Annotated in this window: 37 protein-coding genes, 1 pseudogene and 1 riboswitch; of the genes and pseudogenes, 26 read left to right on the forward strand and 12 right to left on the reverse strand. The window is 38.7% G+C overall.

The window, feature by feature from the left end:
- Nucleotides 1–15: 15 nt before the first annotated feature.
- Together IEE86_RS17895 and proS are read right to left on the reverse strand one after the other, a co-directional pair.
- A complete protein-coding gene (locus IEE86_RS17895) occupies nucleotides 16–192 on the reverse strand; it encodes a hypothetical protein (protein WP_012008772.1) in 177 nt (58 codons plus the stop codon).
- A gap of 144 nt (nucleotides 193–336) precedes the next feature.
- Nucleotides 337–1,770 (reverse strand): proline--tRNA ligase, encoded by a 1,434-nt coding sequence (gene proS, locus IEE86_RS17900; RefSeq protein ID WP_191098380.1) that lies wholly within the window; start codon nucleotides 1,768–1,770, stop codon nucleotides 337–339.
- Nucleotides 1,771–2,167: 397 nt separating this feature from the next.
- A riboswitch (purine riboswitch) is annotated at nucleotides 2,168–2,267 on the forward strand.
- Nucleotides 2,268–2,344: 77 nt separating this feature from the next.
- Between proS and IEE86_RS17905 the strand changes: the two genes are divergently transcribed.
- Nucleotides 2,345–3,517, forward strand: a complete 1,173-nt coding sequence (locus IEE86_RS17905; protein WP_191098381.1) for an MFS transporter — start codon at nucleotides 2,345–2,347, stop codon at nucleotides 3,515–3,517.
- Nucleotides 3,518–3,684: 167 nt separating this feature from the next.
- Here the strand turns inward: IEE86_RS17905 and IEE86_RS17910 are convergent, their stop codons facing one another.
- Both IEE86_RS17910 and IEE86_RS17915 read right to left on the reverse strand, forming a co-directional pair.
- Nucleotides 3,685–4,059 (reverse strand): MaoC/PaaZ C-terminal domain-containing protein, encoded by a 375-nt coding sequence (locus IEE86_RS17910; protein ID WP_191098382.1) that lies wholly within the window; start codon nucleotides 4,057–4,059, stop codon nucleotides 3,685–3,687.
- A 151-nt stretch (nucleotides 4,060–4,210) separates the two neighbouring features.
- Nucleotides 4,211–4,978 (reverse strand): GNAT family N-acetyltransferase, encoded by a 768-nt coding sequence (locus IEE86_RS17915; protein ID WP_191098383.1) that lies wholly within the window; start codon nucleotides 4,976–4,978, stop codon nucleotides 4,211–4,213.
- Nucleotides 4,979–5,189: 211 nt separating this feature from the next.
- On the opposite strand from IEE86_RS17915, the gene IEE86_RS17920 reads away from it, so the two are divergent.
- From IEE86_RS17920 to IEE86_RS17940, 4 genes and pseudogenes are all read left to right on the forward strand, one after another.
- On the forward strand, nucleotides 5,190–5,648 hold the full coding sequence (locus tag IEE86_RS17920; protein ID WP_191098384.1) for a MarR family transcriptional regulator: 459 nt from the start codon (nucleotides 5,190–5,192) through the stop codon (nucleotides 5,646–5,648).
- 110 nt (nucleotides 5,649–5,758) lie between these two features.
- Complete coding sequence (locus tag IEE86_RS17925) at nucleotides 5,759–6,004, forward strand: hypothetical protein (RefSeq protein WP_191098385.1); 246 nt, start codon at nucleotides 5,759–5,761, stop codon at nucleotides 6,002–6,004.
- Nucleotides 6,001–6,450, forward strand: a pseudogene (locus IEE86_RS17930) (2-thiouracil desulfurase family protein); the annotation flags it as partial. The gene IEE86_RS17925 and the pseudogene IEE86_RS17930, both read left to right, overlap by 4 nt.
- A 445-nt stretch (nucleotides 6,451–6,895) precedes the next feature.
- Nucleotides 6,896–7,723 (forward strand): aldo/keto reductase, encoded by an 828-nt coding sequence (locus IEE86_RS17940; protein ID WP_224741078.1) that lies wholly within the window; start codon nucleotides 6,896–6,898, stop codon nucleotides 7,721–7,723.
- A gap of 293 nt (nucleotides 7,724–8,016) precedes the next feature.
- Here the strand turns inward: IEE86_RS17940 and IEE86_RS17945 are convergent, their stop codons facing one another.
- Nucleotides 8,017–8,154 carry a hypothetical protein gene (locus IEE86_RS17945; RefSeq protein WP_191098387.1) on the reverse strand — a complete coding sequence of 46 codons (138 nt, stop codon included), beginning with the start codon at nucleotides 8,152–8,154 and terminating at the stop codon, nucleotides 8,017–8,019.
- Between the two features lie 398 nt (nucleotides 8,155–8,552).
- On the opposite strand from IEE86_RS17945, the gene trhO reads away from it, so the two are divergent.
- Nucleotides 8,553–9,521, forward strand: a complete 969-nt coding sequence (gene trhO, locus IEE86_RS17950) for an oxygen-dependent tRNA uridine(34) hydroxylase TrhO (RefSeq protein ID WP_191098388.1) — start codon at nucleotides 8,553–8,555, stop codon at nucleotides 9,519–9,521.
- A 330-nt stretch (nucleotides 9,522–9,851) separates the two neighbouring features.
- Nucleotides 9,852–11,471, forward strand: a complete 1,620-nt coding sequence (locus IEE86_RS17955; RefSeq protein WP_191098389.1) for an APC family permease — start codon at nucleotides 9,852–9,854, stop codon at nucleotides 11,469–11,471.
- Between the two features lie 35 nt (nucleotides 11,472–11,506).
- Here the strand turns inward: IEE86_RS17955 and IEE86_RS17960 are convergent, their stop codons facing one another.
- Nucleotides 11,507–11,710 carry a hypothetical protein gene (locus IEE86_RS17960; RefSeq protein WP_191098390.1) on the reverse strand — a complete coding sequence of 68 codons (204 nt, stop codon included), beginning with the start codon at nucleotides 11,708–11,710 and terminating at the stop codon, nucleotides 11,507–11,509.
- Between the two features lie 186 nt (nucleotides 11,711–11,896).
- Here IEE86_RS17960 and licT point away from each other — a divergent pair, with 186 nt between their 5' ends.
- The 7 genes from licT (at nucleotide 11,897) to IEE86_RS17995 (ending at nucleotide 21,551) form a co-directional block, all read left to right on the forward strand.
- Nucleotides 11,897–12,733 carry a BglG family transcription antiterminator LicT gene (gene licT / locus IEE86_RS17965; protein ID WP_191098391.1) on the forward strand — a complete coding sequence of 279 codons (837 nt, stop codon included), beginning with the start codon at nucleotides 11,897–11,899 and terminating at the stop codon, nucleotides 12,731–12,733.
- A gap of 235 nt (nucleotides 12,734–12,968) precedes the next feature.
- Nucleotides 12,969–14,828, forward strand: coding sequence for a beta-glucoside-specific PTS transporter subunit IIABC (locus IEE86_RS17970; RefSeq protein WP_191098392.1), 1,860 nt, complete (start codon nucleotides 12,969–12,971; stop codon nucleotides 14,826–14,828).
- Nucleotides 14,829–14,847: 19 nt separating this feature from the next.
- Entirely contained in the window at nucleotides 14,848–16,269 is a 1,422-nt protein-coding gene (locus IEE86_RS17975) for a glycoside hydrolase family 1 protein (RefSeq protein ID WP_191098393.1), read from the forward strand.
- A 174-nt stretch (nucleotides 16,270–16,443) separates the two neighbouring features.
- Entirely contained in the window at nucleotides 16,444–17,520 is a 1,077-nt protein-coding gene (locus IEE86_RS17980) for a zinc-dependent alcohol dehydrogenase (RefSeq protein WP_191098394.1), read from the forward strand.
- 29 nt (nucleotides 17,521–17,549) lie between these two features.
- On the forward strand, nucleotides 17,550–19,400 hold the full coding sequence (locus tag IEE86_RS17985) for a thiamine pyrophosphate-binding protein (protein WP_191098395.1): 1,851 nt from the start codon (nucleotides 17,550–17,552) through the stop codon (nucleotides 19,398–19,400).
- Nucleotides 19,401–19,476: 76 nt separating this feature from the next.
- A complete protein-coding gene (locus IEE86_RS17990) occupies nucleotides 19,477–20,115 on the forward strand; it encodes a ThuA domain-containing protein (protein ID WP_191098396.1) in 639 nt (212 codons plus the stop codon).
- A 191-nt stretch (nucleotides 20,116–20,306) separates the two neighbouring features.
- Nucleotides 20,307–21,551, forward strand: coding sequence for an MFS transporter (locus IEE86_RS17995; RefSeq protein WP_191098397.1), 1,245 nt, complete (start codon nucleotides 20,307–20,309; stop codon nucleotides 21,549–21,551).
- Between the two features lie 81 nt (nucleotides 21,552–21,632).
- On the opposite strand, the gene IEE86_RS18000 is transcribed toward IEE86_RS17995, so the two are convergent.
- Complete coding sequence (locus IEE86_RS18000; protein ID WP_191098398.1) at nucleotides 21,633–22,664, reverse strand: LacI family DNA-binding transcriptional regulator; 1,032 nt, start codon at nucleotides 22,662–22,664, stop codon at nucleotides 21,633–21,635.
- A 214-nt stretch (nucleotides 22,665–22,878) separates the two neighbouring features.
- Between IEE86_RS18000 and IEE86_RS18005 the strand changes: the two genes are divergently transcribed.
- From IEE86_RS18005 to IEE86_RS18025, 5 genes are all read left to right on the forward strand, one after another.
- Nucleotides 22,879–24,414 (forward strand): GMC oxidoreductase, encoded by a 1,536-nt coding sequence (locus IEE86_RS18005; RefSeq protein WP_224741079.1) that lies wholly within the window; start codon nucleotides 22,879–22,881, stop codon nucleotides 24,412–24,414.
- A gap of 16 nt (nucleotides 24,415–24,430) precedes the next feature.
- Complete coding sequence (locus tag IEE86_RS18010; RefSeq protein ID WP_191098399.1) at nucleotides 24,431–25,243, forward strand: Cof-type HAD-IIB family hydrolase; 813 nt, start codon at nucleotides 24,431–24,433, stop codon at nucleotides 25,241–25,243.
- A gap of 202 nt (nucleotides 25,244–25,445) precedes the next feature.
- On the forward strand, nucleotides 25,446–26,447 hold the full coding sequence (locus IEE86_RS18015; protein WP_191098400.1) for an ROK family protein: 1,002 nt from the start codon (nucleotides 25,446–25,448) through the stop codon (nucleotides 26,445–26,447).
- A gap of 14 nt (nucleotides 26,448–26,461) precedes the next feature.
- Nucleotides 26,462–26,704: a hypothetical protein gene (locus tag IEE86_RS18020; protein WP_191098401.1), complete on the forward strand. Its 243-nt coding sequence runs from the start codon at nucleotides 26,462–26,464 to the stop codon at nucleotides 26,702–26,704.
- A complete protein-coding gene (locus IEE86_RS18025; protein WP_191098402.1) occupies nucleotides 26,701–27,498 on the forward strand; it encodes an HAD family hydrolase in 798 nt (265 codons plus the stop codon). Before IEE86_RS18020 ends, IEE86_RS18025 begins: the two co-directional genes overlap by 4 nt.
- A gap of 35 nt (nucleotides 27,499–27,533) precedes the next feature.
- On the opposite strand, the gene IEE86_RS18030 is transcribed toward IEE86_RS18025, so the two are convergent.
- Nucleotides 27,534–28,550 carry a LacI family DNA-binding transcriptional regulator gene (locus IEE86_RS18030; protein ID WP_191098403.1) on the reverse strand — a complete coding sequence of 339 codons (1,017 nt, stop codon included), beginning with the start codon at nucleotides 28,548–28,550 and terminating at the stop codon, nucleotides 27,534–27,536.
- A 152-nt stretch (nucleotides 28,551–28,702) separates the two neighbouring features.
- On the opposite strand from IEE86_RS18030, the gene hisD reads away from it, so the two are divergent.
- Together hisD and IEE86_RS18040 are read left to right on the forward strand one after the other, a co-directional pair.
- Nucleotides 28,703–29,974 carry a histidinol dehydrogenase gene (gene hisD / locus IEE86_RS18035; protein WP_224741080.1) on the forward strand — a complete coding sequence of 424 codons (1,272 nt, stop codon included), beginning with the start codon at nucleotides 28,703–28,705 and terminating at the stop codon, nucleotides 29,972–29,974.
- 211 nt (nucleotides 29,975–30,185) lie between these two features.
- Nucleotides 30,186–30,758: a sugar O-acetyltransferase gene (locus IEE86_RS18040; protein ID WP_191098404.1), complete on the forward strand. Its 573-nt coding sequence runs from the start codon at nucleotides 30,186–30,188 to the stop codon at nucleotides 30,756–30,758.
- A gap of 81 nt (nucleotides 30,759–30,839) precedes the next feature.
- On the opposite strand, the gene IEE86_RS18045 is transcribed toward IEE86_RS18040, so the two are convergent.
- Both IEE86_RS18045 and IEE86_RS18050 read right to left on the reverse strand, forming a co-directional pair.
- Complete coding sequence (locus tag IEE86_RS18045) at nucleotides 30,840–32,000, reverse strand: FAD-dependent oxidoreductase (protein ID WP_191098405.1); 1,161 nt, start codon at nucleotides 31,998–32,000, stop codon at nucleotides 30,840–30,842.
- Between the two features lie 64 nt (nucleotides 32,001–32,064).
- On the reverse strand, nucleotides 32,065–32,661 hold the full coding sequence (locus IEE86_RS18050; RefSeq protein WP_224741083.1) for a TetR/AcrR family transcriptional regulator: 597 nt from the start codon (nucleotides 32,659–32,661) through the stop codon (nucleotides 32,065–32,067).
- 225 nt (nucleotides 32,662–32,886) lie between these two features.
- Here IEE86_RS18050 and IEE86_RS18055 point away from each other — a divergent pair, with 225 nt between their 5' ends.
- From IEE86_RS18055 to cydS, 4 genes are all read left to right on the forward strand, one after another.
- Complete coding sequence (locus IEE86_RS18055; RefSeq protein ID WP_191098407.1) at nucleotides 32,887–33,504, forward strand: LysE family translocator; 618 nt, start codon at nucleotides 32,887–32,889, stop codon at nucleotides 33,502–33,504.
- Between the two features lie 381 nt (nucleotides 33,505–33,885).
- Complete coding sequence (locus tag IEE86_RS18060; protein ID WP_135010250.1) at nucleotides 33,886–35,223, forward strand: cytochrome ubiquinol oxidase subunit I; 1,338 nt, start codon at nucleotides 33,886–33,888, stop codon at nucleotides 35,221–35,223.
- Nucleotides 35,220–36,236, forward strand: a complete 1,017-nt coding sequence (locus tag IEE86_RS18065; RefSeq protein ID WP_135010248.1) for a cytochrome d ubiquinol oxidase subunit II — start codon at nucleotides 35,220–35,222, stop codon at nucleotides 36,234–36,236. Before IEE86_RS18060 ends, IEE86_RS18065 begins: the two co-directional genes overlap by 4 nt.
- Nucleotides 36,236–36,337 (forward strand): cytochrome bd oxidase small subunit CydS family protein, encoded by a 102-nt coding sequence (gene cydS, locus IEE86_RS19725; protein ID WP_411955710.1) that lies wholly within the window; start codon nucleotides 36,236–36,238, stop codon nucleotides 36,335–36,337. Before IEE86_RS18065 ends, cydS begins: the two co-directional genes overlap by 1 nt.
- A gap of 51 nt (nucleotides 36,338–36,388) precedes the next feature.
- Here the strand turns inward: cydS and cydC are convergent, their stop codons facing one another.
- The gene (gene cydC / locus IEE86_RS18070; protein ID WP_224741081.1) at nucleotides 36,389–38,104 is read right to left on the reverse strand and encodes a thiol reductant ABC exporter subunit CydC; all 1,716 of its coding nucleotides are present in this window, start codon (nucleotides 38,102–38,104) and stop codon (nucleotides 36,389–36,391) included.
- A complete protein-coding gene (cydD, locus tag IEE86_RS18075) occupies nucleotides 38,097–39,818 on the reverse strand; it encodes a thiol reductant ABC exporter subunit CydD (protein WP_224741082.1) in 1,722 nt (573 codons plus the stop codon). The genes cydC and cydD overlap by 8 nt, the downstream gene beginning before the upstream one ends.
- A 544-nt stretch (nucleotides 39,819–40,362) precedes the next feature.
- On the opposite strand from cydD, the gene arr reads away from it, so the two are divergent.
- Nucleotides 40,363–40,779 (forward strand): NAD(+)--rifampin ADP-ribosyltransferase, encoded by a 417-nt coding sequence (gene arr / locus IEE86_RS18080; protein WP_041508172.1) that lies wholly within the window; start codon nucleotides 40,363–40,365, stop codon nucleotides 40,777–40,779.
- Nucleotides 40,780–40,819 lie beyond the last annotated feature (40 nt).

Consider the following 40,819-nt stretch of genomic DNA (forward strand, 5'->3'; position numbering starts at 1 on the left):
ACGTGTCGGTCTTTTTTATTTGATGTCATCGTGCTCGATATACGTTTCAAGTGCTGGGTGATACTCTTTTTGATAATGAAGGTTGGGACATGTTTTCACGACTTTGCCTTGCAGGGCATTGGACTTTGAGACTTCTAATGCTGTTTTACATTTAGGGCAGCGTTCGGCAAACAGTGAGGGCCAGCGCTTCATATATCACCACTCCAGTTAAAGTCTTAAAAACCGATTATATTAATATGAATTATAGGGGATCGTGCAGGTGAGGTCAATGGGTGTTTGGGTCTTTTTAACAAAAAAAGAAGCACCGCGAGAGATGCTTCTCTATCGTTCATATGTTTAATAGGCTTTTGCCCAGAACACCATCTCAGATGCAGGCTTTCCGCAGCAGACACATGTGTCAGAAATGGTGTCCTGTTCAAATGGGATACAGCGTGAGGTCGCACCTGTTCTTTCTTTGATATCATTTTCACAGGCTTCGTCACCGCACCACATCGCCTTGATCAATCTGTTTTCTTCCGCAAGAATGTGCTCGATGTCTTCGATTGTGTGAGCGTGGGATGTTTTTTCATGTAATCGTTCCTTTGCCTTTTCGTACATCGTCTGCTGAATGTCTTTCAGCGTGGATGCGATGGTTTGTTCAAGTGCATCTAATGTGACGGCTTGCTTTTCACCAGTGTCTCGTCTTGCGAGCATCACCTGTCCTTTTTCGATGTCCTTTGGTCCTACTTCGACACGTAGAGGAATGCCCTGCATTTCACACTCGTTGAATTTCCATCCTGGCTGTTTATCGCTTGCATCGATGTCTACACGTGCGATGCCGGCGAGTCGATCCTTCAATTCATACGCATGATCCAGTACACCTTCTTTGTGAGAAGCGATTGGCACGATACGTACTTGGATTGGTGCAATGTTTGGCGGCAGAACAAGTCCTCTGTCATCGCCATGTACCATAATCATGGCGCCGATGATTCTTGTGGTGAAGCCCCAAGAGGTTTGCTGGACATGCTCTAGTTTTCCTTCACGGTTTAAGAATTCGATGCCAAATGCTTTGGCAAATCCGTTCCCGAAGAAGTGAGAAGTGGCAGTTTGAAGCGCCTTTCCATCATGCATTAAGCTTTCAACCGTATAGGTGAAACGGGCGCCGGCGAATTTTTCCTTCTCTGTTTTTCGCCCTTTAATGACAGGAATGGCAAGAAGCTCTTCGCAAAGAGAGGCGTAGATATGGAGCATTCTTTCTGTTTCTTCAATGGCTTCTTGCTCAGTCTCATGACATGTATGTCCTTCCTGCCAGAGGAATTCAAGGGTTCTGAGAAATGGACGTGTGGTCTTTTCCCAGCGGACGACATTCGCCCATTGATTATACAGCTTCGGTAAATCGCGATAGGAGTGAATGATATTTTTGTAATGCTCAGCGAATAGCACCTCAGAGGTTGGTCTGACGCAGAGTCTTTCTTGTAGTTCAGATTCACCGCCATGTGTCACCCACGCCACTTCAGGAGCGAAGCCTTCGATATGATCCTTTTCTTGCTGCAATAGGCTTTCTGGGATAAAGAGCGGCATATAGACATTCTCATGACCGGTTTCTTTAATCTGGCGGTCAAGTTCGTCGCGAATATTCTCCCAAATTTTAAAGCCGTATGGCTGAATGATCATACTGCCTCTAACGCTTGAATAATCGACGAGCCGCGCCTTTGTGACAACATCTGTATACCACTGAGCAAAGTCGTCTTCCATGCTTGTAATTTTCTCAACAAATTGTTTCTTTGACATTGCAGGTTCCTCCTTTTTAAAAACAAAAAAAGCTGTGCTTTACGTTAGGGACCATTTCTGGTGGTACCACCCTAATTTAAAGCACAGCTTTACACTCGATCATGATAACGGTATGAACCGCTGTATGAAACAGAACTAAATCGGCAGGTTCACTTGAAGATGTCAGTAGGAACTTCTCAGCACCGTTCCCTCTCTGTTAAAGGTCGATTCAAGCTACTATTCCAAATGTACGTTGATCAATGTTCGTTGATTTTTCATCAGTTTACCTGTAAATGGAGGAGAAAGCAAGTTGTACTGGGGTTTCTTTTCATGCTGTTCTGAGTGCTTTGTTTGATGTGTGAATTTGCAGTCATTTCCTATTTTTACAGCTTGCTAGTTATGTGAGGCTATGCTAATATATTTGAAGAAAAAATAGACTTGTATAACCTCAATAATATGGTTTGAGGGTTTCTACCAGGATCCGATAAATCCTGATTACAAAAGCGCGCTTTCCTTTTTTGTAATCAGGGTTTTTTTGTTTGTCTGCACCCTGTATCAAAAGTGAAAGCGATGATATACAGAAGGGATGTTAGACATGAACTGGAGAGTATATTTATTAGCCGTTTCTACTTTTGCGGTTGGATTAGTTGAGCTTGTGGTCGGGGGCATTTTGCCAAGTCTTGCAGAGGATCTACATGTGTCTCTTGCGACGGCCGGACAGCTCATCACGGTATTTGCGATTGTGTATGCCATTTCAGCACCCGTGCTGCTGACCGTCACAGCCAAAATTGAACGAAAGCGTCTTTATTTAATCGCGTTATTGGTGTTTACACTAGGCAATGTGTTCACTTATTTTAGTTCAACCTTTGCCCTTGTCATGATATCTAGGGTCTTGATTGCGATGAGTACAGCGCTTGTGGTGGTGTTATCACTGACAATCACTGCTAAATTGGTGGAACCAGCGCATCGCGCGAAGGCATTAGGATTGATTTTTATTGGGATTAGTTCTTCACTTGTTCTCGGTGTACCGATCGGTATTTTTATTACAGAGAGCTTTGGCTGGAGAGTGATGTTTTTAGGAATCAGTATTCTATCGGCCATATCGATGGTGCTGATCTATTTTCTATTGGAAAAAATGCCTGTTGAAAAAGTCACGCCTCTTAGAGAGCAGATTCGTTCTTTAGGTCATCCGAAAATTTTCAGTGCACACCTAATCAGTTTGTTTATGCTTGCAGGCCACTATATGCTTTATTCTTATTTCACGCCATTTTTGATGGAAGTGCTGCATATGACTCCGTTTTGGATTAGTATTTGTTATTTGGTCTTCGGGCTTGCGTCGATTGGCGGGAATGGATTTGGGGGCTGGCTTAGTGACAAACTAGGGTCAGGGAAAGCCATTTTACTTGTAACAATGGCGTTTGCGGTTGTCATGTTTATCCTTCCTTATACAGCGGGTGTGTTTGTGCTCTTTATGGTCATGGTTGTCCTATGGGGAGCGCTCAGCTGGGCATTGACGCCTGCTTTGCAGAGCTATTTGATTCAAACAGATCCTGTCACGTCTGATATTCAGCAAAGTTTAAATACATCGGCCTTGCAAATTGGTATCTCGATTGGATCAGCGGTTGGCGGTGTTATGTTTACAATGACCGGTTCATCTGTTGATCTGGCTAAATTCGGTGCGGTGTTTGTGCTGATTGCCTTTAGCTGTGCGGTGATTTCGTTAAAGAGACCGCCACTTTATATGGATCGTCAGCATCATGTTGAATAAGCTACCTAATCATAGGCAGCTTTCAGCGTGTAGACAAACCCTCGCATTCGGTGTCAGGTCTGCAAGGGTTTTCAAGCTACGCTGAAAAGAAGACAAAGGGCTAAAATCAAGATCATTTTAGCCCTTTATCAACAATCTATAAGCTGCCTCTAATCATAGGCAGCTTTTTATTTCAAAATCACACCTTCACTTTTACCAGTAATGACTTCTTCTCCATGCTGGTTGATATAGCGGGAAAAAAGGTGGACACGGTCATATTGTTCAAGGGGTTCCACTTTGGTGACCTCCATTTGACATGTAATCGTATCACCTGTATAAACAGGGCGGATAAACGTACATGACATGTCCTGACCAATAAAATGAAACTGTCCGCCTAGCTGCGTGGACAGACTTGCCGTTAGAAAGCCGTGAACCATTCGCCGGCCCTGATCATCAAGCTCGGTATGGTGTTTCCCGAGGTCGCCTGTCATTTTCCCGAATTGAATCACGTCTTCGTGTGTATAGGTTCTGCTTGTTTGAAACTGATCCCCCGGTTGAACCATCTTTCCTCAGCTCCTTTTTTTAAATGTACCAAAGAGATGAATGAATGTACATTCATTTTTCAGCAAGAGATCTGCATCATCAATTCGAGAGCAAAAGAGGAGGTATCCCTGCAACTCCCTTGCTCTTTCTCAAGCACTTTTGAGAAAATGTCTATTCAAAAACAATCATTTCACCAATTGGTTGAAAGCCGGCGCGCTGATAAATATGTTTGCCGTCATTTGAGGCTTGTAGAATCACACACTTTTGTTTATTCTCTGTCTGGGTCAGAAGGTAATGAAACATGGCACTGCCAAGTCCCTTTCCTCGGTGCTCTGCCCTTGTGATGACATCATAAATACCATAGCTGTCTGTTGTCTCAATTAATAAGCCTGTTGTGACTGGCTTCTGGTGTACATATCCAACGAACATGCGAGCTCTTGAGTGTAATGATTCAATAGAAAAACGCTGGAAATAGTTTTCTAAGGCGATGGCTTCCTGTGACTCGTTGAATAGTTCGATAAAGATATCTTTGTAATCAAGCAGTGTCTGGGCATCAAGTACTTCCTTGACTGTAAGTGATGGAGAAGTGACGGGATCAATGTCTTCTGTCTGCTCAAGCATCATGATGGTATTGCGTTCGACCTCTTCCAGCTGATATTCCTTCAATAAATCAGCCCAATCAGAATAAAGCAAGCGGTGATCTACCCATGTGCTGAAGGTTCGTTTCTGTGATTGCATGTGTTCGATGGTCGTTTTCACTTGTTGTGGATCTTGGATTTGCGCTGATGTCGGTAATAGCAAATTGAACGTATCAGTCGATATATGAGTATTTGATAGAACGAAATCGTCCGATGCGAGGAAGGCTCCGTTCACAGCAGAAGAAAACAGATGGATCTTTTCTTCTAACTGTCGAATGGCTTTTTCTTGTTCGGGTTTCATTAGCTCACCTTTTTTCTTTATAAATTGGATGATATCTCCACGAATTATAGCAAATAATAGGGGGGATGGGACATGTTCGGGTAATCTAGTAGAAAAGTTCATACACTTATCGGGTCCGATGGCCTGTTCTTTTTCTCGCATTCACATTTCTTTTGACTCCTCACTTGATTATTAGTACCCTTTTATTAACCAGTTAAGAGTGGAGGTTCAGATGGAAACAAAAGAGCAGGTTGTCTTAAAAGCGATTCAAGATCTGATTATGCATAGGGAAAAGAGACGGAATGATCCAACAGATCCACTGATTACCACGACTGATACACTCAAACAAGATTGGACACTCACACAGCTTCACATTTTATCCATGATTCAAGCCCATCCAAATGAATCTAATAATACATTTCTTTCTCAACAACTGAAACTATCAAAGCCAGCCATTACAAAGGCTGTGAAAAAACTAATTGAAAAAGGCATGGTCGACTATTGCCACCGGCAAGGTGATAAGAAATCCGTCTATTATTCATTGACAGAGGAAGGCAAGCAGTTGGCGGCGCTGCATGATGAACTACATGAAAAAGCAGTCACATCCTATTTAGAATTTCTCGAGCAGTTTCATGAAGATGAATTACAGGTGATTGAGCGCTTCTTAAAGGCTTGGAAAGAAAAAATATAGATCAAAAACGACCGAAAGCCATCATAAAACTAGATGAATTCGGTTTTTTATATGGTAAAATTAACATATATTGACGTTTTTTTGATCATGATCAAAAGGAGAGAGCCACATTGGAGAAAGAAATGTTAGAAAATTTTAAAAAATCTATGTTCATTATGCCGTTCGTTGGGTTGTTTGTCAGCGTGCTATTATTTGTTTATTTTTTTGGCATTACAGGAGTTGAAGGGTCGATGTGGGCGGCTGCTTTGTATTGTGCTCTGCCCTTTTTGGTGTATACGATTTTTTGCTTGCCGGTAAGTATTTATTTTTCTGTTAGCAGAAAACGCTCGACCCATAGAAATGAGGAACAGGCGTGATTGTGGTCAGTGCTTGTCTTGCTGGATTGAAGGTTCGTTATAATGGCAGCCATCGATTAGATCAGCGAATCGAGGAGCTTGTTCAGGAGGGAAAGGCGGTCACGGTTTGTCCCGAGCTGCTTGGCGGCTTCTCCACGCCAAGGCCTCCAGCAGAAATCATTGGCGGTGACGGACATGATGTATTACGGGGGCAGGCTTCTGTTGTCGATGTTCATGGAACAGATGTGACTGAGATGTATGTAAAAGGTGCAAAAGAAACGCTTGAGCAGGTACAGTCTCTTGGAGCAACATCAGTTGTGTTAAAAGAGTACAGCCCTTCCTGCGGGAGCCGGATGATTTATCGAGGAGATTTTAACGGCAAAACAAGGGCTGGAGACGGTGTGACATCCGCCTTGCTGAAACAGCACGGTCTTCAGGTGTTCTCTGAGGAGGATGATTGGTTTAGTCGTCGTTATTTTATGATGAATACGAAAACATACTCTTTTGGTGATGTGGTCTCGATTGATCAAAAGACTTCAATTCAAATTGAGCATGATAAAGAACGTGTTGTGGTGGAAAAGAAAGAGGATATTCAAAAGCTGCTGAAGGAATTTTCAGGCATGAAATTAAAGAAAACGAATGAAGCTAAAAAAACCTCAAAAGAGCCCTATTGGATCAGAGTGTATGAGAATGAGAAGGAAACATATGGTCTGACTTTTTACGACCAATCATTTTTAGAGATATATGATTTTTCTAAAACGAAAGATCAAACGAGCGAATATCAAATCGTTGATGCCAATCAAGTCGATATGGGGCAATTTATGAAATAACATCAGTCAGCATTTCATGCATGATCCATAAAAAATTCGGGTATAGTCCTTGGTAAGTAAAAATGAAGCGGAGGTTTGTTTGATGAGTGGATTAACAGATACAGTCACATTAGCAAACGGAGTAAAAATGCCGAAGCTAGGCTTTGGTGTATGGAAGGTAAAAGATGGAGATGAGGCTGTCAATGCAGTCACAGACGCTCTTGAGGCGGGCTACCGAAGCATTGATACAGCAGCGGCCTACCAAAATGAAGTAGGGGTAGGCAAAGCCATTCAGCAATCAGGCATCTCACGCGATGATCTATTCATTACGACAAAGGTCTGGAATAATGATCAAGGCTATGAATCAACACTCGAAGCCTTTGAAACAAGTATGAATAAGCTGGGACTAGATGTATTAGACCTTTATTTAATTCATTGGCCAGTTGAAGGCAAATATAAAGAGACATGGAAAGCGTTAGAGAAGCTGTATAAGGATGGACATGTTCGAGCTATCGGGGTATGTAATTTCCATCAGCATCATTTAGAGGATTTATTAGAAGAGGCAGAAGTTGTGCCAATGGTGAATCAAATTGAGCTGCATCCGAAGCTGACGCAGGAGCCTTTACGTGAATACTGCAAGGAGAAGGGGATTCATGTAGAAGCTTGGTCACCATTAGGCAGCGGGAAGCTTCTGAACCATCCTGTTCTCCAGGATATTGCGAAAAAGCATGATAAGTCTGTGGCTCAGGTGATTCTTCGCTGGGACTTGCAGCATGGCATTATCACCATTCCAAAATCTGTGACGAAGAGCCGAATCATCGAAAACACACAGGTCTTCGATTTCGAGCTGTCCACACACGAGATGGGTGTCATTGACCAGCTCAATGAAGATGAGCGCACAGGTCCAGACCCAGATAACTTTGATTTTTAATCGAAAAAAAAGCACAGGTGTGACGATATGATCCCCACATAGTAGACAGAAAAGAGAAAGTGTACGAATCTGTCTACTATGTGGGGGCTTTTTTATGGCGAACGTAAAACTAATGATATTCAGTTTAAGAAAAAGTGATGAAGGGTTTCCAATATACATCCCCAGACGACTAAAAAAACATCCAGATGAAAGTCCGGATGTCGAGAAAAGGAACTGTTTGGATAATGCGTGCATGAAAAGTTTTTTTAGCTATTTTAAAACGGAATCTATGTATAGATATTCATTCAAGACAGCTATTTTTTATTGTTCAATTGTTCTTTTAACAGTTCTATGATGGTATCGTTTTGTTGCTCCAGGTTTTTTATTCTCTTCTCGATCATGGACCCAGAAATACACACCACAATTAAAATGGCCGTACCCACAAATAACAAACAAAATCCCCCCTAACACAATACTTTGAATTCCTTCGTGTATTTCCAATATCGTACCATTATTTGAAATTACTTACTATCAATAAAATTTGCTTTGTGTCATGAGGGCACCTCTAATCATCAGAGATGATAACGAGTGGGAGTGGGTATACAAAAATTGTGATGACTGAGTTCCATTGCTGGAGGAAAAATGGTGAATGACAGGTTAGCCTAAACCTTTAACGTGGCATATCTTAAAAAGGCTAAGGGACAGAAAGTTCTGTCAAATTATCAGACAAAATGAGGGGATAAACCCTTCCGTTTTATGGAATTAAGCCGCCGACATTGCCTTTAGGTATGTATTTCCTGTATGATAAAGAACGGTATGTTTTCATTAAATTTAAGAGGTGTTTATATATATGGAAAAACAATATCGTGTCTTACTTTACTATCAATATGTCCCCATCGAGGACCCAGAGACGTTTACAGCAGAGCATTTAGCATTCTGTAAGGAGCTTGGTTTGTTAGGCCGTATCCTTGTGTCAGCAGAAGGCATAAACGGAACGGTTTCAGGAACCATTGAGCAAACGGACAAGTACATGCAAGCGTTAAAAGAAGATCCACGCTTTGCGTCTATGCCGATTAAAATTGACGAAGCAGATGGTCATGCGTTCAAGAAAATGCACGTTCGCCATCGGAATGAACTAGTGAACCTTAGCTTAGAAGATGACGTAAATCCGTTAGAACTTACGGGGAAGCATCTCAGCCCAGTCGAATTTTACGAGCAAATGCAATCACCTGATACAGTGGTCATTGATGCGCGTAATGATTATGAATTTGATGTTGGCCACTTCAGAGGTGCGGTGCGTCCTGATATTGAAACATTTCGTGAATTGCCTGAGTGGATTCGTGACAACAAAGAGATTCTTGAAGGGAAAAAAATCCTGACTTATTGTACGGGCGGCGTCCGCTGCGAGAAATTCTCAGGCTGGTTAAAGCGTGAAGGCTTTGAAGATGTCTCTCAGCTTGACGGTGGAATTGTCACTTATGGAAAAGACCCGGAAGTCCAAGGGAAGCTATGGGACGGTCAATGCTATGTGTTTGATAACCGTTTAACAGTACCAGTCAATCAAACAGAGCACGTGGTTGTCGGAAAAGATTTCTTCACCGGTGAGCCTTGCGAGCGTTATGTTAACTGTGCAAACCCAGCATGTAACCGCAAAATGATTGCAACGGAAGAGAGCGAGCATAAGTATATGCGCAGCTGCAGCCATGAATGCCGTACAAGCGAACGTAATCTTTATGTGAAACAGCACAATCTGTCTGAAGAAGAAGTTCAAGAAAGACTAGCTGTGATTGAAAAAGAACAAGCGATTTCACAAGGATAAAGGGACCCCCCTTTATCCTTTTTTTCTATACATAGCAGGAAAGAGGAAGTCATTTCCTCTTTCTTTTTTGTTTTGTTTTTTTCAAAATAAGGGTAAAGGTAGTTAATCAGTCTACTAGATTGAACAGTTGACAAAGCGCTTTCTTTTGAAATAAGCATGTTCGACTATTTCAGAAAATGAAGAATTGAGAGATAATATAACAGGCGAAAAAATGAACAAGGATAAAGGTTCATGTTAGAAAATATTTGCCAATTGAATGAAAGGTGAACAGCTAAAGGAAGACGTTTGCTCGACACATGCTCTGTATTTTAATCGAAAGGTGTTATGAACATGAATCATTTGCATCGTAGGATGGGAACTTTCGCTTTAATGATGGTAGGTCTTGGCTCAATCATTGGTTCAGGATGGCTCTTCGGTGCTTGGCGCGCCGCTCAAATCGCCGGCCCTGCTGCTATTTTATCCTGGTTGATTGGGATGGTTGTGATTTTATTTATCGCTTTGTCTTATAGTGAACTCGGAGCAATGTTTCCAGAGGCAGGCGGAATGGTGAAATATACGCAATATTCACACGGCTCTTTTATTGGATTTATCGCCGCTTGGGCGAACTGGATTGCCATTGTCTCTGTGATTCCTGTTGAGGCAGTTGCTTCCGTCCAGTATATGAGCTCATGGCCTTGGGAGTGGGCAAAGTGGACAACCCATTTGGTTACAAAAGGGGTTTTGACGATAGAAGGGCTCATGGTCGCTAGTGTCCTTCTTGTGATTTATTTTTTGCTCAATTATTGGACAGTTGGGTTGTTTTCGAAGGCTAATACATTCATTACGGTTTTTAAAATCGTCATTCCAGGATTAACAATTGGTGCGCTCTTATTCGTAGGTTTTCATAGTGAGAATTTTACTTCTGGAACAAGTATTGCCCCTAACGGCTGGGCAAGTGTGCTGACAGCTGTTGCGACATCAGGGATTGTATTTGCCTTCAATGGCTTCCAAAGCCCGATTAACATGGCTGGTGAGGCAAAAAATCCAGGCCGCTCGATTCCCATTGCGATTGTCGGCTCGATTTTGATTGCGACTGTTATCTATGTGTTGCTGCAAATCGCCTTTATTGGGGCTGTCGATCCATCCATGATTGTGAATGGGTGGGGGCATTTGAATTTTAACTCGCCATTTGCTGACCTTGCCATTGCGCTTGGGATTAACTGGCTTGTCTTGATTTTATATGCGGATGCGTTTGTGTCACCTTCTGGAACAGGCATTACGTATACCGCGACGACGTCTCGTATGATTTACGGAATGGAAAAAAACAAATACATGCCGCGTGTGCTTGGCCGTCTGCATCCTATTTATGGCGTGCCTCGCCCAGCGATGTTTTTTAACTTAGCTGTATCGTTTATCTTTCTGTTTTTATTTAGAGGATGGGGTGTACTTGCTGAAATCATCTCGGTCGCGACACTCATTTCTTATTTGACAGGACCAGTGACTGTCATGACGCTGAGAAAGACAGGGACGGATTTATATCGTCCGCTTCGAATAAAAGGACTCGGCATCATTGCGCCTCTAGGCTTTGTGTTTGCCTCATTGACGCTGTATTGGGCGAGATGGCCGTTAACAGGTCAGGTGCTGTTCATTATTCTCATCGGCCTTCCTATCTATTTTTACTATCAAGCAAAGGCGAAGTGGAAGGGCTTCGGCCGCAACTTTAAAGCGGGTGCTTGGATGGTTGTGTACTTACTTGTGATGATGACCATTTCCTGTCTCGGAAGTGACAAATTTGGTGGCTATAATGTGATTCATTATGGCTGGGATATGGCGCTCATTACAGTGGTTGCCCTGCTATTTTATATGTGGGCACTCAAAAGTGGATTTGAAACAGAGTTTCTAGAGGATGCGAAGAAAATCAATGATGAACTGCGTATGTCTCAAAAAGAAGCCGCATCATCCAAAGAATAAAGGAACGGCTGCCTGAACACTGCGGGCAGCCGTTTTTATTTGGATGAACTATTATGCATCACATGCCGCTTTAGCCAAGTGGTGACGCCGCGCAAAACAGCAGCTGTGGCCAGTGAGATGAGCACATATCTCCAAAGCTGATCGGGTCCTTGTCCACTAAGCCAAAACACGATGCCTAGAATGATGAGAGTGAAGATGAGCAAGAATAAAAATGATGCAGACCAGAAAAAAGCCTTCATAGAAGGTCACCTCCTCGGGGTATTGTATGCAGGCTGATGGACAATCAGACCAGCAATGGAGTAGTAGAAATATTTAAGAAATCTATTGCAAAAGTCAGATAAAAACACCAAGTGATTTGACAGTTGTGTTAAGATGAGAGCATATTTTGAGTGAAGATTGTTGGTCATAGACGGAGGTGTTTGGAAATGCAGATTCAAAAGGTTCTAAACAATAATGTCATTAGTGTGATAGATGAACATGGAAAAGAAATCGTCGTGATGGGCAGAGGCATCGCCTTTCAAAGACGTCCGGGGGACCCGGTGGAAGAAGCGTTAATCGATAAAGTCTTTCGCCTAGAGGATCACTCCGTTCAAGAGCGGATGAAAATGCTGCTGCAAGAGGTTCCGTATGATGTGGTCAAGGTGACCGAGGAAATGATCCAATACGCACATACAAAGCTGAACCGAAGATTAAATGAAAGTCTGCATGTATCACTCGCAGACCATATTCATTACGCCATTGAACGATTAAAGAAAAATCATCTGATTGAGAATTCGCTCATTTGGGAGATTAAACGATTATACAAAGATGAATTTCTCGTGGCAAAGGAATGTCTTGAGATGATTAAAGAGCGTCTTCATATTGAACTGCCGGAGGATGAAGCAGGCTTTATTGCGATGCATATCATTAACGCAGAGCTCAATGAGGATATGAATACGACGGTCAATATCACAAAGGAAGTCAATGCCATTCTCACCATTGTGAAATATCATCTCAACATGGAGTTTGATGAGGAATCACTCAATTTTTACCGCTTTCTCACGCATTTGCGCTTTTTCGTCCAGCGTCTGATCAACGAAACCCTGCTTGTCAGCGAGGATCAGGACTTATATCAGCTGATCAAAGTGAAATATCCGAAGGCCTACGAATGCGCAAAGAAAATCGCAGAATATGTGTATCAAACGTATCATCGAGATCTTACATCAGAGGAAATGCTGTACCTGTCAATTCATCTAAATCGACTCATCAAACGAGAAAAATAAAGATAGATTTTAAAAGAAAGCGTTGACATGAGAAAAGGTGAGTGGTACTATTTGCTCATAAACATAAAAGAATACGGTTTCACAATGATCGTCTTAGAGGATTGTGACTGTTCGGCAGGCAAAACCTAAACGTTCACTGAAAAAGCGCAATGGCAAGTTGCGACTATTTTTGGTGCTCGTTTAGGTTTTTATTTTGCCCAAAAACGTATTTTTTTGAAAAAAAGGGGGTTTTTATATGAGTTATCGTCAATTAGCAGAAGACATTATCAAACATATTGGCACAGAGAAAAACGTTCATTCATTGGTTCATTGCGCCACAAGACTTCGTTTCACTTTAAATGACAGGTCAAAAGCAGATAAAGCAGCCATTGAAAAATTAAATGGCGTCGTGACTGTCATGGAAAGCGGCGGCCAATTTCAAGTGGTCATTGGCAATACCGTACCAGAGGTATATAAAGAGATCGGGGAGTTTACGAATTTATTAGAGGATTCCGCTTCTTCATCTGCTAGATCAGGTGAAGAGAGTACAAGTCTTTTTGGGAAATTTGTCGATATTGTATCGGGCATTTTCACACCACTTCTCGGCGTGATGGCGGGTGCCGGTATTTTAAAGGGTCTTCTCGGCATCTGTATCAATGCGAAATGGTTATCTCCTGAAGACACGTCGTATCAAATTTTATTTGCTGCATCAGACAGCTTGTTCTACTTCCTGCCATTACTGCTCGCATTCACTTCTGCTAGGAAGTTTAAAGCGAATCCGTTTGTTGCTGTGACGATTGCAGGTGCACTGATCTACCCGACTATTCAAGAGCTCACAAAAGGCGGCGGAGATGTGTCGTTCTTCGGCATTCCGGTTGTCTTAATGTCTTATACATCAACGGTTATCCCGATTATTTTGGCAGTGTTTGTGATGGGATATATCGAACGTTTCTTTAACAAAGTCATTCATGAAAGTGTGAAAAACTTTATTACACCACTGATTTTACTGGTCACGGTCGTTCCACTGACACTGATCGTATTTGGACCATTTGGTGTGTATGCAGGGAACGGAATTGCAGCCGTCCTGCTGAAAGTATTCTCCTTTAGCCCTACACTTGCTGGTGCTTTAATTGCGATGGCATGGCAGGTTCTTGTGATCTTCGGTATCCATTGGGGATTGATTCCAGTCATTTTAAATAATATTGCGGTTCATGGAAAAGATCATATTAAGCCGGCCACTGCGCCAGCTGTATTTTCACAAGCTGGTGCTTCAATCGGTGTTATGCTGAAAACAAAGAATAAAAAGCTGAAATCATTAGCTGGATCGTCAGCGGTTTCTGCCGTGTTTGGAATTACAGAGCCTGCTGTATACGGGGTTACGCTGCGTTTGAAAAAACCATTTATTGCAGCGGTGCTCTCTGCTGGTGTCGGTGGTGCCATTATCGGTTATTCACAAAGTATTGCCATTGCGTCAGGGCTTCCAAGTTTACTGACACTTCCGATTTTCTACGGTCAAGGCTTTACAGGATTCATCATCGGAATTTCGGTCTCGTTCGTCTTATCTATCATTTTAACCTATTTGATTGGCTTTAAAGATCCAGTAGATGAAGATGAAACGCCGGCAGCAGGTTCTGCGCCAACAATTGAAAACGAACATGGTGTCAAAGCAGCTCATGTGAAAAGTCCTTTATCTGGCGAAGTCATCAAGCTAGAAGAGGTGCAGGATAAGGCTTTCTCATCTGGCGCATTAGGTAAGGGTGCAGCCATTATTCCATTAGAAGGCAAGCTGTTTGCACCAGTAACCGGAGTCGTGACGACGGTATTCCCAACAGGACATGCATACGGTCTTATATCTGAAAGCGGAGCTGAAGTACTCATACATATTGGACTGGATACTGTACAACTTGGGGGCCGTCATTTTACGCCGAAGGTTGAACAGGGCCAAACCATTACAGAAGGTGAGCTGCTTGCAGAGTTTGATATTGAAGCCATTCAAGCAGCAGGTCTTTCAGTCACAACACCTGTGATTATTACCAATTCCGGTGAATTTAGCGATATCATTGAGACAGAAGAAAAACAAGTGACACCAGGACAATCATTTTTACACTTAGTTTAATAACAGGGAGGATATAATCATGAGATATTCAACACTAGCATCATTTCCAAAAGACTTTTTCTGGGGCGGATCTACTTCCGCTTATCAAGTAGAAGGTGCATGGAACGAGGATGGAAAAGGACCTTCTGTCATTGACATGAGAGAAAGTTATCCTGAAGGAACAACTGATTTTAAGGTCGCAAGCGATCACTATCACCACTATAAAGAGGACGTGAAAATGTTTGCAGAAATGGGCCTCAAGGCTTACCGCTTTTCCATTGCATGGACACGGATCATGCCAGACGGAGATGGGGAGATCAATCAAAAGGGAATTGACTTCTACCATTCTCTCATTGATGAATTGCGCCGCTATGACATTGAACCAATCGTGACAATGTATCACTTTGATTTACCTCATGCGCTTCAAGTGAAAGGCGGTTGGTCAAATCGTTCAACAGTCGATGCGTTTGAACGTTATGCGGAGGTTTTGTTCCAGGAGTATGGCGAGAAGGTAAAATATTGGCTGACGATTAATGAACAAAACATGATGATCTTACATGGATCAGCTCTAGGTACACTGGATCCAAATTTAGAAAATCCGAAAAAAGAGTTATATCAGCAGAACCACCATATGCTTGTGGCACAGGCGAAAGCGATGACGCTTTGTCATCGATTGCTGCCTGAGGCGAAAATCGGACCAGCGCCAAACATCGCCCTAATTTACCCGGCATCTCCAAAACCTGAGGATGTCCTTGCTGCGGCTAATTACAATGCGATCCGCAACTGGCTGTACCTTGATATGGCAGTATTCGGTCGCTATAACAACCTTGCATGGGCATACATGAAGGAAAAAGACATTCTTCCTGTGATTGAAGAGGGAGATATGGATATTTTGAAAAGTGCAAAACCAGACTTCATTGCCTTTAACTACTACACATCTCAAACGGTTGAAGCGAGTAAAGGAGATGGCAATGATGAATTTGCCCGCGGCGGAGATCAGCATTTAAAATCTGGTGAAGATGGCGTCTACAAAGGCGGCAACAACCCGTTCTTAAGTAAAAATGCATTTGGCTGGGAGATTGACCCTACCGGTTTCCGATCAACGATGCGTGAAATTTACGACCGCTATCAGCTACCTCTTATTATTACGGAAAACGGACTAGGCGCTTTTGACAAGTTAGAAGCGGATGGATCGATTCAGGATGATTATCGAATTGATTATTTAGAAAAACATATTGAACAAATCAAATGGGCGATCACTGACGGTGTTGAGGTATTCGGGTACTGCCCGTGGTCAGCCATCGACTTAATCAGTACACACCAAGGCTGCTCAAAACGCTACGGTTTTATCTACGTCAACCGTGATGAATTTGACCTGAAAGACCTGAAGAGAATTCGGAAAAAGAGCTCTTATTGGTATGAAACATTAATCGAGCAAAATGGAGAGAACATCGGGAAGTAACAGAAAAAAGCCAATCACCTTTTAGCGGGTGGCTGGCTTTTTTGTTTGTTTAGCTGAATTTTAAATTATGCTTCCATCAAAAATTTTCTGAATATTTTTATTTACTTGAATATTATAAAGTGTTAATATACTGGTGAACCGGTTCAATAAGGGTCTTTACTAAGGAGGCTAACAATGCATGAGAAAAAACCAAAAAGAACAATTCTAAATTCTAAGATGCTTGCTGTTCAAAAGTTGGAACCTCGTAAAGCGATTTTCCAACAAACAGAGATTCCTTTAATTGGACCCGATGAACTGTTATTAAAGGTGATTTACTCTGGTGTTTGTACAACAGATTTACATGTGCTATATCATGATATGGGCAAAAGAGAGTTTCCTTTTACAATGGGACACGAATTGTCTGCAGTTGTTGCAGAAGTTGGTGGAAAAGTGAAGTATTATCCTGGAACCGTAAAAGAAATTCAAATTGGGGATAGGGTGACAGTTGAGCCGTTATTACCTTGCAAGGATTGTGATCCATGTCGAACAGGTAGACACAATCTATGTGGAAATATGTCTCATTTAGGAATTTTTGATGATGGAGCCTATGCTGAATATGTAAAAGTTCCTGCTGATCGAACGCACTGTTTACCTCCTGATGTATCTAGTCTAGCTGGAGTTTTTGTAGAACCATTAGCATGTGCAATTAATTTTATTGATAGGAGTCAAATGAAACCGGGGCAAACCGTCTTGATTTTAGGTGGGGGATCAATTGGACAAATGGCTTTACAAGTGGCAAAAGCCTCTGGTGGTGAAGTCATTGTTAGTGAACCGATTGAAAAAAAGCGAAGATTGGCAACGACCCTAGGGGCAAAAGCTGTTCTCGATCCACTTCATGAGGATCTGTATGAGAGAGTGATGGATTTAACAAATAACAAGGGAGCAGATGTCGTCATTGAATGTGTCGGGACGTCTGCAACCGTATCACAAATGCTCAAGATGGTAAAACGTGGAGGACGCTGTGTGCTAGGAGGAGCGCCAATGAAAGCTATAACAATGGATTTCCTTCCATTATGGTATGGAGAAATAGAACTGGTAGCGGCTCATGCTACAGCATGGCAATTCCCGAGAGCATTAAAACTATTGGAAATGGGTTTGATTAATGTAGATGCAGTCATTGAGGAAATTCTTCCATTAGAACAAGCTGTGAGTGCTTTTGAACAAGTCTATAACTCAAATGAGATTCAAAAAATCATTTTCCGGCATGAATAAATGAATGATAAAAGGAAGGGGTTTTCTTTATGCAAATAAATACGAATGAATTGAAAGAACAAAATAGTTCTACGAATAATAGAAAATTATCTGGTGGATCAGTCATTGCAAGAACGCTAAAAAATTATGGAGTACCTTACGTCGCAGGCATTCCAGGTCATGGATGCTGGATGATGACAGATGCATTAATGGAGGAAGGGTGTGAAATTCCTTTCATTCAAGTGATGCATGAACAGAGCGCAGTACATTTGGCAGATGGTTTTTATCGAGCATCAGGTAAACCAATGGCTGCTATCACATCTTTAGGTCCAGGAGCCGCTAACACTGTGATAGGGCTTGGGACAGCATATTCTGACTCTACAGCCGCTCTCTTGCTAACTGGAGCTCCTGCAACACATATGCAAGGACATGGTGTAATGCAGGAACTTGATCGGCATCAATCAAACGATTTCTCAGGAGTGACTGGCGGAGTGACTAAGCGTCATTGGAAGGTAAACCGTGTAGAACAGTTACCTTTCGTTATGCATAGGGCATTTAATTCTATGTTAAATGGTAGACCAGGTCCTGTTCATGTGGAAGTGCCAATGGATATTCAGACCGAACAAGTTGATGTAGAGTTTCATGATCTTCAAAAACGTATGCCTATTAACAAATTGCGTGCTGATCAATCTTCAATTGAAAAAGCTGTGAAGTTATTAGTAAATGCAGAACGTCCAGTCATTGTAGCTGGTGGTGGAGCCATCACAGCTGAAGCAACAAATGAGTTGCGTCAATTAGCAGAACAAGTTGGTGCTGCAGTTGTTACTACCTGGAATGGAAAGAGTTCATTTCCAGAAGATCATCGCTTATTCGCTGGTTCTGTAGGCCAAACAGGAACAACTAGTGGAAATGCATTGGCGGCAAATGCAGATGTCGTTATATCAATTGGCTGTCGATTCACCGATTGGTCAGCCTCTAGCTATCGAAAAGGGGCTAGTTTCTCATTCCCTCCAGCAAAACTAATTCATATTGATATTGACCCTCAAGAAATTGGAAAAAATTATCCGACAGAAGTAGGCATTGTTGCAGATGCTAAATTAGTGTTACAAGACATGTTAGATACTATGGTTTCAGAAGACCTAGAAAAAATTCAAGAAAAGCGTTCAGCTTATTTCCAGCAAATCAGTGAACTAAAAGATGATTGGGAGAAGAAGATAGCACCACGCCGTGATAGTGACGAGGCACCAATGACTTCACAACGGCCATTAGCTGAACTCCGCAAGTTATTACCAAGGGACGGAATTGTAGTAGTTGGATCTGGGAATACACAAGGAGCAGTCAAACAAACTTTTCCTGTGTATGAACCAAGAACATTTTTAACATCAGGAAGTTATTCATCAATGGGCTGGGCTGTTCCAGCCGCACTAGGAGCGCAGCTTGCTCAACCAGATCGAAAAGTCGTATGTATTGTTGGAGATGGAGATTTTATGCAATCACTTCCTGAGATAGCAGTGGCTGTCATGCATAATATTCCTGTTGTTTTCTTGGTGCAGAATAATATGGGATATATGTCTATAAGAGGGGGACAACGAAAAATTACAGGCCGTCATATTGGAACAGAGTTTAATACAAAAGATGGTGCACCTTACACGCCTAACTTTGCTAAAGTAGCTAAACACTTTGGACTTAAATCATGGCGTGCAGAGACACCAGAAGAGGTTTCAGGTGCTTTAAAAGAAGCCCTTAATACGAATGGACCAACACTAGTAGAAGCAATGACAGCAAGAGATGCAGGTGGACCATTCGTACCTGGGTGGTGGGATTTTCCAGTCCCTGCTTATATTGAGGATGAACGACAAGAAGAGTATGCAGAAGGAAGAGCGCTAGAGCAACATTTGTAAGATGATTCAAGGAAAAGAAAATTGATAGGGGTAAGCTTCAGCATGCCCCTAACACTACATAAAGGAGATGTTATTTTTGAAAAAAGCTTTAGTACTTTTTGGTGGTTGGCCATGGCATTATCCTAAAGAAATGGCTCATGTAGCTGTCGAAAAATTATTAGATGGTTTTGATGTAGAGCTTTCAGAAGATCTCACAATCTTAGAATCTAACCGACTGCATGAGTTCGATGTCATTATACCTATCTGGACACAAGGAGAGTTAAGCCAATTCCAAGAAATTTCCCTTGTTGAAGCTATAGAAAACGGATTAGGTTTGGCATCATGGCATGGTTTATTAGCTGCTTTTGACCACAGTCATCCCTTTAAAATGGTTTTAGGAGGTCAATTTATAGCCCATCCAGGTAATTTTATTGATTATAGAGTGGATTTTTCAAATATTGATCCTTTAACAAAAGGGCTTTCCAGCTTTAATATTTTTTCAGAACAGTACTATATGCATGTAGATCCAAACAATGAAGTCATTGCTTCTACAATAATAGATGGGGATAAGTTCACTTGGTTAAAAGGAGGAACTATGCCTGTCGCTTGGAAGCGTCAATGGGGTAAGGGGAGAGTATTTTATCATACCCTTGGACATAAGCCGGAGGAACTGGAAATTCCAGAAGTCCTCGAGTTAACGAAAAGAGGTATTAAGTGGGCAGCTAAAGAGATTTGATGATATAGGAGGGGTAAGGTCTATACAATGTAGGCCTTACCTATATAGCATGTAATAGTAATAAAATGATAGCGTTTACTTTGGGTAAATATACGTCGTCTGATAATGTGACAAACTGCTAGAGATGAAGTAGTTATAATTTATAATAAACAATAGGTGAACCGGTTCAAAAAAGAAAGAAGGTGTGTTATTTGAAAAAATCAACCTTGATGCTCAGTCGGTTAGGAACAATGATCTTTTTTCAGGAGTTTGTATACGGAACATGGCTAGTTTCTATGGGTCTCATTTTAAGTAAACATGGTTTATCATCAATAATAGGTACTGCTTATGCTGTCGGTGGATTAGCAGCCATTATTACACCTATTTTTGTTGGTATGTTAACAGATCGTTTTTTCTCTTCGCAAAAGGCTTTAGCATTCTGTAATATTGTGGGGGGAGTTATTTTATGGTTTATACCTTCACAAATATATAACGGGAATGCATCCATATTTTTAATGTTGATTTTCCTCTATAATTTAATGTTTATTCCAAGTTATTCCTTGAGAAACAACATAAGTTTTCGGAATATTGAAAATTCAGAAAAGCATTTTCCAATTGTAAATGTTTTTGGAACAATTGGCTTTATAGCATCTGGTTTACTCCTTGGGTTTTTGGGTTACTCATCTAGCCCAATTTCATTTCAAATGGGCTCAGTGGTTTCAATATTTCTAGGTATCTATAATTTAACTCTGCCAAGTACACCACCATTAGCAAAGGGTAAAAAGATATCAATGAGAGATCTTTTATTTTTAGATGCATTTGCTTTATTTAAGAGAAAGAATTATCTCATTTTTATTATATGCACCGTGTTTTTATTCATTCCGTTTACAGCTTATTCCTCCTACACTTCAGTTTTTCTAGAATCATTTGGTTTTAATAAAGTTTCCGCTATTATGACAATAGGTCAAGCATCAGAGGTGCTTTTTTTAATCTTACTTCCACTATTTTTTTACAAACTAGGCTACAAATATATTTTTCTAATAGGGTTAGTATCTTGGGTGTTAAGATTTGTCTTATTTGCAATCGGTGCTAATGAAATGATGCCTTTCTTATTGTATCTGGGTATCGCATTACACGGCTTATGTTGGAACTTTTTCTTTGTATCAGGCTTCATGTATACAGATGAAATTGCCGATACTTCAATTAAGAGCCAGGCGCAAGGGCTACTTATGTTATTTAGTCAAGGTATTGGTGTATTCTTAGGAAGCCTAGTAACAGCAGCATTATTCAAAAACAATATTACAAAAAGCGGATTTGAAAGCCTGAATGAATGGAACCATTTTTGGACAATCACAGCTGTATTCACAATGATCATTACAATCTTATTTTTTGTATTATTTAAAAGAGAAAAATCAATTCGAATTGTAAAAGAACAGAAAGTAAATACACATGTATAAATAATAGAAAAGAAGAAAAAACGGAGCATTCCGTTTTTTCTTCTTTTCTATAATGTAGATAAAACTCGATTTAGTGAGGTATTAAGTTCTAGGAGCAGTTGAGTTTCTTATGATTAACTCAATGGGCAAGGTGATATGAACTGGATCTTCAAGTTTCCCTTCTATTGCCTTAAATAGTGTTTGAGCCGAGACACTCCCTTTATTAAATACATCTTGTTTAATAGTTGTTAAACTTGGCGTAATATATTTGCTCATAACAATATCATCAAAACCAATGATTGAAAAATCTTCTGGTACTTTTCTCTTGTTCGTTTCAAAAGCTTTCATAATCCCTAATGCAAGAATGTCAGAAGAAGCAAAAATACCTGTCATATTTGAGTGAAGGGAGAGGATCTCTAGCCCTATTTGAAACCCAGTCTCAAATGTGCTTCCCTTTCCATCAAATAAAAATTTGTGGTTTATTTGCAAATCTGCTTCGTCTAAAGCTTTTTCAAATCCCCGATATCTATTCATATCTATTGAAATATTCGTCAAATCATGACCGACAAAACCAATTTGTGTATGTCCAAGCTCAATAAGATGCTTTGTTGCAAGATAACCGCCTTCTAGATCATCTATAAATATTTTATGGAATTGTTCTAGGCTTTGCTCATAATTATCCGTCAGTACCATTGGAAGATCAAGTAGCGGCAGTTCTTTTTGTAGAATTTGAGGCACCATTCCCAAAAAAATGAGTCCATCCAAATTGCGTCTGCGAATCCAATTTTTTAAATCTTGAGGATGCTTAATGGCTGAAAATATAATATCATAGTCATGTTTTTTAAACTCATATTCCATACCTGCCAGCATTTCTGTATAATAAAAATTTTCTTTGAAAATGGGGGCAATAGATTGTTCGTATGAAGGGATGACAACCCCAATAATATGAGATTTTCTTTTTGATAGACTAATAGCAGTAAAATCAGGCTGGTAATCTAGATCTTTCATTGCTTTTAATACTTTCTTTCTGGTTTTTTCTGAGATTTTATTCACATTATTTAATACATAAGAAACAGTGGTACGAGATACACCAGCATATTCTGCAACATCTCGAATTGTAATTTTTTTCTTCATAATGACCTCCGTGATTCACGAGCTCCTAAATAAATATGTCTTAAATTATATAAGAATACATGTTATTCCACAAGAACAGTAGATTGTTAAAAAAGCTAAACCCTCAAAAGTATTGAATTTTCTTAATATTATTTACTTTCAACATGAAGGGTGTTAGAATTTAGGTGAACCGGTTCACCTTGGTTTTGATTATTAAAATGAGGGGGGAATTAAATTGAATTATTACGATATGATTATTATTGGTACAGGTGCTGGAGGAGGCACTTTGGCATATTCATTAAAAGATAGCGGCATGAAAATTCTACTCATTGAAAGAGGAGATTTTTTACCACATGAAACAGAAAACTGGGACCCGGCTGCTGTTTTTAAGGAAAAAAAATATAAAACGAAAGAAAATTGGTTGGATCAAGACGATAACCCTTTTTCTCCAGGAGTAAATTATTATGTGGGGGGTAATACGAAAGTATATGGAGCAGTCATGTTTCGTTTACGGGCTGAAGATTTTCGAGAGCTTAAACATGAGGGGGGAAACGTCTCACCTGCATGGCCAATTAACTATGATGAATTAGAGCCTTATTATAGCAAGGCAGAAGAGATCTATCATGTGCATGGTCAGTTAAATGAAGATGTAACAGAACCTTTTCACTCCCGTCCTTTCCCTTATCCATCAGTCCCTCATGAACCTGTCATCAATGAATTATCAGAAAGATTAAAACAGCAGGGACTTCACCCCTCTCATTTGCCAATGGCTGTAGATCTTAGAGATAATGGGAGGTGTGTACGCTGTAAAACATGTGATGGTTTTCCTTGTCAAGTAGATGGAAAAGGAGATGCAGATGTTTGTTGCGTACAACCTGCTCTTGCATCCCCCAACGTCGAATTGATGACAAAAGCATTTGTAAAGCGTATCTTAACAAATGAAGATGGGGATAGAGTGACAGCGGTAGAAGTAGAGAAAGATGGGGATGTATTCACAATTGAATCAAATATTATTGTTGCTTCATGTGGTGCAGTAAATTCAGCTGCATTGTTACTTAGATCTAGTAACTTTCATCACCCGAATGGTTTGGCGAATGAGTCAGGCTTAGTCGGAAAAAATTATATGATGCATATTAATACAGGTCTTATCGCAGTGAGTCCTAAATTAAATCAAACGAATTTTCAAAAGACACTTACTGTGAACGATTTCTACTTTGGAACAAATAATTTTCCTTACCCAATGGGAAATTTACAAATGCTTGGTAAACTGCAGGGCGTTATGATGAAGGATGCTAAACCTTTTGTTCCAAATCCAATTTTAAGAGGTATCGCTAACCGAAGTGTTGATTGGTTTGTCATGTCAGAAGATTTGCCGGATCCTAAAAACCATGTGTCATTGACTAAAGAGGGTGAGATACGTGTCACGTGGCAGGCAAATAACACACGGGCTCATAAAGAATTATTAAAAGAAGCAAAAAAAATGATGAAAAGAGCGGGCTATCCAGTAGTAGCCACTCAATCTATGGGAGGAATAGGTACAAACTCTCATCAGTGTGGTACAATTCGTTTTGGTCACGATCCTGCCACATCTGTTTTAAATCCATATTGTCAAGCTCATTCAATTTCAAATCTTTATGTAGTGGATGCTTCGTTTTTTCCATCATCGGCTGCCGTAAACCCTGCATTAACCATTGCAGCGCAAGCATTGCGTGTAGGAGATTACATTAAAACAACATACGCAGATTCTAAGGAATTAGTTAGAAAAACTTAAATGGGAGATTTATTAAATGGACATTAAATTAGTTGCTGTCGATATGGATGGAACGTTTCTAAAAGATGATATGAGCTATAATAAAAGCCGCTTTCTCAAACAATATCAGTTGATGAAAGAAAGAAATATTCGTTTTGTTGTCGCAAGCGGCAACCAATATGAACAGTTGAAGTCTTTTTTTCCTGAAATAGCAGATGAAATTGCATTTGTAGCCGAGAATGGTGCCAATGTAATAGATGGAGAAAATAGAGTATTCTGTGGTCAGATGGCTACTGAAACAGTGAATCAAGTTCTGAACGTATTAGAGAAGTATCATTATGAAAATCTGATAGTATGCGGAAAAAATAGTGCATATATTCAAGAAAATGTACAGAGAGAAACATTTACCCTCTCAAAAAAGTATTACCATTTGTTACAAAAGGTAGCTGACTTTAAAAATATTGATGATATTATTTTTAAGTTTGCAGTCAGATTCCCTCAAGAAAAAATTTCTATTGTCTTAGAGGAACTAACAAATGAATTAGGAGGGATTGTAACTCCTGTATCTAGTGGGCATGGTGATGTTGATTTAATTATTCCTGGACTTCATAAAGCTAGTGGTTTAAACCATTTATTAAATCGTTGGAGCCTTAGTTTTCATCAATCAGCCGCATTCGGTGATAATGGTAATGATTTGGAAATGATAAAGAGAGTGAAATATGGAGTAGCTATGTCAAATGCAGCACCAGTAGTAAAAAATTCAGCCGCTTACATTACACAGTCTAACAATGAGGAAGGTGTATTAAACAGCATTGATTTGATTCTTCGTGGAGAATATCCTTTTAATTAAAAAAAGCAGCTTATGAATCTAGAAATTCATAGGCTGCTTTTTTTAAAATGATCTATTTATTGAACTGAATAAATCTTACTACATCATAAGTTCTAAAAGACGTTATTTACAGGTAACTTGAACACGACTATAATAAAGTTAATTAATTAAGTGCTTTAATTAAATCACTTTATTAAATAGGTTTTACACAAAGGATGAGTTCATGGCGGCTAAACAATTAAAAGAACAAAACTTAGACCGACTAAGATATATTTTATTTGACAAAGGAGTTGCTACCAAAGCTGAGCTTGCACACTTATCAAACCTTAGCACTGTAACTGTTAATAGCCTTGTTAACATACTCAGCGAAAAGAATGAAATTTTATATAATCGTCATGTATTCCTAGAAAAAGGTAGGCCTGCTAGCCAATATCAATTCAATTATGATTTGCATCACTATTTATTAATTTCTATCCAATATAATGATACGAAGGAACTGGAAATGCTTGCGATTGTTTCAAATATGAAAGGGGAACAGAAATTCAGAAAAGAAATCCCTTTTAAAGAAAGCACCATTCAAACATTTCTTGACAATCTGCATTCATTACTAGATTTACCTTATAAAATATCTGGTATTTCAATATCTATTCCTGGCCAAGAAATAAATGGAGAAGTAAAAGTTAGCTGGGAAAATAAACTTGATGGCTGGAGAATAGCTGACGAAATAAAAAAACAATATGATATCCCTGTCAAGATTGACAACGATGCTAATTTAGCGACAGTAGGATTTTGTCAAAGACATACGTTACCTGTAGAAGATATTGTAATAGGCTTAATCTTTCGTGACTATACAAAGCCAGGAAGTTGTATTTTTATTAATGAATCTATTGTGTATGGTAAAAATAGGCTTGCTGGAGAAATTAAATATTTACCAGATATTTATCATATGCATAGCGAACATGATGACTCTTTTGAAATTGCTGTTCAGCATGTTATTAAAGTGATCTGTACCTTTAACAGTATGATCGCACCCCACTATATAATTTTATATATGAACAATTTGGATGAAGAGTTTTTCAGGGAAAGTTTACAAAAAAATAAATTGTTTGGTGTGCAGCCGAGTAAGCCCGTGATATTAATCGGACAAAGTTTCGAAGAGGATATTGCAAAAGGTTTGTTGTGGCTCATGATAAATGATTATACATTTTTTAAACATCGCTATTGAGAGGTGCTGCTACTATGTTAATCGAAATGAGTTTTTTAGGTGGTGATAAAAATCAAATAATTGAAGTCGATTATTTGCTGTCACCTCGATGCTTATATGTTTTTCATCTTCAAAGCGGGTTTATTAAAATTATCCATTTTTCTCAAATGAAATGGGTAAATGAAGAAGGAAAAAATTATGTTCAATTTATTGAAGGAGATACTTTATATCAAATGGATGAACCAGAATTATTAAATAAGATGGGGGAATTGTTATGATAAAATTGATCATTACAGATTTAGATGGGACTTTTCTTAATCGCAAAGGAGATTATGATCGTGAGTTTTTTCAAAGCGTTAAGAATTTAATGGTTGAGAAAAATGTTGCATTTGCTCCTTGCACAGGTAAACAATGCGAAAGGGTTGAGGCATTGTTTGGACAAGATGCGAAAGATTTTTGGATTTTAGGAGATAGTGCAACACGTATCAAAAAAGACGGGAAATTTGTATATCAATCACTCATTCAAAATGGGCTTGGTTTAACCATTATCAAGAGGCTAGAAGAGATAAGTTTGGAACACACTGTTATTGCTTGTACACAGAATGGCGCAGTTGTTAAAAAATCTGTATCAGAAGATGAAATGAGGTACGTGAATGCTTCTTATTCAGAAGTGGTGAAGGTAGATAGCTTTGAAGAAATTAATGACGATTTTGTTAAAATCACCATACATGATCCATACGGAAGATGTGTTTCTACAAAGGAAAAGTTAAATGATCTGATAGATCAGGTATATATTGTCGCATCTGAAGATACTTGGATAGACATATCAAATTTCGGTGTTCATAAAGGAACAACTGTAAAGCAGCTTCAAAAAATGTTAGGTGTAACCAAAGAAGAAACGATGGCATTCGGTGATGGTCGAAATGACTTAGAGTTAATGGATTCAGCCTCGTATAGTTTTGCTGTTCGAAACGCAATTCCTGAGGTCAAAGAAGCCGCACATTTTATTACGCGTTCAAATGAAGAAAGTGGTGTCCTCAAAGCTATTGAAAAAATTCTTAACCTCCAGTGATTTTTAATTCGTGCACCCCCTTTTAAGTAAGGGGGTTATCTGTTTTTCGCTGTACTATTTCTCACAACCAATTTTCCTGTTAGCAAGGTGTTCTTGGGCGTTAAAAGTGTACCTCCAACACAACTAACTAATGTTTCAACTGCTATTTGCACAAGTTCTTCTAAAGGAACTTTCCAAGTTGTTAATGAATAAGGTGGCCAATTTGCCATAGGAATATCATCGAATCCAATAATAGACAAATCTTCCGGTACATTTATATGCAATGACTTAGCAGCATCCAGCACTCCAATTGCCATAATATCATCAGCGCAAAATAGTGCATCAATTGAAGGAGACTTACTTAGCAAGGACAAGGCAGCGTCATAGCCAGAAGAATATGAGTAGCCACCGGCTTCTATTATGGGCTGAATGGAGTGTTCGTTTAAAAAATCTGTAAAGCCTTTTTGCCTTTCAAAATTGGTAGAGGTTTGATGGTGGCCTTTCAGGTAAGCAAAATGCTTATGACCTAGTTTAAACAAGAAATGAGCAATCTGTTTTCCAGCGTTGTAATTATCCATTCCAACATAATGACAAGAAGAGTTTGTAATATTTCGATAAAGGAGGACGACGGGAATATTGAACTTTTCTAATTGATTAACAAAATTTGAGTGAAGAAGTGCATCCGTAACAATAATTCCGTCTACTTTGTATTCAACAAATTGCATGATTTCATTTTCTTGAATAAGCCCGTTCTTAGTATATACAAATAAAATTTGAAACCCTTTATCTTTTAATAACTCAGTTAAGTTTTCTAACATAGCAGAAAAGAAGGGATTTTCAATATCTCCCATAACAACCCCTATCATATTCGTTTTGTTCATGATAAGTCCTCTAGCTAAAGCATTTGGATGATAGCCTAATTTATTAGCCGCATCCATTACTCTTAGTCTAATACTGTCAGATACTTTTTTTTCTGGATTAGGAGTGAAAACACGAGAAACTGTGGATTGTGATACTCCTGCATATCTAGCTACATCAGACGAATTCACCTTAGTATATGCGTTTTTCTTCATACCAATACTCCTTTCAATTCTAAGATCATACTACACTATTAACGAAATATAGTCATATATCTAAATTTTTAGAATTTTTCATTGACATGCTTCAGTGTGTCGATTAAGCTGATAATAGGAATACGTATTCCTATAAGCGGAGGTGGGAGATAATGTTATATTTAAAAAAAGGGAAAACGGACGAAGAGGTTGCTGTAGATGATTTAGAAGTGTCCCAAATTGTAAGTGAAGCCATTAATGAGGTTGAAAATAGAGGGGATCAAGCCATCAAAGAGTTTTCACAAAGATTTGACCACTGGGTCCCGAATGATTTTCGATTAACAAAAGAACAGATAAAAGACTGTTATGATAAGGTATCAGAACAAACAATAAAAGATATACAATTTGCACAAAATAATGTCAGACGATTTGCAGAGGAACAAAGAAAAGCCATCTTAGATATAGAAGTCGAAACCTTGCCGGGTGTGATCTTAGGTCACAAAAATATTCCAGTTGAGAAAGTAGGCTGTTATATTCCTGGAGGTCGTTATCCTATGGTAGCTTCTGCTCAAATGACTATTTTAACTGCAAAAGTGGCTGGAGTAGAGAAAGTAATTGCTTGTACACCGCCAATTAATGGCGGTATTCCATATGCGACGGTAGTAGCTATGGATTTAGCTGGAGCTGATGAAATCTATATCTTAGGGGGGATTCAAGCCATGGCGGCGATGGCAATTGGTACAGATAGTATTTCCGCTGTGGATATGATTGTTGGTCCAGGCAACGCCTTTGTTGCTGAAACAAAAAGGCAGCTATATGGCAGAGTAGGTATTGATTTATTTGCTGGACCGACCGAAACCTTAATCATTGCCGATGATTCGGTGGATGCTGAGATGGTTGCTGTAGATATTATAGGGCAAATTGAACACGGGCCTAATTCTGTAGGAACTTTAATTACCACATCACGTAAGCTTGCTGAAGAAACTTTAGTAGAAATAGAGAAACAACTTAAGTTGATACCAACTGGCCAGACTGCAAAAAAGGCGTGGGATGACTACGGAACAGTAATTTTAGTAGATTCACTTGAATCAGCTTTGAAGGAGGCTGACAGCCAAGCCTGTGAACATGTACAAGTCCTCACAGAAAATCCCGATTATTTCTTACATCACATGAAAAATTACGGTGCGCTTTTCCTTGGACCAGAAACCAATGTGGCATATGGTGATAAGGTGATTGGTACGAATCATACTTTGCCAACAAAGAAGGCAGCGAGATATACAGGCGGCCTTTGGGTAGGAAAATTCCTTAAGACGTGTACTTATCAAAGGGTAACTGAACAGGCAAGTGTAGTTGTTGGAGAATATGCTGCAAGGCTTTGTGAACTAGAGAATTTTGCTGGTCATGCTAAGCAGGCAACATTACGTGTAGAGAGATACAAAGAATAGTTGTATTGTAATAGCTGAATCAATAACCACTTTTGGATTGCGATTTTTGGGATGAAACCTAAAGCAATTTGGAGGTGGTTTTCTTATTGTTTGGCTCAGTATGCCGCTATTTTTCAGAGATTTTAAGGAACAGGTATAAGGTTGACGAGGAGTTTCATTATAATATAATGAGAGTAATATGTTCATGAGAGCAAGGAATGGAGGGGACTACTTGAAAACAGAAAAAGAAAAGATGATTCTGGGAGAATGTTATGACGCTGGAGATGAAACTCTGGTGAAAGACCGTAAAAGAGCTAGCGATTTATCATTTGCTTATCAGCAATCTCATGATAAAGAAGAACGAAAACGAATACTCAAGGAATTAATAGGAAAGTGCGGAGATGATGTTACTTTTCGAGGTGCTTTAAAATGTGATTATGGATATAATATCGTAGTAGGAGATCATTTTTTTGCAAATTTTGATACAGTCCTATTAGATGTTTGTAAAATAACCATAGGAGATCATTGCTTTTTTGGACCCAATGTACATATATATACTGTCGGACATCCGCTTGATCCAGAAGAACGAGCGAAAGGTATTGAATTTGGTAAACCAGTGACGATAGGCGATCATGTATGGCTTGGGGGAGGCTCTATTATCAATCCAGGTGTGACTATTGGAAACAACGCTGTCGTTGCTTCTGGCTCGGTTGTGACTAAAGATGTTCCTTCGAATGTAGTAGTTGGCGGAAACCCTGCGAAGATCATAAAACATATTAATCAACGAACAAAATCTGACGCGTAAACGTTGGATTTTGTTCGTTATATAATAATTAACGAAAAGAATGTCGTAATAGGATTATTGAACTTTACACAGATGAATACATTACCACTCAACTGTGTAATCTGGATCTATTTTTGATCCACTGAGAATACCTATATCAAAACCTTTATTAAAGTCGAGTCCTTGACTAATATCAAAAGTACTCAGAGAACTGTTAATCGATCCAATGCGTTCCTTCCGATCAAATTCGAAATAATAAAAGGCGTCTTTAAATTGATAGTCTCTTAGCATTTTTGCTAAATACATGGCATCTTCCAATGCGACTGAGCTTCCATAACCTGTGTTTGGATTGATGGTATGAGCAGCATCTCCTATGATGACTACACGATCTTTTGATAAGCTAGGCAATGGATCTGTTGTATATAATTGTTTTGGAATGATTTTTGATTTAGAAATCATATCAGGTAAGAAACCATCCCAATCATCTGCAATGCAATGTAGAATGTCTTTCTTGAGTTGAGCTTGTGTTTTCCATTCGAAATCCTGATAAGCTAATTTTCTTTCTTGATAACCAGAAGCTTGCCAAGATATATCATAGTAACTATTAGGGTGACTTCTAGCAATAAAAAAGCCAGCATTCTTTTTTATATAGAGGAGTTCATCTGTATCAAGCATAGAAGTATTAATGTGTATATCAATTTCTTTTGAGGATACTGCGCCATAAAGGGCCCATGAATGAGCATATTTCAACGTATAGGAGGGAAAAGTCTGTTTACGCGTTGTTGAATGTAACCCGTCTGCCCCTACCAGTAAAGGACCATAGGCTTGAGTACCATCATCAAATTTAGCCACCACACCATCTTGATCTTGATGGTATTCAATCAGTTTTTTGTTATATTGAATCTGAATATGTTCTTCTGCTGCCTTTTCCAATAACACTTTCATTAAATCTGAACGCTGCATAGTAATTGATCGATTACGATAGTTTTTACTCTGCATAAGGTTGATTGTGATGGCTTCAATATTATTAGGTGCTATGACCTTTAATTTTTCTGCTGAAAAACTGTTGTTCTCAATTTTTTTAGTAAGTCCTAATGAATCAAGAACTTTTACACCACTTCGATTGATTCTCAAACTAGAGCCTATCTGTTTTTGGAAGGGTTTATTTTCGTATACTGTACAATGAATACCTGCTTTCTTTAAGAAAAGAGCTAGAGATAATCCTGCAATTCCAGAACCGATGATGATAATAGACTGGTTCAATGTACCACCTCATTATTGAACGATTGTTCAATTTTTTTGTAAAAGCAAAACCTCATTCACGAAGTCATTCTGACAGTCCTTGTAGAATTGTATCCAAAAATCGTTTGTAAAAATTCTTTGCTTCATCTTCGGAATAACCAAGTAAAGTCATAAAACTAAAACTCGTCAGACAGCTGTATAGAATAGCAGCCAAATCTTCTGTTGCTAAACTTCGTTTAAATTCACCTGTTGAAACCCCTTGATGAATAATTTGGTTAATTAATTCTTTTTCTGGATCGATCACTTGCTGCATCAAATCTCTAAGTGTCTTTTCTCGTGTATCTCCTTTGTTAGTGCTTTCGATGAATTCAGGTATAGATCGTACTAAGTTACTTTGATCTGCTGGTATAAAATAATGCGATAGGGAATAGAGCTTTTCTGTTGCAGTCATATCGTTTTGGCTTATATAAGACTGCCATTTATGTAATACATGTTGAGTTTCATTGTTTAAGCAGTAGAGATAGATTTCTTCCTTGTTCTTAAAGTGATAATAAGCCAATCCTTTGCTTACACCAGCTTCTACTCGAATATCTTCTATAGAAGTTGCTGTGTATCCTTTTATAACAAATAAAACTTTTGCTGCATCAGCAATTTTTGCTTTGGTCATATTTCCTTTTGGCATAGCCACATATATTCACTCCTACTGATCACACTAAACGTGTATTCTGTTCCTAGTATTTTATCTTAACTTTCATTCATACACCCCCTATATGTATCACTATAATAGAAATTTGAACAATCGGTCAAATATTTAACTGTGTTATTAAGAAAGTGAAAATGATTTAAGTATTGTATTTTAAAAATGTGTGCGTTAGTATAGATTATTAAGTTGAAAGGATGTATGGCTATGAATGATTTTCTGTCTTTTCTGCTACTCACTTTTTTTATTGTTGCTTCCCCCGGAGTTGATTTTGCATTAATTACGAAAAGAACCATTGGTGCTGGAAAATCGGATGGGATTAAGATGGCATTAGGGTTAACATCAGGGGCTCTCATTCATACACTTGCAGCAGCTTTTGGACTTTCTTTAATTCTGATGAAATCTGCCTTAGCTTTTGAAATGATTAAGTATGCAGGAGCTATGTATTTAATATACTTAGGTGTATCTTCATTCTTTCATAAAAAAAAGAAGGGCGTTTCTCCTCATGAGGTGGAGACCACAAAGCATTCTGCTTTTAAACAAGGACTCATTTCGAATACGCTAAACCCAAAGGTGGCTATTTTCTTTTTAACGTTCTTACCTCAGTTTGTTACACCTGATCTTAACACAAGTTTGCAGTTTGTCATGATGGGATCTATATATGCACTCCTCTCTATCTTGTGGTTTACAACGGTTGTATGTCTACTTGGTTATATTAGAAAGTTTTTGTTATCAGCCAAAGTTCAAACTACAATTGATCAATTCACAGGTTTAGTTTTAGTCATTTTTGGGGTGAAGCTTTTATTTACAAACTCAAAACATTAAAGGACAATGGTTAATACAGATGATTGACTTATTTTCTGGTCTCCCTTCTGAAGATATCTTAAATAGCAAAAACCTCCACTTTTCATTCATTTAAAGTGGGGGTTTTTTGTTTGACAAAGTGTGGAAAAGGATCAGTAAACATATACAAAGATAGCGTCTATAGCTTTTCGATAAAATGGTCTAAATGCTACTACAATAAAAATTTTGTCTGGAACTGTCACATAGCAACTATAATGATTTTTGAGTTCATATGTAATCAATCTCTCTAATTTGTGTCATTTTTATAAACATTCCTTACAGTTCATTAGGATTTAACATTTGTCTCTTATACTTTAAATGCTTGGTCATTTCAGATCTAGTCAGTCAAAAGGAGGTCTTATTTTGATATTTGATGATACAGTATTTATGAGTAGATTATTGACATTACTGACATTATCTTTTCATATTTTTTATGCCACTATTGGTGTTGGACTTCCATTGATGATGATGTTATTTCAGTGGATTGGTATTCGAAAAAATGATGTGCACTATCTTTTAATGGCTCGCCGTTGGGCGAAAGGTTTTGTGATTACCGTAGCTGTCGGAGTGGTCACGGGAACAGCTATTAGTCTTCAACTGGCTTTATTGTGGCCGAATTTTATGGAGATTGCAGGGAATGTCATTGCTCTTCCGTTATTTTTAGAAGTGTTTGCTTTTTTCTTTGAAGCTATTTTTCTTGGTATTTATTTGTATACATGGGATCGTTTTAAAAATCCTAAAAGACATTTACTCTTACTCGTACCTGTCGCAATTGGAGGTGCCCTATCTGCTTATTTCATCACCGTGGTCAATTCTTTTATGAATTCTCCGAGTGGGTTTGAACTAGTAAATGGGCAATTAATGAATGTAAATCCTTTGGGGGCTATGTTTACAGTATCTATGCCAACCAAGGTAGCTCATGTGTTAGCTACTGCTTACATGACTGTTGCATTTGTACTTGCTGCTATTGCTGCGTTTAGGTTATTAAAAGGCTCAAATCAAACGTATCATCAAAAAGCATTGAATTTACTGATGAAAATTGGCTTTATTTTTGCAATTGCTTCAGCTCTTATTGGTGATTTTTCCGGGAAGTATCTAGCTCAATATCAACCAGAAAAATTAGCAGCGGCTGAATGGCATTTTGAAACGACCTCCGAAGCACCACTTGTGATGTGGGGGATTTTAGATGAGGATAAAAAACCTCGTTATGCTTTTGAAATCCCTTATGCTTTAAGTATATTGGCACATGGTGACCCATCTAAAGAGGTGACGGGATTGGACCAGATTCCGGTGAATGAACAACCGCCTTTGATCATTCATTACTTTTTTGACACGATGGTGACCATTGGTGTATTTATGCTCAGTTTAGCCTTTGTGTATTGGCTGGGTTTACGTAAAAATTATGCATTCATTAACAAAAAATGGTTTAGGTGGCTTATTGTCTTAGGTGGCCCGTTATCTTTTCTCGCATTGCAAGCGGGATGGTGGATGGCAGAGGTAGGCAGACAGCCGTGGATTTTGAGAGGAATTATGACCGTTCAAGAAGCAGCAACAACTAGTCAATATGTAGGTATAATGTTTATTTTGTTTTTATTGTTATATCTCATTCTTGGAATTGGAACGGTTGTTATTTTGAGGCGAATGTTTTTACGCTATCCTGTTGAAAAAGATTTGGATCGCTACACAGGAGGTTCTTCATGAATTTAGAAATCATCGGTATATCTATTCTTTGGTTATTTCTATTCGGTTATGTCATCATTGGGTCAGTCGATTATGGTGCTGGATTCTTTAATGCGTATAGTATTTTAAGAGGAAAACAGCATCTCATTTCAGATGTTATTCAACGTTATCTCTCTCCTGTTTGGGAAGTAACAAATGTTTTTTTTGTATTTTTTATGGTAGGGATGATTGGATTCTTCCCTAGATCGGCATATTTCTTCGGATCGACCCTACTAATTCCAGGGAGTATTGCCCTTGTTTTAATGATCATTCGTGGTTCTTATTATGCATTTGAAGCCTATGGTGCAAGAGGACATAGAGGATATGCAATCTTATATGGAGCGTCTGGTTTACTGATTCCAGCTGCATTATCTATCGTATTAACACTGTCTGAAGGAGGGTTTATTTCAATCTCTTCGGGGAACCCTTCATTAGATTATGTAGCATTATTCACTAGTCCATTAACATGGTCAATTGTTGTACTCAGCATCATTTCCGTTCTTTATATTTCAGCGGTGTTTTTGCTTTGGTATGCTGACAAAGCCGAGGATCAAGAAGCCGTGCGGTTAATGAGAAGATATGCGTTAATCTGGTGTATTCCGCTTATTGTTGCTTCGTTAGGAATTATTATTGAACTGAAAGATCATAACATTGTACATTATAACCGTATGTTTGAACTCTGGTGGTTATTTGCGATTTCATTTGTTTTTTGGCTAGGTACATTCTGGCTCATTCTCAAGCAAGGAAGCTATTTCAGAGCCCTTTTAATGCTCATAGGGCAATTTGCTTTTGCATTTTTTGGATATGGCATCTCACATTACCCGTATTTACTGTATCCATATTTAACTATACATGATGGCTTCACTAACAATACGATGGCTACAGCGTTAATTATTGCTTTTCTGTTAGGGCTCGTATTGCTTATTCCTTCCCTATATTTACTCATGCGCTTTTTCTTATTTGACAAGCAGTATATTAAAGGAAAGAGGAAGTGATGAACATGGTAACAGCAACAGAGTTCTTTATTTTTATAGCGCCTATTCTCATTCTGATCTTGGCTATTGCTGCTGTCTTTATATTGGCAGCAAAACAATAAAGCATAAAGAAATCGGCTATCCATCCAAGGGTAGCCGATTTCATTTTGAATTCAATCATGATTGAACACGATTTGCCTTTCTAGTTCTTTCATTCTTCTGAAGTATCCATTTTTATTCATCAATTGATTGTAAGTTCCGTATTCTCGTACTTTGCCATTCTCTAAGACAATAATTTGATCCATATGCTCTAGTTCTGTCAAGCGGTGACTAATGAGAACGAGTGTTGCATCTCCTATTTGATTAAACAAAGTAGACATGATCTTTTTTTCAGTGATTGAATCCATGGAAGAGGTAGGTTCATCTAGTATCCAAATTTTTGCCTCTTTTAGTAATAGGCGGGCAATAGCTAGTCTTTGCTTCTCACCACCTGATAGGTTTTTCCCTTTTTCTTGAACATGCTGATCCAAACTGATATAAGATAGCTGTGCTCTCGATAATACTTGTATTAAAAGATCGTCAGGTGCATCATGTTTTGCTATTTTTAAATTACTTCGAATCGTTCCAGCAAAAAAATGGTTCGACTGTAATGACACATTACATTGCTCCCAAATTATTTCCTCATTGATATGTTTGATATCTGTATGATTGTAACGAATTTGTCCAGTGGATACATGATGTAATTTTAAGATGAGCTGAAGAATGGTTGATTTACCTGAACCACTTGGACCAACTATTGCCGTTTTTGAGCCAGGGGGTAGACTAAGTGAAATGTTTTCTAATGTCTTGCGTTCTTCTTGTTCATGAGTAAAACTGACTTGTTGAAGTTGAATGTTCGGTATGTGATCGAAGTTGAAATGATCATGCTGTTCTTTAGGTGCTTTCTCCTTTTCATTCCAAACATCAATTAATCTTCGAAACGATTGTTTACTTTGTTGTAGGTAGGATGGAACCAAGGCCATTGGAACCAATTGTTCAAAAGTAGTCATAGCTAGCATGAAAAGTAATGCAACAAAGACTCCTTCTAAACGCCCTTGCGAAACTTGATAACTTGCAAAAATAAGCACACATGTGGATAACAGTAATGAAATATAAAGTAAAAAGGCTTCATTCATTAACTGGATCCGTTGTGATTTTCTCTGCCTTCGTTCTAATTCAGAAATGGTATTAAGTACTTGATTTCTTTTTCTACCTGCCAGTTGATTTAACGTTAATTCTTGATATCCGTAAAGGAGTTCTGCAAACTCAGCAGAAAGGGTCCCTCTTAGTGCACGTATTTTCTCATCTATTTTCTGCTGCCATATATAAAAAATTCCGGGTACTATGGCTAACATGACAAAACCACCTATCAAAACAATTAATGCTGTTCCTAATGAAAACAATGTAGTAAAGGAAATGGTCACAATCATGACAAAGCACATCACAATTGGTGGATAAAGCACACGTAAAAAGACATTTTGAAGCGATTCAACATCACCAACAATTCGACCCAGCAATTCCCCACTACGGTATCGATTTAAAATAGTAGCTGCTAGCGGTTCAATCTTTTGAAAAATGAGTACACGTGCTCTGCCAAGTAATGTGAAGGTAGCCCGGTGTGAAATGTAGCGTTCGCTAAAACGAAAAATAGCCGTAAGCATTCCTAACAATTTTACTATTGCTGTCACAATCATTAATGTATAAATAGGCGGAGTCAAAGCTGCTTTCGAAATTAAATAGCCACTTGATGAAAATAAAATAACTGCTCCAATACCTGCTAAGAATCCAAATAGTATAGAGAGTAATAAATCCTTTTTTTCTTTGACCAATAGGACTAAAAAATCACGCATCAGGTACATTTCCCCTTTGAATGGAGACCATTTCTTTATACATGTGATCTTTTTCGAGCAGTTCCCTATGAGTGCCTGACATTCGTATCTCCCCTTGATGTAATAAAATGACTTGATCCGCCTTTTGAATGGTATGGAGACGATGAGCAACTGTGATGACGGTAGCAATGCGAGATAACTTGTCCAATGAGTTTTGAACAATCCGCTCTGTTTCTAAATCCATCCCACTTGTTGGTTCATCAAATAAAATAATTTGTGATTTTTTCAAAAAAGCTCTTGCTATCAGAATTCGCTGTTTTTCTCCACCAGAAACGCCTCTTCCTCCTTCACCAATAGGTGTGTGGAACTGTTGAGGGAGTGATCGTATCCATTCTTCAATTCCAGCAGCTCTTGCTGCTTCAATGACTTCCGCCTCAGATTGACCTTGTGAGCCTAAAAGTATGTTATCTAATATCGTTCCAGAAAATAAATAGGCATCCTGAGCGATATAACTCACCTGATTAAACCAGCTTTGTTCGGAATATGTGGTAAGTGACGTCCCTTTAACAAGGTATTCTCCTTTCTTTATAGGTAAAAGTCCTGCCAATACATATAGCATAGTTGTTTTCCCTCCTCCAGTTGGTCCAACTATCCCTACTCTTTCATAAGGGGAAATTTTGATAGAAATTGGTTTTGACTGAAACCCGTTTTGATAGCCAAAGACGGCTCCTTTTAATTCCAATGTCGGAGGGTGGTCTTTGGATAGCGTATCATTGCCCCAGTTCATGCTAATGGTTTCTTCATCAAGTAAGTCCTCAATTATTTTTGCAGCCCCCTTACTTGCTTTCCCAGAATGAAAGGCAGTACCGAATTCTTTTAATTTATTAAAGAATTCAGGTGCTAAAATCAGCATCATAAAACCAGTAGTAAAGCTTGTATCTTGAATAATCACCATACGTACTGATACTTCTAGCGCAACTAAACCTATGCTGAGCATTGAAATGAATTCCAGTGCAAAAGAATTAGAGAAAGCTACTTTTAAAACTTGCATGGTAGCATCACGAAACTGCATGCTACTTCGTTCAATTACTTCTTTTTGATATGCTGATCTTCCAAACAACTTTAAGCTGATCAGGCCTTGAAGTGTATCTAGAAATGTTTCTGAAAAAGCGGCCATCTTATTTAACTGTTCTTTGGATTTATCACCAGTTTTTATGCCAATGATTATCATGAAAACGGGGATAAATGGGGCGGTTATGAGTAATATGACTCCTGTGGCCCAGTGTTCCGAAAAAATAACGAGCAAAATGATAACAGGAATGATTAACGATTGTATAAGTTGTGGGACGTATTGACTATAATAGCGTTCCACTTCATCAACTGTGTCTAGAAAGTAACTCACTTGTTTTCCTGTTCTTTTTTTTATATGTTGTTGGATCGAATGTTTTGTTAATTTATCCATTATATTCATACGCAAGAAGGTCTTAGCATGGCTGCCTATTCGCATGCCGATATGTTGAATGTAAGAGCGGAAAAAAACGCGCCCTGTAATAGAAGTAATGAGGAAAATCACATCTATAGATATGTCATCAATAGACCCTTTTTTTAAAAAAATCACATCGATTATCTTCACAATAAATAGAGCTTGTAGGATCATGCAAGCCCCTAGTGCTAGAGTGCAAAACCCCATAATGATCAGCTTATTCTTTTCACGTTTTAATAATTGGTTAAGCAAATTGATTCTCCTTTCGATCAATATCAGGCAGCACCATGAATGAAGAAAAGAGCAAGCCCCCATAGAAATAGAAAGTTTACTCTTAAAATGAAATAAGTTTTATGTTCAAATTTATTCTTATCAAATAGGTACTGTATTTATTTGTTAAAGGATTTTAAAAGATGACAAATTTACAGTCTTTATTTGCATCTTACCATTTCAATTTCTTTAATTTGAGATAGATCAAATAGAATTTGTGAAATTATATCGAATGTTTGAAGCAGGATTATAGTAGAAAAAAGAGGAGACATCTAGGGGAAGCTCAATAACATTTAACATTCTTTGTCATTGAAGCTTTATCATTGTTTATGTAGCTGTACATGTACAATACCTTAAGAAAAATGAATAAAAGGGTATATTGAAGATAGAGATGTATGGCCATTCATCTCTATTGCTCTCTACTATTATTATAACCCGAATTTAATATGCTTTATAGACTGTTTTCCGCCCGCATCAGCCCGTATACTGTTATACGCAAGTCAAAAACGATAAGGGATGTGGCTGTATGAATGACAAGAAAGATGTTTTAGATCCTGGGCCGTTTTTTCATGGGACGAAAGCGGAATTGAAGATTGGGGACCTGCTTGAACCGTTGCATTTATCCAATTATCAGGATAAACAATCGAACCACATCTATTTTACTGGAACATTAAACGCAGCCAAATGGGGAGCTGAATTAGCCCGGTCTGATGCAAAAGAGAGAATTTATGTTGTAGAACCGACAGGCGAGTTTGAAGACGATCCGAATTTGACTGACAAAAAATTTCCCGGTAACCCGACCCGTTCCTATCGATCGAAATCCCCTTTGAAAATTGTCGCAGAATTAGGCGCTTGGGAAAGACATTCCGATGAAGAAATCAACCATATGCTGACGTCGTTGAAAAAGTTAAGGGAAGAAGGAAAAAATGTCATATACGATTGATTCGTATGTGAGGAATAGATGAATAAAAGGCCGCCCGATT

The organism is Bacillus crepusculi, assembly GCF_014764715.1.
GTDB lineage: Bacteria > Bacillota > Bacilli > Bacillales > Bacillaceae > Bacillus.

Bases quoted from the DNA above. Each gene is read 5' to 3' on its own strand.
- IEE86_RS17940 (WP_224741078.1), top strand. From the start codon at position 6,896: ATGAGTGGATTAACAGATACAGTCACATTAGCAAACGGAGTAAAAATG.
- IEE86_RS17920 (WP_191098384.1), top strand. From the start codon at position 5,190: ATGGAAACAAAAGAGCAGGTTGTCTTAAAAGCGATTCAAGATCTGATT.
- IEE86_RS17985 (WP_191098395.1), top strand. From the start codon at position 17,550: ATGCAAATAAATACGAATGAATTGAAAGAACAAAATAGTTCTACGAAT.
- IEE86_RS18000 (WP_191098398.1), bottom strand. From the start codon at position 22,664: ATGAAGAAAAAAATTACAATTCGAGATGTTGCAGAATATGCTGGTGTA.
- IEE86_RS17980 (WP_191098394.1), top strand. From the start codon at position 16,444: ATGCATGAGAAAAAACCAAAAAGAACAATTCTAAATTCTAAGATGCTT.
- IEE86_RS18025 (WP_191098402.1), top strand. From the start codon at position 26,701: ATGATAAAATTGATCATTACAGATTTAGATGGGACTTTTCTTAATCGC.
- IEE86_RS18010 (WP_191098399.1), top strand. From the start codon at position 24,431: ATGGACATTAAATTAGTTGCTGTCGATATGGATGGAACGTTTCTAAAA.
- IEE86_RS18020 (WP_191098401.1), top strand. From the start codon at position 26,462: ATGTTAATCGAAATGAGTTTTTTAGGTGGTGATAAAAATCAAATAATT.
- IEE86_RS18030 (WP_191098403.1), bottom strand. From the start codon at position 28,550: ATGAAGAAAAACGCATATACTAAGGTGAATTCGTCTGATGTAGCTAGA.
- hisD (WP_224741080.1), top strand. From the start codon at position 28,703: ATGTTATATTTAAAAAAAGGGAAAACGGACGAAGAGGTTGCTGTAGAT.
- arr (WP_041508172.1), top strand. From the start codon at position 40,363: ATGAATGACAAGAAAGATGTTTTAGATCCTGGGCCGTTTTTTCATGGG.
- cydS (WP_411955710.1), top strand. From the start codon at position 36,236: ATGAACATGGTAACAGCAACAGAGTTCTTTATTTTTATAGCGCCTATT.
- IEE86_RS17955 (WP_191098389.1), top strand. From the start codon at position 9,852: ATGAATCATTTGCATCGTAGGATGGGAACTTTCGCTTTAATGATGGTA.
- IEE86_RS17960 (WP_191098390.1), bottom strand. From the start codon at position 11,710: ATGAAGGCTTTTTTCTGGTCTGCATCATTTTTATTCTTGCTCATCTTC.
- IEE86_RS17915 (WP_191098383.1), bottom strand. From the start codon at position 4,978: ATGAAACCCGAACAAGAAAAAGCCATTCGACAGTTAGAAGAAAAGATC.
- IEE86_RS17975 (WP_191098393.1), top strand. From the start codon at position 14,848: ATGAGATATTCAACACTAGCATCATTTCCAAAAGACTTTTTCTGGGGC.
- IEE86_RS17970 (WP_191098392.1), top strand. From the start codon at position 12,969: ATGAGTTATCGTCAATTAGCAGAAGACATTATCAAACATATTGGCACA.
- IEE86_RS17905 (WP_191098381.1), top strand. From the start codon at position 2,345: ATGAACTGGAGAGTATATTTATTAGCCGTTTCTACTTTTGCGGTTGGA.
- trhO (WP_191098388.1), top strand. From the start codon at position 8,553: ATGGAAAAACAATATCGTGTCTTACTTTACTATCAATATGTCCCCATC.
- IEE86_RS18065 (WP_135010248.1), top strand. From the start codon at position 35,220: ATGAATTTAGAAATCATCGGTATATCTATTCTTTGGTTATTTCTATTC.
- IEE86_RS17910 (WP_191098382.1), bottom strand. From the start codon at position 4,059: ATGGTTCAACCGGGGGATCAGTTTCAAACAAGCAGAACCTATACACAC.
- proS (WP_191098380.1), bottom strand. From the start codon at position 1,770: ATGTCAAAGAAACAATTTGTTGAGAAAATTACAAGCATGGAAGACGAC.
- IEE86_RS18015 (WP_191098400.1), top strand. From the start codon at position 25,446: ATGGCGGCTAAACAATTAAAAGAACAAAACTTAGACCGACTAAGATAT.
- cydC (WP_224741081.1), bottom strand. From the start codon at position 38,104: ATGCGTGATTTTTTAGTCCTATTGGTCAAAGAAAAAAAGGATTTATTA.
- licT (WP_191098391.1), top strand. From the start codon at position 11,897: ATGCAGATTCAAAAGGTTCTAAACAATAATGTCATTAGTGTGATAGAT.
- IEE86_RS17895 (WP_012008772.1), bottom strand. From the start codon at position 192: ATGAAGCGCTGGCCCTCACTGTTTGCCGAACGCTGCCCTAAATGTAAA.
- IEE86_RS18050 (WP_224741083.1), bottom strand. From the start codon at position 32,661: ATGCCAAAAGGAAATATGACCAAAGCAAAAATTGCTGATGCAGCAAAA.
- IEE86_RS18055 (WP_191098407.1), top strand. From the start codon at position 32,887: ATGAATGATTTTCTGTCTTTTCTGCTACTCACTTTTTTTATTGTTGCT.